This window comes from Sphingobacterium griseoflavum (assembly GCF_014653155.1).
Taxonomy (GTDB): domain Bacteria; phylum Bacteroidota; class Bacteroidia; order Sphingobacteriales; family Sphingobacteriaceae; genus Sphingobacterium; species Sphingobacterium griseoflavum.
This window is the reverse complement of the sequence record NZ_BNAF01000002.1, coordinates 402,869-460,539: the sequence shown is the minus strand read 5'-3', so window position 1 is coordinate 460,539 and position 57,671 is coordinate 402,869. Positions and strand designations below refer to the sequence as shown.

Here is a 57,671-nt window from a genome sequence, read left to right as displayed (position 1 = left end):
TATTTGGCCAAGTCAACCGTGATAATACCGCTTTGAGCTACCTTATTTACAATAGTTTCCTGAATCTCCATCATATCTGAAAATAAAAAAGCCGATCAACAACTGATCGGCTATAAAGTTACTGATTATATCTTAATAGAATCTAATGCGATTGTCATCAATATCCGCTTTGTTTTGAAGCGCTTGATAGATGGAAGACCAAGCGCGTTGTGATCTTGCTGTCTGTAGCTGCTTCTTTTGGTTGGCAACATCGCTGGCCACTAGCTCGGCCGGATTCACAAAGCCATTGACCTGAACGGCGTAGACACCTTGCATGCCCTTTACTGATTTGGAAAGCTTGTTAGGTTGCAAACCAAATGCCGTACCGACCACTGCCGGTTCCAATGAAACGCCAGGAAGAACAGGATTCGCCAACACGATATTTTCCACCGCAACGGCAGACTTACCCAATTTTTGTGCGGCCTGATCAATGGTTGAAGCACCACTCAAGGCATTGTTCAACTTTTCTGTCAGCATTTTCGCTTTCACTTCATTTCTTACCTGCGCCTCAATTTGAGGTTTTACCGCTTCCAGCGATAAGGTTCCTTTTGGCTGGATATCCGCAATACGCGCTACGATAAAATGTTGTTCCGTATCGTATATCTTATCAGATACCTCGCCCTTCTTAGCTTCAAAAGCCCAGCGTATGAGATCTCTAGGTACTTCCACACCATTAAAGTTGTTGTCCATGGCGACTGCACGATCTACCTTCTGCAGTTTTGCACCTTGCTTTGTCGCTATTTCCGCAAAATTTTTGCCATTCGCGTCACCAAAAAAATTGTTCGCTTTGGTGTAAGCAGCGTCGGTCGTTGCTTTGCCGCTGCTAATCGCTTTGTCGATGATGGCCGCTTTTACAATCTTAGAATTGCCGATTTGTTTCTCAATCTTGATGATATGCGTGCCGTAACGGCTGTTTACCACCACCACGTCGCCTGCTTTGCCAGAGAATACAGCTTCGTCAATTTCCGGTCCCATTTGACCGCGAGGGAAAGTGCCTAACTCGCCTCCGTTTACTTTGCTCTGCTGATCCACACTGAATTGCACAGCTAATGCAGCAAAACTTTCGCCCTTTTGGATCAATGCTTTGATCGAATCCGCTTTTGCCGTAGCCTTGTCCACACCACCTTCAGCTGTTGCATTCAACAGAATGTGCGATGCCGTGACAGAATCTGGACTGAATTTAGCATCCACCACCTTTGCAATTTCATAAACACCATTGGATAGGAAAGGGCCAACGGTAGTTCCAACAGGAACATTAAAGAGTACAGAATCCATCACAGGACTTACTTGTCCCTTGCGGATGTAGGTAAAAGGGTGTTTTGTATCCGAATTTACCGCAGCAAATAGAGAGTCTGTCTTGGAGGCTATCAATTCAGCTTTCAACTGATCGATGTTCGATTTAGTTGCGGCTGTATCATTTGCCGTAGGCGTTGCGTCGAACAATACAAATTCGATAGAACGCGTCTCTTCCGGGTTCTTAAAACTGTTTTTATGGGCGTCGTAATACGTTTTATAGTCCGAATCCGACAATTTGATCTCACCGTCCTTTACCGATGAATAATCTAACATCAAATATTTGAAATTAGCCAGCTTGTTGCGCTGATTGTATTCGTCTTGGGCTTCCAAGGAAGTGACATAAACGCTATTGCTCAATAGATTGGAATATTTTTGGTTCAGCCGTTCGTTGCGGATATTCTCCAAAAGCATGTCCCATTGCTGGGCCATTTCCGGCGTTCCCTGAGATTTTACTTGACTGATGAACGTGTTCAGTTGGTTTTTATCGAAAACACCAGTCTCTGGGTTAGTGAATGCCTGCACGATCTGCGGCGAGGGATTTGCGCCCGTAACCAAACTGTTCAATTCGTCTTTGCCCACCGTCAAGCCTAGCCGGTCAATTTCCTGCTTCAGCAATTCCTGTGACAAAAATTGATTCCATACCTGTTGAACGGCATACGACCGAATCTGAGGGGATGCAGCCCCGCCCATCTGCTGCTGGTACATGGCCGTCGTTTGTTCGACTTGTGCATTGAATGCTTGATAGTCGATCGACTCTCCGTTTATACTACCGACTTGATTTTGACTCTTTACCCAAAAAGGAGTACCCACATTGATGGCGTCCCCTAATAAAAACGCAACAATTGCCAAACCAATGATGGTGACTACCAACCCCGCTCGGTTCCGCAAATAGCTCATTAATCCCATAGTCTATATACTGTGTTTATTTTGTAAATGCTTGTTTCAGTTATTTAATTGACCTTCATTAAAAACAAGGCGCAAGATACAACTTTTATGAAAAAAAATATAAAAAATTACGATGCTGAGAAACTTAATTTGATAATAATTGTTATGCGCATCGCTAACGTCCCATCATTGGAAATTGCTGGCTGTTGCTGGGGATGTAGTATCCCGTCATATTTTGGCCGTCGATTTTCTTGAAATCCGTATCGGATACGAAGCTGGTGGCTTGAAAGCTGCCTCGGCCATCTTTGAGGTCAAAGACGATAGGAACCGTATTATAGTAGATGTTTTTCTTTTCGTCGAAAAATAATTCCTCGGTTTTAATAATAGAACCGTTGGCCATGGTGATGACCACATTGCCCCGGAATTCCGTCAAACCCTCTTTCGGTCTTTGTGTAGCATAGTCGGATTTTACACGTTGGCTTTCGGCGCCGTTTTCATCGAAAAATCGGATAACAGTCCCCTTCTTAAATTCGTATAACCCAACACTGTCCGGGTATTCCCGCAGTTCAGGAGCCGTTAGTTCTGCTTTGACCACGGCCGAGTCGCTGTAGGTCACGGTGACGTCCTTGGAGATGTTGACATTCTCTTCCTGTTGAATATTGGCGAGCTTTTCTACGTCGCGAAGGTCGTTTTCACAGGCCACAAACAGAGCAGTCCCAAAACCGAGACTCAGTATCAGGGGAATTTTTCTGGCTATGTACCTGCTTGTCACAGACATGTTAATCTAAACTACGGCGGATAAACCAAGAATCATTAATGGTAAATCCAAAATTGATGTTGATGTAGCGTTCTCGCACCAAGTTGTTATTTAGCGTGCCCTGCTGTCCCAATTCTGCAGAAATGTTGATTTGGGAAAACGTGCGTCCGAAGTTGGTTTCTGGTAGCGGGAAACCAAAGCCGACGGTCACGGCCATATCGTTAATGTTCTGGTTCCGGTAAACGAGAGGTGTCTTGTTGTAACGGAACCCCAAACGATAATCTACCTGGTTCCAGTAACGAACGGAAGTAGGATCCGGCTTGATCTGACCGCCCAATGCAACGCCATAGCTTTTTCCCAATTGGGTTTGATTTTGCGGCATCTCGAATTTAGACCAGTCGGTATATTTAAAGTCGGCACCAATCATCCAGTTATAGCCTTTTGATAGCGTAAATCCGACATTATGTTTTAAAGGAAGGCTGAGTGAGGCGTTTCCCAAAGCCCGGGAGCTGATCGTATCCAATGGGGGTGCAATGTAATCATCGTCTAGGCTGTTCTCCGAGATCGTGACCATGACATCGCGCTTTGCTGTAATTTGATTGTTCAAACTACCGGTGTATCCGACAGTGAGGTTGTATTTCCTGCCCAGTGCTTTGCTATACTGCACACCATAATCGAATGTCGCACCGCGAATATTGCGTGTCTCCCTTCTTTCTGTCTGGTAGGCATCCACTTGGTTTAAGAAGCGAACATTGGTCACGTCGTATAGGTTGCCGAATAGAAAGCCGATGTTGGCGCCAACGCTCAAACCTTTGACTGGCGATACACCATACCCAACAAAAGCTTTATTGATGCCTCCCTGTCCGGATAGCGACGTTTGAAAATTCAACGTATCGAGCGACTGTGTCGATGCAGAGGAGTAGCCCACATCAGAGAAGGGGATGAGGCCGAAGGCTAGTCCACCATACTTTGCAAGCGGTACCGCAATAGCCAAATGCCCAAAAGCAAAATCGGCCGTTTGGTCGGTACTTTGGTTTTTCGACAGCTGCGTGAAGTTTCCATACATGCCTGCTTCCAAGATGGTTCTATTCAATCCAGAGTAAGAAGCTGGGTTAGCGATGTTCAACGTAGGAAGCCCATTCAAGAAGCGAACACCTGCTGAAATACCACCCATGGCACGTGTTTGGGGTAGCAGGTCTTCCCGCATTTGTCCAAGACCAAATTGAGAATAAGGGGAATGGGAGGTGGATTGCTGCGCATAGCTATGTTGTGCGGTAAAAAAGGTGACGCCCAAAACCAACTTCAACGCTATTTTAGTAAAACTTCCTATTAAATTTCTGTGCATATGGTATGTGTGTGTTGCATGCTAGCAAATCCATCTTTCATTATTCATGTTTAGGCGTTTCCATGCGGGGGCCTTTCTTTTTTGGACCTGTTGCTAAAGTGATTGCTTTGTCAAAATTTCATACAAAACTATCTAATTTTTAATTATTCCGTTAGTTCAATTTGTTAAAAAAGGTTAATCGGTTCGTTGTAAGTGTGTTATGTCTTTCTTTAGAAGAATTGAACGTACAGAATGGTTAGAATGACCACGATGTACAAGCTTTCATATAACCATTTTGATTTGGAGTGGGTAAAGTAATAGGCCAAATAGATGGCGATTGGTGGCGCACAAAGCAGAAAATGGTTAATCGTGATGTGCTCATTCAGGTAGAATGATCCCAAGGTGAGAAGCACCATAAAGAACAGGAGTTGAAACGCCTTCCGCAGGTGTACGACACTTTTGAAAAACTGGTCCTTCAAAACGATAAGAAAGCATAGCAAGGCTACGATGATGGGGACGATTACGATGTAATCGTACATATTCATGGACAGTTCTTTTGGAAAAGGATAGGCTAAGGGCTCGAAGATAGCATAAAACTCCTGGATGCGATCCAACCAATAGTAAATGACCCCAAGCAAAAAATAGACAGTAGTGAAACCCAATAGGGGCGTGGTCCATTCGCGCCAGTTAAAGGGGCGGAAAATAACCAAGCTTATCCAGAGGAGGATCATCATCAGCATGAACGGGAAATAAATCAAGCTTCCGGCTGCCACAATCATTCCGAGGTCGAACATCAGTCCTTTAACATCCTGCTGCTTGTAAATATTAAATAGCTTACCCAACATCCATATGGCAATAAAATTACAGATGAGCGGAGGCGACAGCACCAAGAAAGGGGCAAACAAGCTTACTAAAGTCATGTACATCAATGCCGTTAAAAAGTTCGGCTTGCCCATGAAATTAAAGTGGCTGACGATCCTGTTCAGAAAAAATGCCTGCAGAAGCGTGAGGAGCAGTGTGACAAAAACATTTTCGCCGGGCCGAAGATTATGGCCTAGCTTGATACCGATTAGGTTATCAATGGCCGGTTCGAAAAGAATAGGCGTGATGTTGTCCGGGAGATGGAGAAAAACGCCCATACATAGCAAAAGGCCGACGATCGATACCAACACGATATTGATAGGCGTAAATTTCCGATGTTGATTAATGATCATGGGCGTGCTGTAGCGTTACTCGAGGATCCTATTTTTCCAGTTTTTTTATCCGTCTATCTAAGAGGAATAGGGAAAGTCCTAAGACGGCGAAAATGGTTAGTAAGACCAACACCACCACGTATATTTTTCCGGAGCTACGGAGCCCCGTTGCCATATCGATCTCTTCTTGCGCGAAAAGTACATTGCTTGATAAAAATAAGAAAAGGGCAGCGATACTATTTTTCATTGTTATACTGTTTAAGCTGGCCACGGAGCCAGCGATATGTCGATGGATGTAAACTAGCTTATTTGATTTTTTTTGTTTTCCAACAAACGGAGTCGGTAACGCAAGGTGAATACCCAAACACCAATCAATATCCAACCAATCACGGAAGTATAAAACACGGGACGCATGTGATTGTTCATGTCTAGGTCGCCGAACGTACCGTTGCCGCCACTTCCTGGATGTAGGGAGTCGGTCATCTTGGGCAGAATGTACAACAAGACGATCATCACCGGAAAAGCAAAAATATTATACACAGCAGCGATTTTGGCTCTTTTTTGTTCTTCTTCCAACGCATTGCGCAAGACGAGGTAGGCCAAATACATGAGCGTGGCAATAGCAGAGCCGTTGAGTTTAGGGTCATTTGGCCAGGGTTCGCCCCAGGTAATATTGGCCCAGAGCATGCCGGTAAATAGGCCCATGGCGCAAAACATCACTCCGGTATTCACCGCTTCAACAGCCAGCAAATCGTGTTCGATTTTTCCGGAATTGAGGTATTTTACACTGAAAATAACGGAAATGAGGTATAGGGTCAACATGGCAAACCACATGGGGACATGAAAATACACGTTTCTTATGGTTTCGTGTAGAATGGGCAAAACAGGGACGGGTCCCAACAGCCCGCCTACTATTGCGGAAGCCACCATTACGAGACCCAATATTTTCCACCAAGATTTTCTCATGTCTTAAATTGAATATTAATCACGCCAAAGGTAAGGAAATAACAACAAAGAAATTGTAATGGTAATTACATTAATTGCCAATAGGACGACGATTTCGCCGGTACTAATAGCGCGATCCAAGCCTACTAGGGCATTATGTGCAAGTTTGATAAGCACGATCAAAAGGGGAATAATGACCGGAAAGCCGAGGACGGCCATCAAGGTGCTGTTGTTGCCTGCTTTGGCGCTGATGCCAGACACCATAGTAAATACCGTGGCGAAGCTCATGCTGCCTAACAATACGGTAATGCTGTATAGCAAGGGGTCTCCGACTGGCTGCTTAAACGTCAGCGAATAAACGGCGTAAGCTATCGTCGACAACAGCAGCATAACCAAGCTGTTGTAAATGATTTTGGACAGAATTATCGCAGCAGGACTTACCAACGTATAATAATAGAGCTGGCGGTAAGCACTTTCTTGCGTGAAGCTCCGACTTATGGCATTGATGCTAGCGAAAAGTAATATGATCCAAAAAAGGGCGTTCCAAACGAGCGTATCTACAGATTTGAATGCTTGATAGCAAACAAATACTGTAGATACGACGTATAATAAGATACCGTTGATGGCGTATTTGGAGCGCCATTCTAGAACAATATCTTTATAAACTAAAGTTTTTATCTGTTGGAATGTGTTCATCGACGCGGACAAAGATACGAATACTTCGCATCGGAAAGCGCCTTATGATTCCAAAATTAGCATTTAAGCTTTGTTGATTTCCGATTTAGCTTCCGCAATTACATCATCAGCTTTGTTGCTGGCGGTATTTGCTGCTTCAGAAGCTTTGCTTGCCCATTGCTGCGCTTTGTCGGATGCCGAATCTAAGGCGTGCTTCCCAGCTTCTTTAGCTTTGTCTTTCAAGTTTTCCAAATCTGCTTTCGCTGATTTAGCTAGTTTTGCGGCACGTTTTGCTTCTTTTTTAGAAAGCTCTTTGATCGACTTTGTTAAGCTTTTTACGCCTTCGTTAGCGCGGTCTAACTGGCGCTTGCCATCTTCAGTGCCCAATAAATAGTAAGCAGCGGTTCCGGCGGCTAATCCCAACAGCGCAAAGGCAACTAATCCATTCTTATTTTTTTCCATGATTCATCTTTTTATAATTTCTATAACCTTCTTTGTATAGAAAAACAGCAGAATCTGAAAAAGGTTTTAGTAAAAATGCATTTAACAGAATTTAACGCGTGACCCTTTGTGCGGATTGCAAAGAGTACAGGTGGTGGTATAAACCGCTGCCTTTTGCCATAAGCGTATGGTGGTCACCGGTTTCCGAGACGGCACCATTTTCAATCACAATAATTTGATCAGCATCTTTAATGGTGCTCAATCGGTGTGCGATGATGATGGACGTACGATCACGCATGAGCTCTTCCAGCGCCAGTTGTACTAGCCGTTCGGATTCGGAATCGAGTGCCGACGTTGCTTCATCCAAAATAAGGATTGCCGGGTCTTTTAACAGCGCGCGTGCGATGGCAATACGTTGCCGCTGACCACCGGACAACTTCACGCCCCGTTCGCCCACCAGCGTATCATAACCCTGCGGGAAGGCCATAATAAAGTCATGCGCGTTTGCTCGTTTTGCTGCCTCGATGATGGCCTCAGCTTCAGCCTCCAGCTTTCCGTAACCGATGTTTTCCCGAATGGTGCCTCCGAACAGCAGGACGTCTTGCGGTACAATGGCGACTTGGTTGCGAATATCGGTCAGGGAAAAAAGGCTGCTGTCTCGCCCGTCATATAAGATATGGCCGATGGATGGTTTGTAAAACTGGAGGATTAACGAGGCGATCGTCGATTTTCCAGTGCCGCTAGGGCCTACCAGCGCTACCTTCTCCCCAATGTTTACATGGAATGATACGTCCCGAAGGATAGGTATGTCCCATCGGGAAGGATAGGCGAACCCTACACGCTCAAACTGCAGAGCCCCGCGTATGGTATGATTGATCTCTTTGTTATGTTCGGAAATAGCAATACTTTCTTTTTCTTCGTCCAATAATTCGAGCACCCTTTCACTAGCGCCCAACGAACGTTGGATATTCGCATAAAGCTCAGGGAAACTGCCCATAGAGCCGGCAACAAACATGGAATAAAGAATATACGTTGTCAAATCGCCCACAGAAATTTCCTGTGCAGACACCAACGATGCACCATACCAAATGACCGCTATGACGGCACCGAAAACACAAAAGATGATAAAGGAGGCAAAAAAACCACGGTATGTAGCGCCCTTCACAGCTAACGCCACCACGGTATCCAGCTTGCTTCCATACCGTTTTGTCTCATGGTACTCGTTCACGAAGGCTTTCACATTGCTGATCCCTAAAAGCGTTTCCTGCACGATACTGTTGGAGTCTGCAAGTTGATCTTGTGCCTGTCTCGATAGGTTGCGTATAAACCGTCCGAAGATCATCGCTGTCACGACGATGATAGGCAGTATACAAAGGTTCATTAGTGCAAGTTTTGGCGATACGAATACCAAAAGGCAAACGCCGAATGCTAGACTTATGCTCTGTCGCAGCACCTCTGCCAAGGTGGTGGTGAGGGTATCCTGTATCTGCGCCAAATCGGATGAAAGGCGACTGTTAAGCTCGCCCACACGACGGTTGGAAAAAAACTCAATCGGTAAGGTGATCAGTTTATGGTAGGTGTCTTTTCGGATGTTGGATAGCGCTTTCTCTGCAATTTCGACAAATAATCGAATACGCCCGAAAGAAACAATAGATTGAAAAAGTAGAATAACTATCGATATGGCACCGATATGTAGCACGTCGGCCGGCAACCAGCGGTATGTTTGTCTGCCTTGTGCCGCATCGATCATGGCGCCCAGTAAAGCGGGGAACGTCAACATCGTTAAACTCGATAATGTCAAGAAAACCATTCCCAAGATAAACTTCCCTCGATAAGGACGTAGGTAAGAAAAAATCTTGAAAGCTTTCTTAAGTAACTCCTTGTTTAGTTTGGGTTTGGGTAAGTCTTCTGATTGCGTGTTACCGCTATTCAATCGCGCTCTAGCCATCCTTGTACGTCAATTTTGTAAGCAAAAGTAAGGTATTCTTCAGGCAGGCATATCAGTGCTGCGTCAAATTTTTCGCCTTTTGCCGTTTGAATAGCTGTAAGACGACGACGAGCAGCACGGCGATAACGACTAGCAAAAGGTAAACGAAGAAATTGCTCTTCTCGTCACTTTCATCCAATGTGGTAAGCTGTCCGCGAAGCTTATCGTTTTCATCCTGCAATTTGGTGATGGTTTTCATGTACGCGGACACCTGTTTGTCGTATTCGTTGGCCAGCGCGGCATGCCGGTCGCTCTCGTAGTCTTTAAGATCGAGTAAACGTTTTGTTTCTACAAAGATATTGTTGTCCGTAATGACCACCTGTTTCAGGATGTCGATTGACTTTTGCATATCCTTTTTGGTTTTGAAAATGCCGAAAATACCTGTCTTCTGTTGGATGCTCAGGTCAAATTCGCCAAAGCGACGGCTTCGCTCGTCCAATAACTTGTTAACGCGCTGCCTTTGCTGTTCATAGTTTATGGAATCGCTAGCCGCAGACGATTGTGCAAATAGATCGGTGCGGCAAGCGAACAGACCGATCAGGATGATCAAGCAATAGATTGTTTTTTTCATGTTCCAATGATACATTCCGGGTGCATGTTCATGCTGCCAGTTGAAAAGAATTAGCGCCTTGGGGTGTCAAGAAATTCAATCATAATGATTTCGTCCTGATGCAAACCCAGCAGCCTACTGGCGTGTCCTTTGTTGATTGCAATTTCCAAAAAATTGCTGATGCCAAATAGGCACAGCTTTTCGCCCTCGGGCACTTCATTGTAGTGCCAGCTTAACCGGCTGATCGTTTCGTTTCGCTTGAAATGCAGTTTAAATCCACGTCCAAGCTGCACATCATTAAAAAGTTCCTTGCTGATATTGCTGATGACATTACCGAAGGAATCTATATAGGAAACGTGACCTTTTATTGTATTATTATCGACCAAGGGTTGGATCATCACCTTTTTTAGTGGGCGTTCGATGGGCTGTCCAATTTCCGACAAAGCCCCTCCCTTGGCAATATGGCAGGCTGCTTTTGTTAAAATGTCGGCTAGCGGGAAATGCAGATACCGCAGATCTTGCATAATGTCAATTTCGAAAAGCTCCTGCGCGGTCTTATCGCCAAGGATAATGCTGAAGATGCCATTGTCGGCTCCCACGAAAAAGTGGTCTTCAAATTTCATCATGGTATAGTGCGCACCTTCCTGAAATACGGTGTCGATGCCAATGAGATGTACGGTGCCATCCGGAAAATAATGAAATGCGTTACGCAAGACCACGGCCGCCCGCTGAATATCGAACGAGGGAATTTCATGTGTGATATCTACCAAACGGACTTCAGGTAACTGCGATATGATGCTGCCTTTCAAGGCTGCTTGATAGAAATCGCGATGTCCCAAATCTGTTGTTAGCGTAATTACTCCCATAGTGTACCCCTTAAAGATACTAAAAAGTTAAAGAAAAATGCTGCATTCCTTTCTGCCGAAAAAGGGACTACAAAAGTAATAAAAGAAAGTGCAATAATGTTTTTTAATCGGGTAAATTGTCCATTTTTTGGTGCTGGGCGCAAATAGATGAGAATAGTTTGTACTTTTGAAGTATTAAAGGCTTTCTGTCCAAGGTATTACAAAAAGTAAGGTGAAACTGTTGTAGGTTTCCCATGTAAAACAGTTATATTTATTACAGAAATTTAAAACGAGATAAATTTGAACGAAGTATTGATACCATTGGAGGACGTCAATCTGATGACGTTATGGGGCGCCCAAAATGAGCATTTCGAATTGTTGAAAAAGGGCTTTCCGAAACTACGGTTGGTGGCTCGGGGCAATGAGCTGAAAGTATTGGGTGAAGAAACCGAACAAGTGCGCTTCAAGGAGCTGTTCCAGCGTGTTCTGGATCATATAGAGCGGTTTCAATCACTACATGCAGATGAGCTGGAGGATTTGCTGGGGGTTCAAACCGGACGCGCCGAGAAAAAGGAACAGACCGAGCCGACAGGCTTCCGTGGAGAGCCCATTGTGTATGGCCCCAATGGCCTTATCGTTCGAGCGCGGACGGCCAATCAACGCCGTATGGTGGATAGCATATTGAAAAATGATATCCTTTTTGCGATCGGCCCTGCCGGAACCGGCAAAACCTATACCGCAGTGGCTTTGGCTGTGCGTGCGCTTCGAAACAAAGAAATAAAACGTATTATCTTGACCCGCCCTGCTGTGGAAGCGGGTGAAAACCTGGGGTTTCTTCCCGGCGATTTGAAGGAGAAGGTGGATCCCTATTTACGTCCCCTCTATGATGCACTGGATGATATGATCCCTGCCGATAAATTAAAAGACTACCTGGAGCGGCGTGTCATTGAGGTGGCTCCTCTTGCTTTTATGCGGGGACGCACATTGGACAATTGTTTTGTTATTTTGGATGAAGCCCAGAATGCTACAGATATGCAGTTAAAAATGTTTTTGACGCGGATGGGGCCTACGGCTAAGTTTATCGTAACCGGAGATTTGACACAGATCGATCTGCCCAAGAAGACGCAGTCGGGACTTGCTACAGCCGTGAAACTGTTGGATGGCATCGGCGGTATCGAAATTATTCATTTAAGCGGTGCAGATGTGGTGAGGCATAAGTTGGTAAGACGTATCTTGGAAGCGTACGGTGATATTTAAGAATTAAGAAGTGCGGGGCACAAAGGAATATGAATGCAATAAACGAAACAAATTTTAATTTTGAAGGGCAGACGGCCTTTTATCGCGGTAAAGTACGCGATGTATACACGATTAATGATGAATATCTAGTGATGGTCGCATCCGATCGTATTTCGGCTTTCGATGTGGTTTTGCCGAGGGCAATTCCTTTTAAAGGACAGGTTTTGAACCAAATTGCGGCAAAATTTTTGGCTGCTACGGCTGATATCTTACCTAATTGGGTGCTCTCCGTGCCGGATCCAAGCGTCACAATAGGAAAGAAATGTGAGCCTTTTAAGGTAGAAATGGTTATCCGTGGTTACTTAGCGGGGCACGCCTGGCGGACCTATCGCGAAGGGGGAAGAGAGCTTTGTGGCATGGTACTTCCAGAAGGCCTGAAGGAAAACGACAAACTGCCGGAACCCATCATAACACCGACGACGAAAGCGGCGGTAGGACATGATGAGGATATATCCCGTGCCGCCATCATCGAGCAAGGAATCGTTTCTGCCGAAGATTACGCGAAATTGGAAGACTACACGCGAGCGCTTTACCAACGGGGCGTGGATATCGCTCGCGAGCGCGGCCTTATTTTAGTTGATACAAAATACGAATTTGGGAAGAGCAATGGCGAAATATGTCTGATGGACGAAATACATACGCCTGATTCTTCGCGTTATTTCTATGCTGAAGGGTACGAAGAGCGGCAGCAAACAGATAAGCCGCAGCGCCAGCTTTCCAAAGAGTTCGTGCGGCAATGGTTGATCGAAAATGGTTTTCAGGGAAAAGATGGCCAACATGTACCTGCCATGACCGACGAAATTGTGCACTCGATATCGGAACGATACATCGAACTCTATGAGCATATCGTAGGCGAAAAATTTATCTATCCCGAAGCTGGCGAAGTGCTGGGAAGGGTTGAAAATAATGTGCGCAAAGCACTCCATACTATGGGTTAAACAAGGCGATCTTTTTTCGCTTTAGGATGTTGTGAGGTCGTTGGTTGTTTTTCTGGCGCCCTTTCAATTCTTTTGTCCAATACGGGCGTGGCGGTTTGAAGATCACGTAAAATGTAATTATCGATGAAGTTTACAGTAGACAAACACGAACGGTATGTTGTTATCGAGCCATTGACAGACTTTCTGAATGGCGAGGCGGCAGCCAATCTGAAAGGAGAATTTATGTTGCGTCATACAGGCGGGCAGCGTAATATCGTTTTGAATCTATGCCACGTGCAAAACGCCGATGAGGATGGTATCCGCATGGGCTTACTTGCTCGTAGACTGTGCAAAGCCTCCGGGGGGCTTTTTATACTGACGGGGCTGAACAAACAGCTTGCCGACCTACTAAAAGTCACAAATTTAGAAAGTTATTTTAAGATTGCTCGATCGGTATCGGCGGCGGAAGACATGATTTTCGGGAATGAGATTAGGCTTGATTTGCGGGGCGAGTAGCAATGCGGAGGTTTGAAGTTTTGATATTGGGCAACAGCTCGGCAACGCCGATGTACGGTCGACATCCGACATCCCAGGTCCTGAATTTCAATGAACAGCTATTTTTGATCGATTGTGGTGAAGGTACGCAGATGCAGCTTTTCCGTTACGGTATTCGTAGCACAAAGATCAATCATATTTTTATCAGCCATCTGCACGGCGACCATTACCTGGGGCTCGTTGGGCTGTTGTCATCGCAACACTTGGTAGGTCGTCAAGCGGATCTTCATCTATACGGTCCTGCCGCACTGCAGCAAATTATCAACCTGCAGTTCAAGCACTCGGACACCCGACTGCGCTATAACCTGGTTTTTCATCCGACTAATCCCCATGCTAGCGAGGTGATTTTGGAAACAGCTACATTGAAAGTGAGTTCCTTCCCCTTGCTGCATCGTATTGACTGTACGGGGTTTCGTTTTGATGAGGGGAAAATGCCTGCCAGCCTGCAAGCAGAAAAAGTCGAAGCGCTTCAGGTGCCCGTAGCGTTCCTGAAATTGCTAAAAAAAGGTATTGATTGTGTGGACAAAGATGGTACAATATATAAGGCCAGTGAGCTCACTTACCCGGCGGCGGCGGCACGTAGTTACGGCTACTGTTCGGACACCGTGATGAACAGTGCCTATTTTGACGCCATAAGGGGTGTCGATTTGCTGTATCATGAGGCCACCTTTTTGCACGATATGGTTGATCGCGCCAAAGAGACTTTCCATACGACATGTCTGGAAGCGGGGCAGGTGGCGAAAGACGTTGGCGCCAAGAAGCTGCTGTTGGGTCACTATTCAGCGCGTTATAAAGACCTACAGCCCCTACTGGAAGAGAGTCGCTCGGCGTTTCCCCAGACGGAACTCTCCGAAGAAGGACGATGGTTTGTTGTATAGCGCTGAAATGATGCGTGTTTAATCCAAGTTCGTTAATGCAGCATAGTTATCAGGTAGTTTGGGATTTCAAGGTTTCTGCTGCACAATTATTTTGTAGACAAAAACAAATTCTCTAAGTTTACACGCTCAACAAAAAAATTATGAAAGAGTCTTTCAGCCTGGACGCTCTATTGAGGGATAATATCAAAAAATTAGTACCTTATTCATCGGCAAGAGATGAGTTTAAGGGCGAAGCATCGGTGTTGTTGGATGCCAACGAAAACGCTTTTGGCTCGCCTTATTCGAAGAACTACAACCGGTACCCTGATCCGCTACAGCATCTGCTGAAAGAAAAGCTATACGAAATAAAAGGTGTTCCCCCAGAGCAGACATTCTTAGGAAACGGAAGTGATGAAGCTATTGATATTTTGTTCCGGGCATTCTGTGAGCCCATGCGAGACAACGTGATCTTGGTGCCGCCAACCTATGGAATGTATGAAGTATCGGCCAATATCAATAACGTGGCCTATAGAAAAGTTAATTTAACCACCGATTACCAGTTGGATCTGGATGGTATCGCAGCTGCTATCGACGGCCGAACCAAGCTTATTTTTATTTGCTCGCCAAACAACCCTACAGGGAATAGCATACGAAGACAGGATATTGAAACGATTTTGGTGAATTTTGACGGTATCGTTGTGCTGGATGAAGCTTACATCAATTTTTCAAAGCAAGCTTCTTTCACGAAAGATCTGCAGGAATTTCCGAATCTTGTGGTCTTGCAGACGCTTTCAAAAGCTTGGGGATTGGCAGCGCTACGCCTAGGGATGGCCTTTGCGAGCGCCGATATTATCAGCGTCTTTAACAAGATCAAACCGCCCTATAATATCAACCAAGCAACGCAGGAAATTGTACTAGAAGCGTTAAGAGACGTCGAACAGATTAATACCTGGATTAGAAGTACCGTTGCCGAACGCGCGGTGCTTACGGAAGCGCTTGCCGGCATACCGCAGGTACAGCATATCACACCGTCCGATGCCAACTTTATTTTGGTGAAATTGGAGCAACCAAGGGAACTCTATACACATTTGGTAGAAAAAGGCATCATTGTACGCGACCGTTCGAAGGTGGAACTATGTGAAGGGTGCTTGCGCTTCACGATTGGGACGCCTGAAGAGAATGCGATGGTATTAGCCGCTGTAGAAGCTTTTTACCAAACCGGACAATAAATAATAAGATAAGACACCTATCGGCCACTGATCGCTAAAAGACAGTGGTTCTTTAATATACTGGAACATACAATATGCCTGAAATAATAAAAAGAGTGTTGTTTATCGATCGAGATGGCACCCTGATTTTAGAACCCGAAGACGAGCAGATCGATTCCTTTGAAAAGTTGAAATTCTATCCAGGAGTTTTGCAATATCTTCCAAGAATAGCCAAGGAGCTGGATTTCGAGTTGATCATGGTTTCTAACCAGGATGGTCTTGGAACAGCATCCCATCCGGAAGAAAATTTTTGGCCGGTACATGAATTTATTTTAAAAACGTTCGCGGGCGAGGGGGTATGTTTTGCCAATCAGCATATAGATCGCACTTTTCCGCATGAAAATGCGGCAACACGCAAGCCTGGTGTGGGCATGTTGGGAGCGTACTTCGATGATCAGCGGTACAATCTTACGGAATCCTTTGTGATTGGTGATCGACTGAACGACGTAAAGCTTGCTGAAAACCTCGGCGCCAAGGCAATATGGTTGCGTAACAACGATAAACTGGGGCATGCCGAGAAATTGGTTTACCAAGCGGATGTCGTTGCCTTGGAGAGCGGCGATTGGAAATCGATCTATGAATTCTTAAAATTGGGCACACGTCGTGGCCAACACCACCGGAAGACTAATGAAACGGATATCTATATCGAACTGAACTTAGATGGTTCCGGAAAAGGGGATATCGACACAGGTTTACCTTTTTTCGACCATATGTTGGACCAAATTGCGCGGCATGGAGCAATCGATTTAACGGTCAAAGCGAAAGGCGATCTCCATATAGACGAACATCATACAATTGAAGATACCGGAATAGCTTTAGGAGAAATATTCCTGCGGGTGCTGGGCGATAAGCGTGGTATTGAGCGTTATGCGTTTACATTACCGATGGATGATTGTTTAGCGCAGGTGGCTCTTGATTTTGGTGGACGCAACTGGATCGTATGGGATGCTGTGTTCCAACGGGAAAAAATTGGAGATATGCCGACGGAAATGTTTTTCCATTTTTTTAAGTCGTTTTCGGACGCGTCGAAGTCTAATTTGAATATCAAGGCCGAAGGGGATAACGAGCATCACAAAATCGAGGCGATTTTCAAAGCTTTCGCAAAAGCTATAAAAAAAGCCGTGCGACGGGATGCGGACAACATGCAGCTGCCCAGTACGAAAGGTGTTTTGTAAAATCCGATAGACGCCGTGAACTTATGAGGGGTTAAAGCGATTAAGAAGAAACAGGCTTCAAAAGCAGTATGATTTGTGAAGCCTCTTGCACGGCAGAAAAATCGGCTTATGTAATATCCAATGCAAACAACATGATAGGAATAGTAAATTACGGTGCAGGGAATATATTTTCGCTAACGGCGGCGCTGGATCGAATCGGGGTAGCCTATGGCATGGTTGACGAAGAGCGTGATTTTGCTCACTTCGATCGGATTATCATTCCCGGTGTGGGGCATGCCGGTACGGCGATGCGAAAGTTAACCGAGTCGGGCTTGGTGGAGCAGATTAGCAAGCTAGAGAAACCGGTACTCGGAATATGTGTAGGCATGCAATTGCTAAGTGCTTTTTCGGAGGAAGGCGATGCCGATATGTTAGGCATTATGCCGTTGCGAACGTTACATTTTGACGGACGTATCAGCGAGAAGGTTCCACATATGGGCTGGAATAGCATTTTTTCGACGGGTACAAACACCCTCTTTCAAGATGTGCCTGATGGCAGTTATTTTTATTTTGTGCATTCCTATTTTTTGGAGGTAGATGTAAACTGCTCGGCCGCACTTTGCCATTACGGATTGGATTTTTCTGCGGCAGTACAAAAGGATAATTTTTTCGGTGTACAATTTCATCCCGAGAAATCTGGGAAGGCAGGCGAGCAAGTTCTGCTAAATTTCGCCAAACTATAGGTATATGGTTTGTTTTTAATATCTTTAACGGCTGTATGCTAATTGGTTGGCTACAGATAGTTGTGTTTAATTTTTTTGAATTTTAACTTATTATTTAAGTATGTATATCATTCCTGCAATCGATGTTTTGGACAAAAAGGTTGTCCGTTTAAGAGAAGGTAATTATGACGATGTCACCACCTATGAAATTTCGTTGGAAGAACAGATCGAGAAATACCACGCAAACGGTACCGAGATTGTCCACATCATCGACCTGAACGGCGCAAAGGGCGATTTCAGTAATCAGGAGTATTTGTTTGATATTATCCGAAAAACGGATATGAAAGTCCAGTATGGCGGCGGCGTTCGTAGCATCGAAAAGGTAAAGGAACTTGTTGATGCAGGCATTTTTCGCGTCATTGTCGGCACGCAGGCAATCACCAATCCGACCTTTTTGGAGGAGCTTAGTAAGTTGAATGAAGGGCGGGTTAAATATGCGGATCATATTGTTATTGCGATAGATGTCTTGGATGAAGTGATCAAGTATTCGGGCTGGCTGGAAAGTTCGCCAATAAAGCTGATCGCCTACATAGACAAATGTTTGGCACTTGGTTTCTTTCGCTTTTTGTGTACCGATATCAGCAAAGACGGAAAGTTGGGCGGCGCAGGTGTCGAGCTATACCAAAAATTATTGGATCATTCACCGATCATTAAGTTGATCGGTTCTGGAGGGATCAGTTCCATGGATGATATCCAAGCACTGAGCTCGCTGGGACGTATGGAATCTTGTGTAGTGGGCAAGGCTATATACGAAAAAAAGATCACGATTGAAGAGATCAAGGATTGGAATCTAAAATCGCTCATTAACTTTTAATATGTTAGCCAAACGTATCATTCCCTGTTTGGATGTGAAAGACGGAAGGACCGTGAAAGGGGTGAATTTTGTAGACCTGCGTGACGCAGGTGATCCGGTGGAGTTGGCTTGGCAATATTCGGAACAGGGAGCCGACGAGTTGGTTTTTCTAGATATTACGGCGACGCATGAAAAGCGTAAAACGACGCTGGATTTGGTCAAGGCGGTAGCGCGGCAGGTAAATATTCCCTTTACGATTGGCGGGGGGATCAACGAGTTGCGCGATGCTGAATTGCTGTTGAATGCTGGGGCTGACAAAATCTCGATCAATTCGGCGGCGGTTAGGAACCCACAGTTGATCAACGATTTGGCGAAATCTTTCGGACGACAATTCGTTGTCGTAGCTGTGGACACCCGTTTCACGGATGAGCGTAATTTTGTGTACCTGCGGGGTGGACGCGATAAAACGGAGCTCGAAACGGATCAATGGATCTTGGAGGCCGCAGATCGCGGAGCCGGAGAAATCCTGCTGACCTCGATGGACCATGATGGTACGAAGAACGGTTTTGACAATGTGTTTTTGAAACAGATCAATGACCGCATTCATATACCGCTTATCGCATCTGGCGGCGCAGGAACACAGCAACATTTTGTAGAAACGTTTAAACAGGCAAACGTGGACGCGGCTTTGGCCGCGTCAGTATTCCATTACGGCGAAATCCTGATTCCGGATTTGAAGCGCACCTTGCGCGAAGAGGGGGTGGTCGTTAGATAGGGCTTTGGTAAAGTAAAGATGGCTTTACTTTTATCGTTAATTTTTTAGATTTCAATATGCTAGATTTTGCAAAAGGGGACGGTTTGATTCCCGTCGTTATACAGGATGACCAAACACTTGAGGTGTTGATGCTCGGCTATATGAACGAAGAAGCGTGGGAGAAAACCCAACGGGAAAGACGTGTCACATTCTATTCGCGCAGTAAAAATCGCTTGTGGACAAAGGGAGAGGAAAGCGGTCATGTTTTGCAGGTGGTGTCTCACCATGTGGATTGCGATCAAGACACTTTGCTGATAAAAGTGATACCGGCAGGGCCCACTTGCCACACGGGCGCGCGCAGCTGTTTCCAGACAGATTATAATCAAAACTTTCTATTGGCTCTCGAACGCATCGTGCAACATCGATATGCTTATCCAAGCGAAGAATCGTACGTGAACAGGCTACGTGAAAAGGGGATCAATAAGATCGCGCAGAAGGTAGGGGAAGAAGCCGTAGAAACGGTCATTGCGGCGTTGGCGGAAACGGAGCACGACTTTATCAATGAGTCGTCAGATTTGCTCTTTCATCTCCTTGTTTTGGTGCGAGAGAAGGGCCTTGATTTAAAAACCCTGGCTAAAAATCTGGAAAGCAGACATCAATAGACTTAGCTTTTTAATGACATAAAAACTAGTGAAGTGCTGTATATTTGTGCAGCACTTTTTTACTATGACTACAATCGATATCTCCTTATCCGCCACGTTAACAGGGCATCAAAACCCCATTTTTGCGATGGCAAGTGACCCAACGGTAGACAGTCTATTTACGGCTGGAAACGATAAGGGCATTGTTGAATGGGATTTAAAAAATGGGGCTTTTAAACGTATTTTAACAGCTGTGCCGTCTTCTGTTTACTCCTTGCAGCTCATTCCCGATACCTCCCTGTTGCTTGCTGGCCTTCGGAATGGTGAGGTTTGGTGTATTGATGTGCAGCAGCAACGGTTGGTGAAAAAGATGCGCGTGGAGCGGGGAGCCATTTTTGCAGTATGTAGTTTATCGACCAAGGGGGAAATCATTGCAATTGGAGAAGAAGGTGTTGCCTACGTTTGGTCGTTGGATAGTTTTGATTTGCTTTACCGTTTCCGGGTGTCATCGACCACGGTGCGCGCGATACAGCCATACCGCGTGGGCAATCAGTTGGTTTTCGGTGACAAAGATGGTTTCCTTTATTTATATGATCTAATTGATTTTAAGCAGCTCGAAAAACGTAAAGTGCACCGTATGCCGGTCACTGCATTGGCGGTCGATGACCTCTACCTCTATTCGGGCGGACGCGACGCGCAGCTCTATCAGCTCCATCAAAAGGACTTGACATTGGTTAACGATTTGACCCCTCATATGTTTACGGTGTATGGCATATTGCCGCATCCTGTGTACCCTGTTTTTGCAACCATAAGTCGGGACAAGTCCATCAAAATTTGGGATCGGTCGACGCGCGCTTTGCTAAAGCATGTCAGCTTAGATCGGGGCTACGATGGACACCGCTTATCAATCAATAGCGCTACATGGTGTGGTAACAGGCTTATTACGGCTGGAGACGACAAGCTGGTGAAAGTATGGGACGTAAAAATGGGGACCCCTTAGCGCATCGCCAGCAAGTCTAGATTGGGTCAAGCCAAAAGCTTAGCGATTTCTTCTAAATACCGTTGGTCGATTGTGTCAAAATGCGCCAGAAGTTCGCTATCTATGTCTAGCACAGCGATACAAGTTCCTTCCGCAAATACCGGGACGACGATCTCGGATTTTGACAGAGAACTACATGCAATATGACCCGGGTAGCTGTCTACATCTGGGACGATCAGCGTCTCAGCTTTTTGCCAAGCAGCGCCGCAAACGCCCTTTCCGTAGGCAATGCGCGTGCAGGCCACAGGCCCTTGGAATGGCCCCAAGACCAGTTGGTCGTCCTTAACCAGATAAAACCCTACCCACCAAAAGTGAAATTGCTCCTTTAGAGCCGCGGCAACATTCGCCATATTGGCAATGAGATCCTGTTCGCCCAGCAGCAAAGCCGCAATTTGTTTGGTCAATAATTGATATTGCTGTTCTTTTGTTCCGGTTGCAATTGTTAAATCCTCTGCCATATGTTGTCGTTCGAGCAACAAAGATAATGTACTTTAAATAAATCTACGTCATGCAGAGGTTAACATATAGGGCACGTCGTTACTGGAAAAAAATACGAAAATTGACGCCAAAGTTGGTATAGGATGTCGCGAAATTTTGGGAGGTGTATGGCCTGACAACGTTGGAATTATAAAAAAGCTGAATATTGTATTGCTGATTGATAACGCAGTCCAATGTGGGATTCAGGCTAATACTTTTATTTCCGGCAGATATTTCTGCGTCCTGTATATCCGATCGGTAAACGATTGTCTTTCGATCATTTAGTGCAACGTCCAGTTTGAAGTTAATATCGCTGCTCCATTTTTTATCACGAAGCAGGCCAAAAGGAAGTTGTACCCCGATCTTTCTGTACCCCACGCCCAACACGAACGAATTTTCTATTAACATGGACATCTGTCCGTTGGTGACCGAGAAGTTCAAGTTCTTTACACGTCTCCATTCGGAGGTTCCAGCGAGGTTGTTGGCAAAGCGGAGGTCGACACCAATGAGCGGGATGAACTGGTCGAGGATAGACACTTGTTCATACTGAAATTCAGGCAGAAAATTGTTGTTTGCATCCCGTTCAAAGGGCATCCCGTCACTTTCTTTATAGCGTAAGACAGCGTTGTAGCCACTAATTGAATAGAGCGAACTGTAAGCATGGGTGAGCGCAATAGAGGTGAAGACGTCGGTAAGTCCCAACAGGTTTGCCAGTTGGGTGTAAGCTACGCGCCAATTGGGTAGAGGCATGCTAGGTTTTTTATTCAGGGCGCTGCTGTTGACATCATGCCCCAAGTAGGTCGTTAAAAATGCGTTCACAACCACATCTTGTTGTGCCTTGCCGTAGCCATCGGCAAACATTTCGTCATCCACGTGATCCACGGAGTTTGGGTTTCCGGCGGCTAGTCTCTCCGAAATAGTTACCCGATTTTCTTCAAAACGCTGAAATAGCTCCCTATGGTTACGGAATGCCGACCGAATAGCAATCTGGGTGATGCTGTAATTTCCTGTCCGATAAGGCGTGACGCTTTCCAACAGTCCGTCGCTGGTGAACTGGGTCGCAGCGGTATAGTTGTAATTATCAATTTTATTGAAAATAAGATCTACCCGCAAGCCTCTGAAGGGCTCTAGGTTCGTCACGAGCGAGAGATTCTCCGCATATGTTTTGGCGTACATACGGGTTTGCAGCGAGTCTTTTGATATCCATCCGTTGGCAAGTGCGCGATCAAGTATATTGGATTGACTGCCTAGAATAAAGTTCCATCCCGGCGCATTACGATCAAAATCATAGCCCAGCATGTTCGTTTGGGGTAGATATCCGGGAAGGAACTGCCCTTCATTTTTTGTGTATGCGCCATTGATGGTCCGTAATGCGGATAACAGCTGGGCAAGGATCGCTTTTGGCCCGTGAGCATCTCGGCGGGTGTTGTCCCGAAAAAAGCTGAATTTATTGTACAGGCTACCGAAGTTCAGGTTGGGGTTAATCTGGATGGTTCGGTTGTTCTGCACACTATTGCCTATACTGATTGCGTCATTTTGTATGGCTAGAAGTGGTTCGCTTTGCCAGTTGAATTGCGTTCCATAACGCGTAATGACATTCACCCATTCCAAATACGGGATTTTGTGGATCGGCAGGGTGTACGTCAGGTTCATCATGTGGTTGTAATCGGTGGTTCGGCCCATTTTCCAAAAGTTTCGCCACATGGTATCCTGCTTGATACCATCGATCCGGCCGGCAGGTTCGTCAATGATACTGTAGTTCGTAGCGTTGAAATCCAGCCGTAACGACTTTGTTAAATCCCAACTGATCCCATAAATACGATTCATGTTGAAGTTTTTGTTATAATAGGTGGGCAAGACATTGTCCGATGTGTTGTCACGCATCGTATTTTCATTGTAAATACGGTTCACATCTAATCGGAAATTAATTAAAGTAGGTAGAAGGTTAAAGTTAAGATCCCGTATGAACGCGAGATTTTTAGATTTGATTACTTTTTTTAGCGGTTCATGGAATTTTAGGTCTGGATTACTGAACTGATAGTCCAAGGCAGCTCTGTAGGTACGTTGGGTCGACATCGCGATATTATAATCGTAATGTTGATAGGAGGTGTAGGCATAGGACGCGCTGATATTTTCGATATCCCATAGCCGCAGGGGCCGTGTATTATCAGTGCGTAGTTTCCGCACGTTCATAAAGCTGAATGCTTTTCTCGTTGTAAGATCGCGTACCAGGCGCAAGAGGGAATCTCTGCGATTGACGGATAGCGCTCCTAGAGCCGTATTGAGTTTGATGTCGGGATTATAAGGGTCGTATTCCGGGGTAGCGATCTGTCGGGAGTAATTGAAGTAAAAGGGGATGGTAATGCCATGTCGGGGGTGGAAAAATCGGCCCAACTCTGCGTTGGTGGTAATGTCCATGAAGAGGTCGTCCGTCCTTTTTCGTTGATTCATGGCCTGCGAGATGGCACCAAATCCGATGGTACTTTTTGTTCCGGTAATCGCTATGCTCGCAAAATCCGCGAGTTTGATGTCCATACGTGCTGTCGCGGCCCATCCACCACGGTCGTCAAAATCTGTCAGTCGAAGCTCGTTAAACCAAAACTCGCCGCTCAAATCGCGGCCATCATCCAGGTCTGTTGCTGTTGCCGAGCCTTGCAAAGGATTTTTGATCCCCAGCATGTAGTACCTGACTTTGCCGATGTCGGGGGTACCGACAACTGTGATCTTGACCTCGCCGTCTATATATTCAAAAGGTACGTCCAAGGGCCATGGAGCGCCGTTGCGCATCGCCGCATCCCGTGCTATTTTGGCCTGTGTTAATTGATCGATCTTAATCAGCATCCGATTTGCCTGCGGCCAGATCAAATCCACAGATGTTGTGCCATAGGGGGTGATCTGCAACGGCATGTCGTATTCGTAAAAGTTAAATCGGTCGTCTGTTCCGACACGTACGAAGGCACGGAAGTCACCGTTTCGCAGGTTTTCGCCTTCTGCGTGCACAAACATCTCAAGGTTGCCGTATGGCCTGAAATCGTGGCTGGCCGTACGGTATGCACCTCGTCCGTAGCCATCGCGCAGGTTCTGTACATCGATGCTTAAGGCTTGTTCATTCAGCTGTACGTTGTAGTTGTTGTTGCCCCAATCCACTTGTCTGTTGATGCCGGGCGGAACGACATAAGGAATAGGGCTCCTTGTTCCGTTCTCCTCGATGTTCACATTGGCCACATTGAACGTCGAATTGTCCGAAGGTACAAGGCCCATGCTGGGGTCGCTGATCACTTTGTTTGCAGCATTTTCATTGTTGTAGCGTCGCCACTCTCCTCGAATGAACTGCAATCTTCCGAAGCGCATGATCGCCGTGTCGGCATAGTTGGTCATAAACATACGTACGTAGCGGATGGTTTTGAAATCGTTCACATCTCCCTGCTTGCTTTCATAGGCCGTGATCGGGATACGAATTTTATACCATTTCACGCTTTCCGTATTGCCATTTGCAAGTTTGACATCTGATATGACCTCATCTACGATGAAATTTCGTCCGACGGCCATATCTTCCGGTCTCGTCGAAAGACGATATTGGTAATATTCGTCGATCTCATTCATCGTATTGTCTCTGTTGAGGTCTTCACCATCGGGCAACAGGGTATTTGCAGAAGTTTCTACACCAAAGTCAAGTTGCGACTGTTCATTGGTGCGCGAGTTGCCTTCCAAACCATTGTAGTACTGATAGCGCTCTAAGATGCCTACAGCCTGCTGATCGAACATGTTTGACCTAAAATAGCGGTAATCGTCGGATGAAGGGTCATTGGCCAACCTGTTGTAGGCTTCTGCTGAAAGAACGCCTTGCAGCTGCGACAAAAATTGTCCAAAGAACGTACTTTCTTCGGCATTGCTTAAACCGTCTAATCCTACATCTTGTTTTAACCTATTGCTGTTGTTGTTGTCAAAGGCCTGTATCACCGGTTGGTTTTTGACGACATATCCCCAGTTTGTTTGGTCGATTTGGGAAAGATCTGCCGTAAGCGGGATGGCATTTTCCAACGACTTTCGGCCATCCTTCAGTACATCTTCCGAGATGTTTCCGAGATTGAAAAAGATATCCCCCCCAGCTTTTCCGGGATTGGTAAGCGTTGGATCCATCATCCACATTTCCAAAAACTCAATATTCTCCGCTTCAAAGTCCGTTTGGTCAAGGCTACGAAATATACCGCCCCATTTAGTTTGAGGTTCGGTAAACCGCCCCTCGCTGTTAAGCCCTGCCGTAGCGTAGTTGTAGGGCCCGCGAATCATCGGGTAGAACGCCATATTCAGTGTGTTGATAAAGATTGCGCCGCCCGTCCTACTTTCTTTAAATGGGAAGATCTCGCGCTCGAGTACTTCGCGTACGCGATGATCCGAGCGCATGGCGTTGCTTATATTGGCGGGGGTAAGTGCACTGTTGTTGTAGAATACCGGGTCGATATTGTAAAACGCCAGTAGTGCACGGTTGAATCCGTATTGCAGCTCATTTACTAGGTTGGATTCGGAAAACATCCGCGGCGTGCCCGCTATCTGCCAAGCATTTCGGCCGAGAATATCAATATAGGAAACGCTGTTCTCAAAGTCATCGATATAGGTTGTTCCTGTTCGGCCATTGGCGGTGTTTAACCCACGGGGATGGCCCGGGATAAGTTGTGCAAACTCCCCATAAAAGGAAACTTGGGATTCTTCTCTCGTACTTAGAAAAGGAAGTTTATCAACCATACGTGTCAACCATCTCGACGAGCTGTTGTAGCTGATATCGGCACCGACCATCGTGTTGGACATCGGTTCCTGCCCGATGTTCACTTTCTCTGTGAGCGGCTTTTCGGTTAGGTTCATTATGGTGGCACCGAGGTGTAGCTTTTCATTCAGCCTGTAGTCAAAACGTCCGCCCATCAAGGTTTTTTGTTGCAGCCCAAACATGGCGTCATCCTCCATGCTCACCGTGATTGGCGTGCCGCCCATGACCATGGCCTCATTTAGAATACGCAAGGTGCCCAGCTCGTAGTTGATGTAGAAATCCTGTCCTTCCTCTAGGCGCATGCCACCCGCCATCACACGCACCGATCCGGGTCGTATATTGAATCCTTCCAGTTGGAACTCCGTTCCGGAAGTGGAACTGTAGCGGCCACGAAGGATATACCTGTTCTTGTTCGGGAATTTCTGCTGTGCATCTACTTTCGTTAAGCGGTACAGTTCGGGATAGGTATATTTTTCCGATAACGTTTCTTCTCCTGCAGCAAACTGGCGCGCGAGGTCGACACCGAAGGGTTCAACAAGCGGAAAAATTAGCTTCCCGCGTTTGGCATCAATGGTAATGCCTTCCATATAGTCGAAAAGACCGTCTGGATTGGCTGCCTGAGCTTGATCCAAGCGATCCAAACCCGTAATTTGTAACCATGTTTTGCCTTGTGTCCGTATACCTTCAAACATAGAAGGGCGGTCCGTGCCGGTTTCATCTTCTTTTCGGTATATCTGCAAGTAGAAGTTGTTGTTGGAAATATTATACGAATTAAGGGAATAGATATTTTTCATCATCAAATTCCACGTGGGCAAGTTCGTCTTCAACGTGGATGCTTTCAGAAGTTTCGTATACAACATAGTGGGGTTGGATGGCGTAACGGGAATATCCGTGCTGAATTCACCCACTTGATACTCGACACCGTTCAAAAGGTAGCGGTAGGCCACGGCAAGTACCTGATCTTGGTTTAGCGGATAAAGTAAGGATATATATCCCAGTTTGCCGTTCAGAAAATAGTCCTTTCCTTCAATCAATTTGCGCGCATAGGTTAGTTTTTCGTAGTTGTCGGTTCCGCCCGTTGGGGCAAAAAAGCTCTGTACAAAAGTGCCGCTTGATTGTCTTCCGTTTTCGCCCAACAGACGAAGCAGGTCGTTGGATACCTGAGCGCTGTTTTGTCCGGGAAGCCCCGTTGATGGATTGCGTACATTGCCACGCGTGATACTGCTGTTATAGGGCGTGTATTCACCTAAGTCCAATAATGCGAGTACATCGCGAGCCTCTTCGTAGCTATTGGATCGGTTGTTTACCCAAACTTCGATTTGCGTAATGTTAATATTTGTGGTAATAATGGGCGCTAGCGAAAGGGCCTGGTTGTAGTTGTCGCGAAAGTACTGGCTTAAGAAATAATGTTGATTGGCTTCGTAATCGTCAAGATTTAGTTCGATATTGCTGTCGCGGGATCCATTGCTTATGGTGAATTCCTTTTGTCTTGATCGCTGCTGCGAAACCACTCCGGTAAAGAAAAGTTTTCCAAACTGCAATTGTGCCTTAACGCCAAATAAAGATTCCGACCCTTGGATAAGACTGCTATTTAAGGCCATATTGACATTGCCCACTTCCAGCCGACGAAGGATGGCATCGTCTTCGGCAACATAGTCTAAACGGATCTGATTTTCAAAATCAAATTGTGCCCGCGAATTGAAATTCGCATTAACCTTCACGCGTTCTCCTATCTTGCCATTTAAGTTTAAATTGATGTTTTGGTCGAAGTCAAATCCCCACTGTTTGCGTTGTATTTCGTTAAACATCGGGTTTTCATTGGTGTTTCGTTGTCCCCGAAAAATGATTTCCGCACTCCCCCGGGGTGTGATCTCAATGGTATTCCCGCCGAATATTCTTTGAAAGGTCGGACTGCTGACTTCCAAAATAGGAATCAATCTTCGCTTACGCTCTTCCATCAACGATTTTTCAGCAAGTTCTTCCCAATAATTTTTTTGCAGGCGATTAAATTCGAACTTTTTATACTCATCTAACGATAAGTGCATGGAAGGTCTATACAGTTTGTTGCCAAGCCTCTCCTTTATGATGTATGCTTTGCTTGTAGGGTCGTACTCGATTTCTCGCTGGATGTTTGTGGGATAGCCTAGATCAATAGGGTCGTAAGTTTTACGGAGTTTTAAGAATGGGTGATCCTTGAACCGATAAGGGATTGTTAGGCTATCAGCATTTTTTCCATATGCCGGTGTTACCTGTTGTGCCTGTACGGCATAACAAATACAAAAGATACAGCCTAGCAGGCATAGCAATGCCAAATGAATCGGTTTCTTCAACAAGTAACAGCAAATAAGTTAAATAATCAGTGATTAGGTTTTCATAAGCAGTTAATCAATGATTAGGTACAAATATCTACCAATTTTCGTTAAAAACCAATTGTTTTAATTTTTTTTAATAGTTAATATGTTAAAATTTATAGAATAATATTTATTAGTGAGAAAGTCTAAAGTCGCTTTAAGGCTGCTTTGATAAGGGCTTCTACGCTGAGGGACGCATCACTGCTCACTAAGCTGTTTAGCACTTTTTCTGCCTGCGGCTTGCCGAAACCCAACATGACCAAGGCAGTCAGCGCTTCTTCCGGAATGGATTGTTTCGCGATAGGGAGCGGCATTAAGGCATCGGGACCTTGCTTTTTGAGTTTGTCTTGCAATTCCAAGATGAGGCGCTGCGCAGATTTCGGTCCTATACCCTTTATTTTTTGGATTATTTGAACCTGCCCGTTAATGATAGCCGCCTGTATTTCTTCCGGGGAGATCGAAGACAGCATCATGCGTCCCGTGTTGGGGCCGATGCCGGAAACAGATATGAGATGGTTGAAAAGTTGCCGCTCGCCTTCCGTTGCAAAGCCATATAAGGTTTGCGCATCTTCTCGAACTTGAAAGGACACAAATAATTTGCAGTTTTCCTGATCCTTTATAAGGGAGTAGGTGGTTAGTGAGATATGGATATGGTAGCCAATCCCGGCCACATCCAGTATGACATGGGTTGGAGCTTTAAAAACGAGTTTTCCATTAAAATAATCGTACATCAGAAAAAGAAAAATTAAAAGTAAAAAATAAAACAGGGCGCCCTGTGCATGAAAGTCACTAACCCAAAAAACATCAAAGCACTTTAACATGTGTTGTTGCTAGAAAGGGATAACCAAGCAATCCGTATGTTGTTGATACGAGATTGCTTGGTCATATTTTCTCCTTCGCAGCCAATGGCGAATGCCTTGCCTTACAAAGTACGTATTGAATGCCTTTTTAGGCAGCTAGTTAACACTCTTCTGATGTTCCTGTACGTCTACTACGGCAATGGTTACCATGTTAACGATTTCACGAACGGAGCTATCGAGTTGCAAAACGTGCACCGGCTTATTCATCCCTAAAAGGATGGGGCCAACTGCTTCGGCATTACCTACTTCTTGCAAAAGCTTGTAGGCAATATTACCGGACTCCAGATTCGGGAAAACCAACGTGTTTGCCGCTTCGCCATTCAACGCACTAAACGGGAAATTTGCGTTTAACATATCGCTGTTTAGGGCAAAATTGGCTTGTATATCGCCATCGACGATGATGTCGGGTGCCTTCTCGCGCAATATGCGGGCTGTTTCCCGCATCTTATTCGCAACCCGCCCATCGTTGGAGCCGAAGTTCGAGTAAGATAGCAATGCAATTCGGGGTTTGATATTGAAACGTTTGATTGCATTTTCTAGTAGCACGGTAATCTCGGCAAGTTCTTCCGCAGAAGGGTCTTCGTTGACGGTGGTGTCGCCAAAGAATATTGGTCCCTTAGCCGTCAGCATCATGTACATGCCAGCCACTCGACTGCCCGGTTTTGCACCGATAACCTGCAATGCCGGCCGGATAGTAGAACCGTAGTTGCGCGTGGAACCAGAAATAAGCGTATCAGCTTCACCAAATTGCACCATGGAAGCTGCAAAATAATTGCGATCCGTCATCAACTTACGGGCATCACTTTCAGAGATACCACGACGTTGCCGACGTTTATAGAGATGCTGGGCGAATTTTTTGAAACGTTCTGAATCAATTTCTTCTTTCGGATCGACTATTTCTACGCCGCGAAGCTCCAAATCGTATTCTTTGATGAGGCCTTCAATTTTCTTTTGGTTGCCCAAAAGAATGGGAATAGCGATCTTTTCTTCCTTGACGATCTGTGCCGCGCGAAGCGTCTTGTAATTGTCAGCTTCGGCAAAGACAACTCTTTTCGGATTTAATTTAGCCTTGGTTGTCAGGTTGCGCATGATGCCATCTTCTTTGCCCAACCTTTTACGCAATTCCTCGCGGTATTTATCCCAATCGAGGATTTCTTTCCGAGCGACGCCAGAAGCAATGGCGGCCTTCGCTACGGCCACGGAGACTTCGGTAATCAAACGTGGGTCTGTGGGCTTTGGAATAATGTAATCTGGTCCGAATTTTAGGTTATTGGTTTCATAAGCCTGGTTTACTTCTTCCGGTACGGGTTGTTTTGCCAATGCTGCCAACGCCTTGACCGCCGCAATTTTCATGTCCTCGTTAATGCCTGTCGCGCGGACATCTAAAGCCCCACGAAAAATATAGGGGAAGCCCAATACGTTATTCACCTGGTTTGGATAGTCAGAACGACCTGTTCCCATAATGACATCGTCTCGTGTTTCCACGGCTAGATCATAAGCAATCTCTGGGTTAGGATTAGCCATCGCTAACACGATAGGACGCGGGTTCATCGTTAATAGCATCGCTGGGGTAAGCACATCCGCTGCCGAAAGACCGATAAATACATCAGAACCCGCAACAGCATCGGCGAGCGTATAGATATCACGATCCGTAGCGAATGCGGCTTTTGTTTGATCCAAATTGTCCCGGTCTTTACGTATCACGCCTTTGCTATCCAACATGATGATATTCTCCTTCTTCGCGCCGACAGATATGTACATGCCGGTGCAGGATATGGCAGCTGCTCCCGCACCATTGACAACAATTTTGATGTCGCTGATATCTTTACCGATTAGTTCGCAGGCATTGATCAGCGCGGCACCCGATATAATGGCCGTACCGTGTTGGTCGTCATGCATCACCGGGATGTTCATTTCTTCTTTTAGGCGACGTTCTATTTCAAAGCATTCCGGGGCTTTGATGTCTTCTAGGTTGACACCACCGAAAGTAGGCTCTAGCGCTTTCACAATGTTAACGAATTCGTCAACATTTTTAGTGTCTAACTCAATGTCAAAGACATCAATGTCAGCAAAGATTTTGAATAGCAAACCTTTTCCTTCCATCACTGGTTTTCCGGCCTGCGCGCCTATATCGCCCAAGCCCAATACCGCCGTGCCGTTACTGATAACAGCAACCAAGTTTCCTTTGGAGGTATACTTGTACGCATCTTCGGGATTCTCTGCGATAGCCAAACAGGGTTCTGCTACTCCGGGTGAATATGCTAGTGATAAATCTCTTTGCGAATTGTGTGGTTTTGTTGGTACGACAGCAATTTTTCCGGGTCTCCCCATCGCATGGTAATCCAGCGCGTCTTTTTTTCTGTTGCTACTCATTTTTCTAAGTAAAAATTAAACGTAAAATTAAAAGCTGAAAATTCGGATAGTCTGTTCTTATCACAGGAGATATACCTCCTTGCTGCGAAAAGGCTAGCCTTATTTCTGCTTCAACATTTACTAACAATAAAAATTAAATGTCAGGTTACAAAGCTAAAACATCAGCACGGAATTAACTAATTTTTAGGCTTATTTCAAATTGTCCAATAACTTAAACATATCTTGCCGCATGGCCGTCGTGCTACCTGTGTAGTTGTTTACCAAAAGCGAAAATGTGAATTGCTGCCCAGCGGTGTTCGTATGATAACCCGTGTATCCCAATGTGCCGCCAATGGTACCACTCTTCATGCGCACGGCGTTGATGTTGGGGAGGCTTTTTTGAAACTCGTCGAACCAAGGGCGACCTTTGGCGTACTGCATGATCTTGGCCATCGCCATGCTGGTTACCCTGTTTTGTGGTGATAGGCCAGAGCCATCTTTGATGTTTAGCTCACCGATGGGGATTTTTAGCTTCTGCTCCCAATATTTAGCGAGCAGTTTAGCGGCCTGTTCTGTTTCAGATCTGTTGCCGCTCAGCAAACCAAAACTTTTCAGCAATGCTTCACCATAAAGGTTAATACTTTTTTGATTAAACCAGTAAATAATATCCTTCAAGGGTGGAGAAGTATGCTCGTCTAGCGTTTTACTATCCGACGATAGGCGTTCGCCTTGGTTTAAGAGACGCTTACTGCTCGTCGCAACGCTATCAACCATTACGCCTTGGTCGTTTAGGGAAAGTCGGAGTTCCTCCGCAAGATAAAGTGCTGGGTCGGGCATCGATATTTCGATTACTTTCTTCAAGTCTCTGCCATAGGTTCCGCGTAGATAGATCATGTCACTGTATGGGGCGGAATAACCATAAACATTGTCGCCCGAGCCGTTGCCTCCCGTGGTGACTTCATTGATAAACTGTAGTTGGGGCATCCCGTGATCATTATTTCGAAGGCTTGCTGGCTGGCCGACCCCTGCCGGTGAAAACTGTAGACTTAGTTTGTTCTCTCGCCAATTCAGACCGGATATGCCGGCACCATAGTAATTTCCGATATCCGTCCAATTCCATCCTCCAGGTACATCATTTCCATTAAAGTGGAGGTCGTCTCCGATAACACGTCCATGGATTTGCTTAATGCCAGCGTTTTTGATGGTGTAGATCCATTTGTTGAGCAACGTTTCGCTGTTTGCCTGCGCATAACGGTCACTCCCTAGCGTTGGGTCGCCACTGCCGCGTACAATAATGTCGCCGTGGAGCACGCCCAAGCTATCAATTTCGCCAGTGTAACGCAATTGTGTTTTATAGGTGTACGCCGGTCCTAGGATGTCTAGCGCTGTGATAGTGGTGATTACTTTTAGTGTGGATGCCGTGGGCAGCCCTGTCGCGGCATTGTTGGCAACCAAGACGGCGCCGGTTTTTCCGTCCAAAACGGTAAAGGAAGCTATACCGTTTGTTAGCTTTTCGCTCGTTGCGAAAGTTTGATAAGCGGAATTTAATCGCTCTTTGGTAATCTGGGCCGAGAGATCGTTGCTGACCAGCCCAAAGGATAGCAACATGAGCGGGAGTAGTTTTGTTATCATACGCATATTCTTTATAGACAAACTTATGGAATTTTGGTTTGATGTGATGGTTTTTTCGATTTTTGCAAGCGTCTAGAGTCGTCTTTTTAAGTTTATATTGCGTATGAAGTGCTGCGAAGGCTACCAAGTCTACCACATATTCTTTAACTTGCGCGACCAGTATAAAAAAAACAACATGGCACATAAAGAACGTTTAGCGGCCATTCGAGCCGAAATGAATGCGCGTGGCATTGCCGCTTATATCATCCCCTCTTCGGATCCCCATATCAGCGAGTATTTACCGGAGCGCTTTAAGGGTATTGCTTGGGCTTCGGGTTTTACGGGCTCGGCGGGGACACTGGCCATCACACAGGATTTCGCTGGGCTTTGGACGGACTCTCGCTACTTTGTGCAGGCAAACGAGCAACTTGCAGGAACGGGTTTTGAGCTGATGAAGCTAAAGGTGCAAGGAGCGGCGGAATATGCTTTTTGGTTGGCCGATGTATTGCCTGCCGGCAGTACGGTTGCTTTCGATGGCAATCTAGCTTCGATTGCGGTGGCGCAGGGGGTCCAAGATGCGCTAGAGCCCGTGGGCGTGCAGGTGGATGGGCATGTCGATTTGTTAGCGTCTGTATGGAAAGATAGACCAACCCTACCGTTTGCACCTGCTTATTTATTGGATGAGAAGGCCACAGGCGAATCTACGGCGGCCAAGATTGCCCGTGTGAAGGCAAAATTAATAGAAAAGAGGGCGACAGCGCATTTGATTTCTTCTTTGGATGATTTAGCATGGATACTTAATATCAGAGGACGCGATGTGAAGTGTAATCCTGTGGTCTTAGGTTTTCTGCTTATTGAAGCAGCATCGACGACCTTATTTATTGATCGTGCTAAATTGAATGATAACGATCAAGAAAGGTTGCGTGCGATTGGTGTTGCAATAAGAGATTACTCGGAGGCATTTGCTGCTGTTGCTTCTTTACGAGCAGATCGCATCCTACTAGACCCGAAGCGGACATGTTTTGCGATGTATGATGCGGTGCCTTCTACAACAGCGATTGTGGAAGCAATCAATCCTTCTACGGGATTAAAAGCCGTGAAAAATGAGGTGGAAATTGCGCATACGCGCCGTGCGATGATCAAAGATGGCGTTGCGATGACGCGTTTCTTTAAGTGGGTGGAAGAACATGTTCCACAGGGAAACTTAACGGAGATCTATCTCGCGGAAAAATTACAAGAATTTCGTGCGGCAGGGAAAGATTTTGTAGATATCTCATTTGATACAATTGCGGGCTATCTGGAACACGGCGCTTTACCCCATTACAAGGCTACTGAACAGAGCAATGCAACGCTAGCACCGCGGGGCTTACTTTTGGTGGATTCCGGCGGCCAATATAAAGATGGAACAACAGATATTACACGGGTGATATCCCTTGGCCACGCCACGAACGAAGAGAAAATTGATTATACGATCGTATTGAAAGGGATGATAGAGGGATCAATGGCGGTTTTTCCAAAAGGAACACGCGGCTATCAGATTGATGCCATTACGCGACGTCCTATCTGGGGAAAGCTCCGCAATTACGGCCATGGAACGGGACATGGAGTGGGCTTTTTCCTGAATGTACACGAAGGGCCACATACATTTAATCCATCTAATATTGATATTGCAGTCGAAGAAGGAATGATTACGTCGATTGAACCCGGGCTATATCGCGAAGGGGCTTACGGTATCCGTATTGAAAATCTCGTGTTGAGCAAGGTGTTGGAATCGAATCAATTTGGTGAGTTTATGGACTTCGAAACGCTTACGATCTGTTACATCGCAACCGATTTAGTGGATAAATCGCTTTTGGATCAACAACATATCGATTGGTTAAATCAATACAATGCTTGGGTGTTTGAAAAGCTAGCTCCAGGATTACAGGAGGAAGAAGCGGCTTGGTTGAAAGAAAAAACAAAAGCAATTTAAAAATAGCCGCTTAAATGAAAAAGGACCAATCCGCCATTGGATAGGCCCTTTTTTATGCGATAGGAAGACTCGATTAGTCTACTCTGTTTACCGCTGTGATAGAACCACCTTCTACACGTAAGCCTTGTGTAGCCGTAGCCGTAGCCGCATCAATTTTGTACACAAAACTTACGGCATCCGTTGTCGCGATACCAATATAAGCCGTGCCATTTTTAGGCGTGTAGTTGTTGTAGGTGACCGCTTTGATGGTGTTGATGGCTGGCATACCTGTTACGTCTTTAAACGTTTTGTTATATACGTCTACGATGCCAATGTGTTTACCGTCGGTGTAGCCACCCTTTTCTTCTTTGGTGGTCATTTGTACCACAAATTTACCTTGACCGACATAGATCCAGTTGGTGATGTTTTTACCGTTTGCAGCAGCTTCGATATCGAAGTAATACGATTTGTCGAATGCTGTTGTTCCTGAAGCGATACGCGTGATAGCAGAAGGTTTAGTAGAAGTGATTGCCCCGTTTCCTGTAGCAACAGATGAAGAAAATGCGTATACATCTCCTTTTTCGTCTACAGCAAGACCATCACGGAAGTAGCGGCCGATGTAGCTTGTACGGTCATCCGTAATTACTTTTTCTAAGACCATGTCGGGGTAAGAATATACGGCAATCCAAGCGTTGTCTGGGTAAGCTGTCTCAAAAGCTGTACTACAACAAGCCTTGATAGACATAATTGGTGCGTATACTTTGTTGCCCACTTGCTTGATCCAGGTGAAGAACGCTAGCTCACCATTTTTTAAAACATCTGCTGTATTAACCACACCTTCTTTTGTGATGGTTAAGCTATTGGTATTGAGCTGGTAGTAGCTTGCAGTTGGGTTAGTGACATTTCTGGAGATCTTCATCATCAAGATATCGTCATTTACCGGGGCAAAGGCCTGAACCGTTTCGCTGGTAAAGTTCTTTAATCGCGTTAGTCGGCCATCGGTTATTTCATAAGTCGTTACGGCACCAGGGCTTCCTTGTCCGTATAGCATGCTGAAAAATTTATTGTTATGTGTAACGTAATAGCGGTAGGTACCATCTTGTTCGAGACCATTCCCTAAAATAGAAACTGTTCCTGATTCCAAATCCTTGGCCGTTACCAAATAATCTGCAACGGCCTCTGAAGCCACGGGTGTTACAGCCAAAACGAAGTTACCATCGTTTCCGCTATCTGGTGCTACGTCATCGCTTTTGCAGGAGAAAGCACTTAATGATACCATTGCGGCAAGTGCTAGATTAGTCCATTTGTTATTTTTCATACTTATTCTATTTTGAGTTTTAAGTTTTATTTTTTGTTGAAATAATAGCGCAGGTTGACCATAAAAGACCGTCCAGGCTTTTGTAAACTAAAGTTGTCGTAAAGTTGCGTGCCGGCTATGTTGTTGACTTCGAGACCAACGTTGTATTTCCCATTTTTAAGGCTGTATACAAACGATAAATCATGACTTAATTGCTTAGGTATTTCCTTTTTTTCGGCTCCAACGGCTGTGCTACCGAGACTAGGCCAATACAGCCAAAAACTATGTACGTAGAGCATGTTGTAATGTATATTTAACACGTTTCCTTTGGTTCCAAGATCCCGAAAAGAAAGACCTAGATCGGTATTCCCGAAAAGATAAGGGATGTTCGGCATCTGATCATTGTACAATGGACTTACTCCGGTATACCCCTCCTCGTATTTCTGTTTGTTGACCAGGTGCTGATACGTGATCGCCCCACCAAAAGTCAATAGTTTCTTGTACGAATAACGAAATTCAGCATCGGTTCCGGTAGTTGCCACACCTTCTCTGTTGTCCGCAATTAATAATGTTTGGTTTGCGTTAAAACGGTTATAGATATAATCGAAAGCGTAGCGGTAAATCAGATTAGCGCCCATAGAAAATCGATGTTCATCATTGACTTTCCAATTGTAGATTGCTCCAAGATTTATGTTATGGCTATGTTCTGGTTTTAAATTAAAATTTCCTTGTTGATTTTCAACATCACCAAACAGTTCGTAAGGAGTCGGCAAACGATTGGTCATTTCGTAAGACGTTTTTAATTGCAGGGTTGGAATAGGAAAGTAAGTAGATGCTAATCCATATCCGAATTCTGTTGAACTGGTTGAGGAGATATCTGCGTTTTTATTCTGTTGATAAAGGAGCTTGCCAAAAACGGTTGTGCTCCATAAACCATCGACATCATAGCTGTAGCCTATACCCAAAATGTCTTTGAATGATTTTTTTCCTAGTTCTAGGGCACTTGATTGTGGGTCAAGTTTGTTTTTCCCAATTCTGTTGAAAGTTGTGGCAACATTGCTTAGTGCAACAGCATGTCGCGCTAAGATCTTGTAATTTGCAGTCAGTGTTGCTATTCCTTCATTGTTTTTATATTCATAGAGTTGTCTGCTTCGTTCGCCTCCATTAGCGCCCGTTTCTTTCCAGTCGCCATACCAACCATAACGCCTGTTCAACGTATCGATGCTACGTTCCGTTCCAAGATTAAAATTGGCATTGAAAGTTAAATCTAAGCCTTTTATCAAATCACTTTTCTGGTATTTCAGGGTTGGCATGATGGTATTTCCTTCATTATGTATGCCACCAAAAACGGATACCATACGAGCTCCTGTTTGAATCTCTTTATAACTTTGGCCTACTGTGATACCGAGAAGAAGTTTATCAGCATAGGGCTTGTTTACCACACCTAATTGCGCAATTATAGCTTCGTTATGATAAGTGTCATGAAACCTTCTTACTCTACCGGCAGCTTGGTAGTTGTCTCCTGTTTTAATATCGGCAACTTCCACCGTTACCTTATAATCGTTATCCGAGTAATTTTGATAAGCGCTTATGGACGCCATAAAGCCCTTTTTTGAGGTGTAGCCCGCGTTTACAGCTGTACGATGCGTGTTAAACGATCCGTAGCCATATGATGCATCGACGTATAGGCCAGGTTTTGTAGAAGTCACGATATTGATCGCTCCGCCTAAGGCATCCGCTCCAAGCCAAATTGGCACGACACCTTTATAAACTTCCACACGCTCGGCCATATTAATCGGTATGTTATTGATTTGGAAGGAAGATCCGAAGTTATCCATGGGTATGCCGTCCATGAAATAACGGATATGATTACCGGAAAATCCATTCAAAGACAGGTTGAAGTTGGATCCTAAACCACCAGATTCCCGTACCCGAATGCCAGCAACGCGGTCAAGGGCGCTAGAAATATTCATTGTTGTGTTGTACAGCTTTGTGGCATCTATAGCGGTTACATTATAGGCTTGTCTATTTACCTCCTGAATTTTGGTAAAACCTACAACCTCAATCTTTTCGATTTGCTTTTCATCTTTTTTGAGGTGAAAGAGGAGCGGTGTGGCCAGCCTATTGTGGAGGAAGATATCCTGCTCAAGCATTTGGTTGCCTACCGCGCTGATCTCGATATGTATGGTAGAGCCAGAAATCGCGGAAAAGGTGAAATTGCCTTGTTGATCGCTGTGCACAATCTGCTTGTCCACACGAACCGTAGCAGCAGCTACAGCTTGCCCCTCTGCAAGCACGCGCGCTGCATAGGTTTGGATTTTTGGTTGTTGGGCAGATGCTGTGAAAAAAAACAACAGCATGCTGATGGTTAGAAAAAAAATACTATTTTGTTTCATCTTTTAATGGTCATGCGTTAGAAGAATACTGCGTGTTCAGCGTAGTTGAAATTGCTGCTCCAATTGCCGTTGGAGCAGTTCGTTGGCGCCATGCGAATTGCCGTTCGTTGTGGCGCCAATGGTATTTACGTGGTATCCATCCGTGATTTAAGTCTTTATTCAAAAAGAGAATGGGAAAGTTGCCGCTCAGCCATTCTGTTTTTATTTAGATTTAGTATAAACAACGCAAAGGTATGTTTCTACGGTGGAAGTCGCAAGATTTTTCGAAAAATTTATTGTCCGTTACTTAAGAGCGCATATTCAAGCATGCAAAGGAGATTCCTCAGGGTTTTAAGGATCGTCTACGCGCATAGCGGACGCATAAGAGGTTGCTATTATAGGTATGGTGATCAAACCGGTTTACAACTGTTGAAATATCCCGTCCTGTAAGAAAAGCTTCTCAGAGGACGGGATAAGGAATCCTGGATGCTACTTTTTTTGGATCCAGATTCGATTGACCCAAAGTTCTTTGCTGTTTGTCGAATGAAATTTTACATTATATTTTCCGGGACGATCTACGCTGATTTCGCCAAGGCGCTGATTGACGAACTCATCGATATAGTTTTTCTCATTGGGTTCTCCCACCACCTTACCAGTCGGTTTGACCGTGCCGTCCAGCTGTTGTCCTTCAAGGGAAACATGGAGGTGTATGTCTTCATCATGAGGGTTGTGTGCCGATAGGTCTACAGTATACTTACCAGCTTCGGACAGATAGATGTCCCAATTGATTTCCGTTTCTTTGGTTTTAATATGTGCAGGACGTCGACCATCGTAGTGGGCATGTGTTAATTTTTTGTTTTCCCTGGCATTGGTTCCGACTAGGGCAAAGCCACCAAAGGTGGATTCTGCCACCACATCGCTATCGAGATCAATCGCCTGATAGGTAATGCGCAGGACAGAAACAAAATGATCAGGCTGATTTTCGGGCAGTTGGATGTGCAGCAAAGGGCCGTGCTGTTTAAAAGAGAGGTTTTGCGTCTGATGATTAACCAATAGCTCTATTTTTGCCGGTGGACTGCTGATTCCTGTTAGTCGGAGCACGCGGTCCAAAGGCCAATTGAAAACATGTAGATAGACCATGTTTTCGTTCCGCTTGCGTGTTAATTTCCCCCAATCGTACTGATTTCTCAGGTTTTGCAGCCCGGTGTTTCCATAGATCGCCTCGCCATACTGCTTTAGCCAGGCTCCAACGTCTTGCAGTCGAGATAAGCTCTCGTATGGTATGGATCCGTCGGCACGCGGACCGATGTTTAACGTGAAGGCACCGTTCAAAGCGACATTGCTTACCAGAGATTCGAATAGTTGGCCCGTTGACTTCCATTCGCGCTCTTGCCCATTGTATCCCCAAGAATGGGCAATGGTGCCTGGGGTTTCCCAGGGGTGCTCGGTAAAGCGGGATCCAAATTGGTTATCCTGCAAGGTTTCAAAGTCGACATATTTGCTATCCCTTGGCAGGCCTAAGCGGGAGTTGATAAGGCAATTGGGCTGTAGTTCACGGATCAACGTGGCAGCTTGTTCCAATTGTTCTTTTTTGAAGATGGTTTGCTGGTATGGAATCCACATATCAAACCACATTACAGCTATATCGCCATAATTTGTCAATAGCTCGCGTAATTGTGGAATGGCCTTTTCCTGCCAATATTGATCAAATTGGGCATCGGTAACATGGCCGGTGAGTTCTTGATTGTGATCCCAGGCATAAGGGTGTTCCCAGTCGATCCAGTGCGAATAATAAAAACCCAGTTTGAGCCCGTGTTTCCGACAAGCATCCGCCAACTCCTTGATGATGTCACGTTTGCTACCCGATAATTTGGATAACGAATAGTCGCCTATTTGCGTATCCCAAATAGCGACACCATCGTGGTGCTTGGATGTCATGATGATATATTTCATGCCAGCATTCTTCGCGGCAACTACCCAATCTTCTGGCTTGATTTTATCCCATACGAAACGTTTGGCCAATTCACCGTATTCTTCCTTGGAGATACGGTTTCTGTAGCGGATCCATTCAGCGTAGTTGTTGCCATAGCGCAACCTTTCGCCTTTCCAGACTCCCTCCGCCGCACTGTACAACCCCCAATGTATAAACATACCATAACGTGCCTCTTCAAACCACGCTGTGCGGGCGGTTTGTGCCGATAGCGACAGGTTGGAGAATAGTAGGACAATCAGCGTGATTGTCGTCCATTTGATGTAGCAATTTTTCATTTTCAGTTTTTGTCGGTTATTCCTGCCCCGTCGGATTTGTCAAACCACTGGCTAGCTGCATGATTCACACATGCTCGTCGGGGGTAATGCGAAGGTAAAGATATTTTTTTAATTTCTACGAATCATTTATTTGGCGGACTGAAATATTTATTTTCTGTAAAATTGATAGGACATGACGTGTTTTCGTTGCTAAAACGTTAATTTAGTGCTTTGATAATGGGTCAAGGGCGATATTGATGACAAATTGACCTTTTATGTGAACATTTTTTATCCAAAAACTATAGTTTCGTATTTATGATCGTAGTAAATGGTTTCGCTAAGAAACTCGCTTTTTTAGGAATATCGTTCTTTTCGGCTGCTGCCTGCAGTGTAGACGCTGATGTTCCGCAATCCAACAACTTCACCCAATATGTTGACCCATACATCGGCACCGGCGGACATGGGCACGTTTTTGTTGGCGCAAACGTGCCTTATGGCGCTGTGCAGCTTGGACCATCTAATATTTCTACCGGTTGGGACTGGGTTTCGGGTTACCATATTTCTGATTCCACCATCATGGGATTCTCGCACCAACATTTGAGTGGGACCGGTATTGGCGATTTGGGCGATATCGTCTTTCTTCCATTCACGGGTGAGGTTCGTTTTGATCGGGGTGAACATGGCGATGAACGCACAGGTGCCTATTCGCGTTTTAAACGAGAAACAGAAACCGTTCGCCCCGGATTTTACGCCGTACATTTAGACCGCTTCGATGTGGACGCTGCCTTGACTGCGACAGCTCGTGTGGGTTTTCACCAATATACTTTTCCAGATACGGAAATACCTAAGGTATTAATCAACTTGGATGCGGGGATTGGTTGGGAAGGCGAGAAAGAAGGGCATATCGTGTTAGAGAACGACTCGGTGGTGTCGGGATATCGCTACTCAATGGGATGGGCTAAAAATCAAAAGATTTATTTTTCCGCCACGTTTTCGCAACCGGTTGCCGGTATCCGATTGGCGGACAGTACCGCCTTGCAGCCAGGCAATAGCATCCAGGCTAAAAGAGCCTATGCTGAGTTGATGTTTGAGAAAATAAAGCAAGGTTCGTCCTTGTTAGTGAAAGTAGCGGTATCACCGGTGAGCATAGCGAATGCCAAATTAAATATGGAGGAGGAACTTCCGGGATGGGATTTTGAAGCAACACGGAAAGCGGCAGACGAGGCTTGGAATCACCAGCTTGCGAAAGTGCAGGTTACCACCGAGGATAGCGTTGCCCGAAAAATCTTTTATACGGCTTTGTATCACACGATGATGGCACCCTCGCTATTCAACGACGTGAATGGTGATTACATGGGTGCTGACTTCAAGCCGCATCGCTTGGCAGCAGGAAGTAATTATACCACCTTCTCTTTATGGGACACTTATCGTGCTGCGCATCCCCTGATGAGCATTATCCACCGGGACCGATTGCCGGATATGGTGAACAGTATGTTGCGGATCTATCAAGAACAGGGGAAGCTTCCTGTATGGCACTTGGTGGGCAATGAAACTGATTGCATGGTTGGTAATCCGGGCATTATCGTTGTGGCCGATGCCTACCTAAAAGGTGTGGAAGGTTTTGACAAAGATTTGGCCTACGAGGCAATGAAAGTGTCGGCAATGAAGGATGATCGCGGATTGGACGCGTACAAGAAATATGGTTTTGTGCCATACGACAAGGAAAAAGTAGAGTCGGTAGCCAAGGGATTGGAATTTGCCATTGCTGATTGGAGCCTAGCGCAGGTCGCCAAGTTGCGTGGTGCAGAAGAAGACTACCGTTATTTCAGCGAAAGAAGTCAAGCTTACAAACATTATTTCGATAAGGATATTCAATTTTTGCGAGGCAAAGATTCGCAAGGTAAATTCAGACCGGGAAAATTCGATCCCTTCCATTCGGCACATTTGGCCAATGATTATACAGAGGGCAATGCGTGGCAATACACCTGGCTCGTACCACATGACGTGAATGGGTTTATTAGTTTGTTCGGCAGCGAGGAGCAGTTCATCAATAAATTGGATTCCCTTTTTGTGGCAGAAGGCGATCTAGGGGAGGAGGCATCACCTGATATCAGTGGTTTGATCGGGCAGTACGCCCATGGTAATGAACCGAGCCATCATGTGATCTATATGTATCCCTTTGCTGGACAACCATGGAAAGCAGCCGACCGTGTGCGTCAAACGCTGGCTACCTTGTATACGGAAAAGACAGATGGCCTGTCGGGTAATGAGGATGTCGGACAGATGTCGGCTTGGTATGTTATGTCAGCTTTAGGATTTTATCAGGTGTCGCCTGCTGGTGGCCCATTTATTTTTGGCAGTCCACTTTTCGATAAGGTAACTTTGGCTTTGGATGCTGGAAAATCATTGACGATCGTGGCGCATAACAACAGTAAAGAAGCCAAGTATATACAATCGGTAAAATTGAATGGACAACCTTACGGGAAATCGTACATCAGCTATGCTGATGTGATGCAAGGTGGAAAGCTGGAATTTGAAATGGGTACAACACCTTCCTCAACTTTTGGCGTTGCAAAACAGGATAGACCGACATCGTTGCAATAGCTAACGCTATAATGAAACGATATCGTAGGAAGATGGCGCGCAATTGGGATCGCCATGATCATGTAAAATATAGGACACGTATGAACATTAAATATCTTTTGATTGGCGCTTTAACGGGGCTGTTTGTTACGAGCCAAGCGCAAGTATTGCCGTACAAGAATAGCCAGCTTCCAATTGCAGATCGCGTCACGGATTTGCTGGATCGTATGACGGTGGAAGAAAAAGTGGGCCAACTTTCAAAACTATTGGGTTGGGAAATGTATGAGAAATCGGGCAAAAGTGTCCGCGCCAGCCAAAAATTAAAGGAGGCTGTCAAACAGCAGCACATCGGTCTGCTTTGGGCAACGCTACGTGCAGATCCTTGGACGCAAAAGACCTTGACCAATGGGCTAAGCCCAAGGGAAGCCGCGCAAGCCACCAATGCCATTCAGCGTTTTATGCTTGACAGCACGCGCTTGGGTATTCCGTTGCTGCTGTCGGAAGAAGCACCACATGGACATATGGCTATTGGAGCGACGGTATTTCCAACAGCCATTGCGCAGGCAAGTACTTGGAACCCTGCTTTGATCCAATCGATGGCGAGTGCCATAGCACGTGAAACATCGGCCGTAGGCGGTAAAAACGGCTATGGGCCAGTGCTCGATCTGGCGCGCGACCCACGATGGTCCCGGACGGAGGAAACCTACGGAGAAGATCCCTATCTGATAGGACAAATGGGAAAGGCTATGGTGACCGGCTTTCAGGGCACAGAGATTGGACAGACCGACAAGATTATTTCCACATTGAAGCATTTCGTGGCTTACGCCGTTCCCGAAGGAGGACACAATGGTGGTAGTGTGAGTATTGGCGAGCGCGCGCTGTTGCAGTACTTTCTGCCACCTTTTGAACAGGCAGTGAAAGCTGGGGCAGGTTCAGTCATGACGGCTTACAATTCGATTGATGGCGTACCTTGCTCAGCGAACCCTTGGTTGCTGAACGACATCTTGCGCCAGCAGTGGGGGTTTCAAGGCTTTGTAGTTTCGGATCTGCTCAGTATATCGGGGCTAAATGGAGGACATAGCACGGCCGCCGATGCGGTGGACGCAGCGCAACAGAGCTTAAACGCAGGCCTTGATGTGGACCTCAGCGGCTCGGGGTATAGCCAAAACCTATTGCAAGCGCTGAAAACGGGTCGTGTCGAGCTACAGACGTTGGATCGTGCTGTGGCCCGCGTGCTGCATCAAAAATTTGCGTTGGGTCTCTTCGACCGACCTTATGTAGATGAACGGGCCGTGGATAAAAAGGTGGCAACGAAAGAACATCGCGAGCTTGCGCGGCAAGTGGCACGCGAGGCCGTGGTACTGTTGAAGAATGATAAGCAGCTATTGCCCTTAAGCAAATCGTTGAAACGGATTGCCGTAATAGGGCCGAATGCTGATAATATGTACAATCAATTGGGCGATTATACGGCGCCACAACCCGAGGAAAAGGTGAAAACGGTGCTTGCCGGAATTCGTGCTGCGGTGTCCAAAAGCACGCAGGTAGATTATGTGAAAGGATGTGCGATCAGAGATACAACCGCTTCGGATATTGCAGCGGCCGTTCGTGCAGCGCATGATGCGGATGTGACCGTAGTGGTATTGGGCGGATCTAGCGCACGTGATTTCAAGACATCTTACCAAGCAACGGGCGCAGCAAACGTAGGTAGCGCGGTAGGCTTGCTCAGCGACATGGAAAGCGGCGAAGGGTTTGACCGCGTTAGTTTGGATCTGCTGGGCGACCAGCAGGATTTACTGCAGGCGTTGCAGGCGACGGGTAAACCGTTAGTATTGGTTACCATTATGGGTCGTCCGTTAAACCTCAACTGGGCAGCAGCGCATGTGCCAGCCATTGTCAACGCATGGTATCCTGGTCAGGAAGGTGGTTTGGCGATTGCGGACGTGCTATTTGGCGACTATAACCCCGCGGGAAGACTGCCTATTTCCATGGCGCGCTCGGTCGGACAGCTCCCTGTGCACTACAACCATACAAAGCCAAAACACCACGCTTATGTAGAGTCTGACGCGACACCCCTCTATGCTTTTGGCTATGGCTTAAGTTATACCAACTTTACCTATAGCAACCTTCGGGTGGCGCTTGCAGAGCATGCCGATGATTTTGCCTGCACCCTGCGCGTGGATGTGAAGAACACGGGCAACCGTGATGGCGAAGAAGTGGTGCAGCTGTATGCCATCGATGAGGTGAGCAGTGTGGTGACGCCCGTGAAGCAGCTGAAGAAATTTGCACGGCAAGCGATTAAGCGAGGAGAAACGAAAGAAGTTTCCTTTGTGCTGACTAAAGAAGACCTCAAACTATGGGGGCTAGATAAGCAATGGAAAACGGAAAAAGGGAAATTCACGTTGTTGGTGGGCAGTTCTTCTGACGATATAAAACTAAAGGCCGATCTGCTCTTGACAAAGGATTACTCGTTTTAAACCATCATCTGTTTGTATAAAATAAGCCCCGTGTATGTGACCATATACGGGGCTTTTTTTCCAGCATGTAATGCTCGACAACGTTGACCTGGTTCAAACGCCGTTTATTATACTTTGATATAGATCTGCTTTTTGTCCAGCGCATAGCAAATGACCCACATAAGCGTGAGGAAACTTAATGCGTAAGCAAAAGAGCCCCATTCCGGTGCGCCCGGTATTTTTGCGCAAACATGTTGATAATACCATTGGAGCACATTGGTGTACTGGATTGCTCCGTCGTCGCCTATGCCACTTTCAATGCGGAATAGACCTAAAAAGCGAGGTAGAAGACCACTAAGTACAAAAATGAAAAGTGGATTTTTCCCGAACACGTCAAAGAATCTTGTCATCTTGTTTTTTATGCCCTGCACTTCGATAAACCAAATCATGGTTCCGATAGTCAATATGGCTAGTCCTGTTGTATACAGTACGTACGAGCTCGTCCATATCTTTTTGTTGATAGGAAAACCCAACGACCAGGTCCAAGCTAGCAAAAGACTGAGAAAACCGGTAACAAACAAGCCGCTAAGTAGTTTGAAATGCCGCTCCACCGATGTGGGGACCGATGTCCACAGCCAGTTGACATCACCTTGTCTTGCAATAAAAAGGCCTGCAAGGTATCCGAATAACACCTGTACTACTGCCGGCAGTGTACTAGCTAGTCCTTCCGGATCGAACGCGACACCTTCCCCCTTATACATATGCGCTGCTCCAATCACTTGTTTGTCGATCGCAGTGCCAAACCATCCCGCCAATGAATAGGGGTCGTCGCCTCCAAAAACTGCGGTTACCACCCAATAAGCCAACAAGACAAATGCTGATAAATACATCAAATTTCTGGGTTTGATATAATAGGCTAAAATCGATGCGAAACCATAGGCTAGTGCGATGCGCTGTAAAACGCCCATAATGCGGATGCCTTTGTCTGGATCGGTGAAGCTTACCCATTCGCGAAAGGTAAGGCTATCGCCTGTCCATTGCACAAAGGGCCAATAATTCAGGAAAAAGCCAATCGCAAAGATCAACACAGTGCGGCGAATTACCTTTTTCCAAAAAATCGCTGCGCCCGCTGCTTGCAGCCGCGGAATCACAAACGACATGGCGTTGCCCACGGCAAATAGGAAGAATGGAAAGACCAAGTCGGTGGGTGTGCAACCGTGCCAAGGCGCGTGTTTTAAGGGTGCAAAAGAATATGCCCAACTTCCCGGATTGTTCACTAGAATCATGAGGGCTACCGTAGCCCCTCGGAATACATCTAGAGAATAATAACGTTGTTTTGCCTGTAAACTTTCCATAGACATTGCGATTTTAGGTAAGCCGTAAAGGTACAATTTGTTATGATGTTTAACCATAGCCCGAGTTTTTAATACGATAATTTTTTGATAAAATAATTCTAAAGGATAGCAGGAGCTTAGGTGCACATCTCGTCAATGTTTCGCTTCGATAAAGATGTTTTTAGATCGAATGCGGATACAGGTATGTAAAGAGCATTGTAATTAAATAGCATATCTGTGTAATTTATCTGCTACATCTTTTTAAATTTTTTAAAAAGTATTTGGAAGATATTGTTCCAAGATCTATATTTGCTTTAACTAACTAATCAGGCATATTGTGGATAACCTAAAATCATCGATATTGAAACACCTGTACTTTCATGGTACACAGTCCATTGCGGAGGTCAGCGATGGGATCGGCAAGAGTATTCCGCTTGTCACCCGTGCGATCAACGAACTCATGGACGACAACCTGATTACTGAAGTCGGTTTGCGGCCCTCGACGGGGGGGCGGAGAGCGATGAATTTTGCACTTCATACCGCAAAGCACGGCTGTCTGTTGGGTGTTGCTATTGACCAGTATTCTGTAAGCGTCAATGCGTTTGATCTAGAAAATAAGCCACTTTCTTTGATGATCAAACGAGCTATTGAGTTGAAAGACGAAGAGGACGTGTATCAGACGATCCTCGCTATGATTGACAGTGTAATAGAAAGCATTGGCGGGCGAGAAGTTTTGGCAATTGGGATTACGCTGCCGGGATTTGTCGATGCGCAGACGGGTGTAAATAATTCCTATAACCCACTTTCCTCCTTGTTCGCCTTGCGGGATAACATCCGTAAGCGTTATCACATCCCTACGTATATCGAAAACGATTCTTCGGCAATCGCGATTGCCGAGAAGTATTTCGGAGCGGCTAAATCTGTGGAGGATGCGTTGGTTATTAATCTTAACTGGGGCGTAGGTTTGGGGATGATCATCCAAGGGGTGCTGTTTCGCGGACATAGTGGGTTTGCTGGCGAGTTTAGCCACATCCCACTGGCGGATGAAAGTCGCTTGTGTTCCTGCGGAAAAAAAGGTTGCCTGGAAGTGGAAGCTTCGCTGCACTGTGCCATTGATGATATCCAACAGTCGTTAGCCAATGGGGAAAGATCCTATTTAGAAGACGTTTTTTCACAGGAAAAAGGTATTCAGTTTGAACACTTACTGATTGCTTACGAGAAGGGCGATCAGTTGACCATACGCGCGATAAAGAAAATTGCCCATATGCTAGGGAAAGGCATTGCAACGTTGATCCATATCCTGAACCCGCAGAAGATTATCGTGAGTGGTCGGGGTGCCGCTTTCGGTGAAGCCTTGGTCCCTCAAATTCTTTCTGCCGTACAAGAATATTGCATTCCGCGATTGGCACGTCAAACTAAATTAGAGATTTCAGAAATGAATGATGTACAAATGCTTGCATCCGCCTGTATAGCCGTGCAACAGTTGGAATGGAACAAAAAAATTAAGAACCAATTGTCTGGGACGACAGCGTAGCACCTTCTGGGCGATGATGGACGGTTGGCGTCCATCACAAAGGTTATCAGCGTTAATAGATAGGATTTTAGAATGATTCGAACCTAAATAGTTGTATAACAGATATTAGCTAGGTCAGTTACAAATAAATTAAAACAACCATAACATATATTAATCACAAAATTAATGTGCTTTGCTCGTCGCGATGACGCGTTAAGACCAACTTATTACTACACAATTAAACAAATCGAAAATGAGCAAACTTTACAAAAAAGGTTGCATTTTATCGCTGTTGATGTTGATCAGCATCAGCACGTTATTTGCACAACAATCTGTTACGGGGAGAGTAACAGATGCGAACGGAGCGCTCGCAGGTGTTACTGTCGTCGTTCCGGGCACCAACAGAAGCACGCAAACAGATGCACAGGGAGCTTATAGCATTCAAGCTTCCCAAGGCGAGAAACTACGTTTCACGACAGTGGGCTATGTCGCCCAAGAGATTGCCGTTTCAGGTGCAAGATTGGATGTTCTTTTGCAAGAAGATTCCGGAGCCTTGGACGAGGTCGTGGTGACAGCATTAGGTATTAAGCGTGCTCCGAAGGAGCTTGGATATGCGATGAGCACTGTAGGTGCAGAGGAACTGACAAAAACAGGTTCTCCGAATTTTGCTGGAGCATTATATGGAAAAGCACCGGGAGTACGTATTTCTGCCGCGCCAGGGGGTGCTACGTCTGGTATTAATATTAATATTCGGGGCGTAAACTCCATTACAGGAAATGCACAACCTTTGGTAATTATTGATGGTGTGCCCATGCGGCAAAGTGCTTTTAACAACTCTGATTTTTGGGGTGATTCTCGTGCCCGGGGTAATGGTCTAGAAGATCTGAATCCAGAGGATATCGAGTCGATTTCCGTGTTGAAAGGGGCTTCTGCTGCTGCACTTTATGGGTCCGAAGCGTTGAATGGGGTTGTATTGGTTACAACAAAGTCTGGAAAGGGAGGAAACGCATTTGCCTTGGATTTTAATGCTACCTATACCAATGATAGAATCGCTTATCTTCCAAGATTTCAAGATGTAAGAGGACCCGGCTATGATAGATCCTATGCAGATATTGGACAGGATGATGATATGTTTTTTTATTATCCCGACGGTGTTCGTGGTGTAGCCAATACGAGTTTGAATTTCGGACCCAAGTTTGATGGTCAGCCCATTCGTTCTTGGGACGGGGAAATTAGACCGTATTCTGCACAAAATTCATACGATAAGTTCTTCAATAATCCGCAGAATACAATTTTTAATTTGGCTTTAAGTAGATCAACAGATAAATCCAATACAAGATTCTCATTAACCCGACAGGATAATGAAATGACTGCATTAAATTCTTATAATAAAAAGAATATTGCAAATTTAAATACAACATTTAAGCTTTGGGAGAGCTTTACGACCGATGTGGTAGTCAATTATGTGAATCAACATACGCATAACAGACCGCTTTTGACAGATCGATTAATAAATAACTTTGCCGGAATGATTTCTCCATTTGATAATCCTGAGTGGTATCTCAGTAAATATCAAACAAGTTTGGGTTACAAATACGTTACCGGGGCGAATACAGAATCCTTGACTCCTGACGAAAACTTAATATATAACGGTTATAAGGCAGACGTTTTGAACTACATGTGGGATACCAATGCTAAAAAATATGACGAGTACAGCAATAGGTTGATAGGGTCTTTTACTAATACTTGGCAGATCACTTCCGAATTTATGCTGAGAGGTCGTTTCTCTGCGGATGTTACATCTATGAGAACTGAAGATAAAAATCCTAATGAATTACCACTGATATATGGTAATTCAGGATCATTTGCTTTAGCTCAAATGACGGGTAATGTTTACTATACAGATTTATTAGCGTCATATAAAAAGGAAATAACTGAGGGCTATTCGGTCGGGGCAATAGTTGGTTATACGGCGACAAAAAATCAGGAGCACTATATTCAACGTCAAACTGAAGGAGGGTTGAATATTCGCGATTGGTTTGATATAAACGCCTCAGTTAACCTCGCAGGCGCAAACTCCAGATTCAACTACCGTAATAACATGTTGCGGGACGCACTTTTCGGAACGGTTAATTTTGGGATGAAGGATTTTTGGTTCGTAGAAGGTACATTGCGTAGGGAAGTCGTTTCAACCATGCACCCTGACAACAATGTGATTTATTATCCATCGGTAAATTCCAGCTTGATATTGTCAGAAGCATTTCAGCTTCCTGCTGCGGTAAGCTATGCTAAATTGAGAGGCTCATTCGGTACAGTTGGCCGTTATCCGGATATTTATCGGAGTGCACTAGGTTACATGGTTGGAAATATAGGAAATCAAGGTACTGGAAATTCGGTGTTGTACACGTTAGTGCCAACTAGCGAATTTGGGAACGAGTTGATCAAGCCAGAAACAAAGCAAGAAGCAGAATTTGGTTTAGAGGCACGCTTCTTCAATAATCGTTTTGGCTTCGACATCTCTTATTATAATAGTTTGACTAAGGATCAGATTCTACAGTACACATTACCAAATAGTTCTGGCGCAAGTTCTGTATTAGCGAATGTTGGTTCGTTACGAAATACGGGTTGGGAATTCGCTTTTAATGGTACGCCGCTATCTTCCGAAAGTTTTAGATGGACTTCAACATTAAACTTCGCAATGAACAGGAACAAGATTGAGGAATTGCCAGGAGGATCTTCTCAATTATTACATCGTGATTATGATGGATCTGCTGCTCAGTTGGTGTCTAATGTTGGTCAGCCAATTGGAGATATTATGGTCAGACCTATTGCAACTGATCCCAACGGTAATAAAATAGTCAACGCAAATGGTATTTATCAAGTAGATGGAAACCGTTGGATTAAGGCTGGAAATGCAATGCCTAAAGCCGTAGGAGGTTTTATAAATACTTTTAGTTATAAAAGCTTTACGTTAGATGCTTTGATGGATTTTAGATGGGGGGGACATGTGATGCCTACAGGTATTGCCTGGATGACGAGCCGCGGTTTGACGGAAGAGAGTTTAAATTACATGGACGAAGCGAGTGGTGGTTTAAGCTATTATATCAATGCTGCAGGGAAAGGGGTTGCATTTAATGGAACGGTCGGTCCAAATGGCGAAACAGTTCATCATGATGGTATGCTTATGGAAGGGGTGATTCAGAATCCTGACTTAAGTTTTTCCGAGAACACTAATGTCATTTCCCAAGTGCGCTACTACGCGAATACGTACAACTGGGGAGGGCCCCAATACGGTAATTCACGTTACGAATTGTATGTTCAAAAGAACAATTACATTAAAATGAGAGAAATTTCTCTTGGCTACAGAGTCCCTTCAAACGTTGCTTCGCGATTAGGGGCAAAGAATCTGCAGATATCCGCCTTCGGACGTAACTTGTTCTTTGTTTACAGGTCTATCAAGGATCTCGATCCAGAGCAAATGACAGGAGGGTCTAGCTGGATTAACCAAGTTAGCAATGCTGGTACCAGTCCGGCTACCAGAACTTACGGAATGATGTTGAGAGCTAGTTTTTAAGAAAATCAATTTTAAGACGATGAAAAATTATTTAATAAAAATAGGTTTGGTTTTGGGGGCTACGGGACTTATTTTCAGTTCCTGTAGCAAACAGTCTTTTGACGATCTCTACAGAGATCCGTCTAAGGCAGAGGAAACCACCGTGGATAAACAGTATGCAGGTCTAACTTACGCGATGCGAGAATTGGTCGTGCCAAGTTATTGGAATTATTTCGTGATTTTACGCACGACAAATCTTAGATATTTACAGATGGTAGGATGGGCAAATGAGCCTAATCAATTAGTGCCCGGTGCTGCTGCAACGCAAGATAGGTGGAGAATGTTTTACGAGGGGCTGGCACAGTTTCGTGCTTTCGAGGCAGTTTATAATGCAGCGCCAACAGTAGAGCAACAGGAGAGAAGGGTTTTTTACCTTACCGCTAAAATTTTCTTCTATGATCAAACGCAGCAAGTTGTTGATCTTCACGGTGACATTCCTTGGAGTAAGGCCGGTATGCTCAATGCGAACGGAGGGAATTATTTAGCATCCTATGCAGCCTACGACAACGCCGTCGATATCTATAGAACGATGTTAGATGATTTGAAGGTGATCAGTAGTGAGCTAAACGCACTAAGTTTGACACAAAAAGTTACCAACAATTTCGTAACTCAAGATATAATCAACCGAGGTGACGTCACTTTATGGAAGAAATACTGTAATTCTTTGCGTCTTCGGATGTTGATGCGGGTGAGTAAGTCTAGTGAGTTTTCTAGCAGAGCTCAGCAAGAGATTGCGGAAATAGTGAACAATCCTACTACGAATCCTTTGGTATTAAGCAATGCTGAAAATATCCAAATTGACATTTTTGATAATACAAATCCAGCAATTCATTCAAGAGGTTTTAGGGATGGTTTGGAAAGTCCAGGTTGGTATTCTAATATCGCGAGTAAAGTGATGATAGACAATATGAATACCAACAGCGACCCACGCCGAAGATACATGTTTGAACCTGGAGTTGGTGCACCAGCAGGGACATATATTGGTTTAGATCAATCCCTAACAAGTGGTGTGCAGGGGCAGCAAATGGCAGGAACGACCGGCCAAGCTAGCCAACTCGCTATCTATAATCGCTCAACATATTCCCGTAATCAAAATTTTCCAGGAATTTTAATTACTGCTGCGGAAGTAAATTATCTACTTGCAGAACATTACCTCAACGTAGGAAATGATGCAAGTGCTAGATCAGCATTTGAAAATGGTATTAAAGAGTCCATGTCTATGATTTCCAGCCTAAGGGCCATAAGTAACGATAACACTGTTGTAGCTCCTTCAGCGATTACGACAGAAGAAGTGAATTCTTATCTTGCCTCAATTGGCTGGGGATCGAATAACATTCAAAAAATCGCTCTCCAAAAATGGCTGCATTTTAATATAATTCAACCCATTGAAGCTTGGGCCGAGAATAGACGGTTGGACTATCCTGTTTTTTCGTTTCGAGTTGAGGCGTCGGATATTCAGAAGGAGATGCCATCAAGATGGAACCTTCCTCCGTCGGAAGCCGCTTATAACACGCAGAATTATGAGGCGGTACGTTCAACAGATAATTTGAATACCAAAATATTCTGGGATGTGAATTAAAGCGTTGGACATATAGTTTTTTTGGGGGGGCTTGTACCCCCCTTTTTTTATTTTCAGACGTAATTATCAACATCAATTTTGGACAGTGCGAGGTACCCTTATTCCGTTAAAAATTTGTCTTCACAATTTAAAAATAGGGTGTAACTTATTAACTTTTTTAAAAAGATTTGCTTTTTTGATTTTTTTTATTTCCTGGCCAGTTATGATTTTCCCTAAACTTACGGGTTGGTAATCGATAAATGAGTTTAACGCACGAACTAATCGTGCAACTATATTATGCAAAGCAGCTATCGGGGTCCTAACTAAGTGCCCATACGGGAAAAAGCATTCCGAATATCACCAGCGAGGTCGCCCAACTGTTGGAAAAGTAAGAAAAACATACAACAGGCTTTAGGATATCCTACATGTATCGCCACGACTCCAGCGCCGTTGCCATTGCCGAACATCAGTTCGGTAAAGGTCGGGGCTATGCGGATCCCTTGGTTGTCAATGTCAATTGGGCTGTCGGCCTTGGGATGGTTATATGCAATCAGCTGTATAGGGAACATCGTGTTTATGCCGGTGAATTTAGCCACATTCCATTGGCAAACAGCCAAAAGCTACAGCGACAATTACCGGGCTGTTCAAGCAAAGGATACCCGAAATACCAAAATATTTTGGGACGTTAAGTAAGCTTCATCTTCTTGAACTTTTTGCCTGTATCGCCCCTGCGGTACAGGCTTTTTTTATGCTTTTTAAACCAAAAATGGAGATTACTTTTTTAAGCGATCGCTGTCGCGATATCTGACAACACGACGTTTTAATTTATATGACCAACGCCGATGTATAGACTATCAATTTTGTTTTCCTTATTAATCATCTTTCTGCCATTAGGATGCGGGAAACCGGATAATTTGGATTTAGCTGATGATGAGTTTCTGCTTGTTGCTACAGGTGAGCAAGTAAAGTGCGCCAATTATCTGTATACGTTTCGATCGGGAGATCATAGTCGGATTAAGGCTTTTCTAAGTCCGGAGCCGGCAAACGGTGCTGCGATTGGTTTGATTAATCTGGATACTGCCTACCAAGCTGATGATCAAATTATTGTAAAGCTTAGGAAGTTGACTGCTGATGAGGTGCAATCTTGCACAGCAGATGTCCCATGGTATACGAAGAGCTGGGTCTTGGAACATCGTAAGTTAAAATAGAAATCTTGAACGGTCAACATGCGTCAAAATATCAAACTCCCATAGCACCAGCGTCTTTCTGGAATGTATTTCATAAATCTCTTCCTGCAACTTGGCTAACTTGCTTCTCTTGGCGATAAACCGTATCTTGGCTATTCATTTTTATCACCAGCAATATTTTAATCAAAACGCATGCAATCAATTTGTAAAAACGTTTTAGCAGTGACTTTATCTTTGACGGCAAGTGCTGCTTTTTCACAAGCCCATAATGTTTCATCGGGTTACCAAAAGCCTACAGATCCCAAGGTGCTCGAAAACCTGGAGCAATGGCAGGATATGAAGTTCGGGCTCTTTATGCACTGGGGGACCTACAGCCAGTGGGGTATCGTCGAAAGCTGGAGCCTTTGCCCGGAAGATGAAGGCTGGACGCAACGTAAACCAGAGCATGGCGCGACCTATAATGCGTACGTGAAAAACTACGAAGACCTGCAAAAGACCTTCAATCCGACAGACTTTAATCCCGAGAAATGGGCTGATGCAGCTAAAGCGGCAGGTATGAAGTATGTGGTATTCACGACGAAGCACCATGATGGCTTTGCAATGTTCGATACGAAGGAATCCAACTACAAGATTACCTCCCCGAAATCTCCCTTTTCCAGTAACCCAAGGGCAGATGTTACCAAGGAGATTTTTAAGAGTTTCCGGGAGGAAGGTTTCAAGATAGGAGCTTATTTCTCGAAGCCTGATTGGCATACGGAGTACTACTGGTGGCCTTATTTCCCGCCGAAAGATCGTAACGTAAATTACGATCCTGAGAAATATCCGGAGCGTTGGGAAAAATACAAGCAGTTTACCTTTAACCAGATCAATGAGTTGACCTCCAATTATGGCAAAGTGGATATCCTTTGGTTGGATGGCGGATGGGTGCGCCCATTCAAGACCATCGATCCTACGGTAGAATGGCAACGGACAATCAAGGTGGAACAGGATATTGATATGGACCGTATAGGCGGTATGGCACGCAAAAACCAACCGGGAATTATTGTAGTAGATCGTACCGTGCCTGGAAACTGGGAAAACTATGTGACCCCTGAGCAGGCGATTCCTGAGCATCCGTTGGACATCCCTTGGGAAAGCTGTATCACGATGGGCGACTCTTTTTCGTATGTGCCCAACGATCGTTATAAGCCGACGAAGAAGCTGGTGGAGACGTTGGTACAGATTATTTCGCGCGGGGGTAACTACTTGCTGAATATTGCGCCCGGGCCCAACGGCGATTTTGATCAGGCGGCATACGATCGCCTGAAAGAGCTTTCCGCTTGGATGGATACGAATGGAGCAGCCGTGTTTGCTACACGTGCTGTTGCACCCTACCACGAAGGCGATTATTATTACACCAAAAGTAAGGACGCTAAACAGCTGAATGTATTTCATCTTTCAAAAGGCGATGAATATGTTGCGCCATCGACCTATGTGTTTACTGTGCCAGAAGGATTTTCGGCAAAGCAGGTACGTGTTTTAGGTACTAAAGGGAAAGCGAAATGGAGCCAAAAAGGTAATCAGGTAACCCTGCACAAACCACAGGCAACGCTGAGCTATGCAACGGTCATTCAGTTGGATAGTAAATAGGGGGAGCTTCGATGAGATTTATTGTATTATTGTTAGCTTTTGTATGTAACCAGCTTGTGCTACGTGCGCAAGAATCTAGGATTGTAGTGAAGCAGACAGCATTCCTTTTTGAGACGGGCAAGTTCTTTGCGCAGTGTCACGCGTCGACGATCGAAGAGACCGCGGACGGCGTTTTGCTGGCCAGTTGGTTTGCCGGATCGCACGAGGGCAGTGCCGATGTGCGGATTTGGGGAGCGCGTTATGAAAATGGCAAGTGGACGGATCCGCAAGTGTGGGCCGACGGAAACCTGATCGATGCCGAACAGCAGCCCTGCTGGAATCCGGTGCTCTTTCGCGCACCAAATGAGCATACCCTGTATCTGTATTATAAAGTGGGTCCGAATCCACGCGAATGGTGGGGGATGGTGAAAACATCTGGCGATGGTGGAAGAACGTGGTCTGCAGCGAGGAAATTGCCAACGGGTATTTTAGGGCCTATCAAGAATAAGCCCATTGCATTGGCTGATGGTAGCGTGCTTTCTCCCT

The 57,671-nt window shown here is 45.3% G+C and carries 42 protein-coding genes (2 of these 42 running past the window's edge); 21 read left to right on the top strand and 21 right to left on the bottom strand.

The features are described 5' to 3' along the window. The 12 genes from IE165_RS04035 to IE165_RS03980 form a co-directional block, all read right to left on the bottom strand. Positions 1 to 71, bottom strand: partial view of a DUF2480 family protein gene (locus tag IE165_RS04035; protein ID WP_189625351.1) — the start only. The gene continues 445 nt to the left of window position 1, outside the view; only the first 71 of its 516 coding nucleotides appear in the window; its start codon is at positions 69 to 71; its stop codon lies beyond the left edge, outside the window. Between the two features lie 61 nt (positions 72 to 132). Next, positions 133 to 2,241: a peptidylprolyl isomerase gene (locus IE165_RS04030; RefSeq protein WP_189625314.1), complete on the bottom strand. Its 2,109-nt coding sequence runs from the start codon at positions 2,239 to 2,241 to the stop codon at positions 133 to 135. A 154-nt stretch (positions 2,242 to 2,395) separates the two neighbouring features. Further along, positions 2,396 to 2,992 (bottom strand): LPS export ABC transporter periplasmic protein LptC, encoded by a 597-nt coding sequence (gene lptC, locus IE165_RS04025; protein WP_189625313.1) that lies wholly within the window; start codon positions 2,990 to 2,992, stop codon positions 2,396 to 2,398. Positions 2,993 to 2,999: 7 nt separating this feature from the next. After that, positions 3,000 to 4,322, bottom strand: a complete 1,323-nt coding sequence (bamG, locus tag IE165_RS04020; protein WP_189625312.1) for a BamG family beta-barrel-assembly machinery protein — start codon at positions 4,320 to 4,322, stop codon at positions 3,000 to 3,002. 209 nt (positions 4,323 to 4,531) lie between these two features. Next, the gene (locus IE165_RS04015; RefSeq protein WP_189625311.1) at positions 4,532 to 5,515 is read right to left on the bottom strand and encodes a DUF6427 family protein; all 984 of its coding nucleotides are present in this window, start codon (positions 5,513 to 5,515) and stop codon (positions 4,532 to 4,534) included. Positions 5,516 to 5,543: 28 nt separating this feature from the next. Beyond that, a complete protein-coding gene (locus IE165_RS04010) occupies positions 5,544 to 5,741 on the bottom strand; it encodes a CcmD family protein (RefSeq protein WP_189625310.1) in 198 nt (65 codons plus the stop codon). Between the two features lie 53 nt (positions 5,742 to 5,794). Then, positions 5,795 to 6,460 (bottom strand): cytochrome c biogenesis protein, encoded by a 666-nt coding sequence (gene ccsA / locus IE165_RS04005; RefSeq protein ID WP_189625309.1) that lies wholly within the window; start codon positions 6,458 to 6,460, stop codon positions 5,795 to 5,797. Between the two features lie 15 nt (positions 6,461 to 6,475). Then, a complete protein-coding gene (locus tag IE165_RS04000) occupies positions 6,476 to 7,135 on the bottom strand; it encodes a heme exporter protein CcmB (protein WP_189625308.1) in 660 nt (219 codons plus the stop codon). Between the two features lie 63 nt (positions 7,136 to 7,198). Next, complete coding sequence (locus IE165_RS03995; protein WP_189625307.1) at positions 7,199 to 7,576, bottom strand: hypothetical protein; 378 nt, start codon at positions 7,574 to 7,576, stop codon at positions 7,199 to 7,201. Positions 7,577 to 7,667: 91 nt separating this feature from the next. Continuing rightward, the gene (locus IE165_RS03990) at positions 7,668 to 9,503 is read right to left on the bottom strand and encodes an ABC transporter ATP-binding protein (protein ID WP_189625306.1); all 1,836 of its coding nucleotides are present in this window, start codon (positions 9,501 to 9,503) and stop codon (positions 7,668 to 7,670) included. 52 nt (positions 9,504 to 9,555) lie between these two features. Further along, a complete protein-coding gene (locus IE165_RS03985) occupies positions 9,556 to 10,113 on the bottom strand; it encodes a hypothetical protein (RefSeq protein ID WP_189625305.1) in 558 nt (185 codons plus the stop codon). A gap of 50 nt (positions 10,114 to 10,163) precedes the next feature. Next, entirely contained in the window at positions 10,164 to 10,958 is a 795-nt protein-coding gene (locus tag IE165_RS03980) for an SAM hydrolase/SAM-dependent halogenase family protein (protein ID WP_189625304.1), read from the bottom strand. A gap of 279 nt (positions 10,959 to 11,237) precedes the next feature. Here IE165_RS03980 and IE165_RS03975 point away from each other — a divergent pair, with 279 nt between their 5' ends. The 11 genes from IE165_RS03975 (at position 11,238) to IE165_RS03925 (ending at position 20,954) form a co-directional block, all read left to right on the top strand. Further along, complete coding sequence (locus IE165_RS03975; protein ID WP_189625303.1) at positions 11,238 to 12,194, top strand: PhoH family protein; 957 nt, start codon at positions 11,238 to 11,240, stop codon at positions 12,192 to 12,194. A 29-nt stretch (positions 12,195 to 12,223) separates the two neighbouring features. Beyond that, a complete protein-coding gene (locus IE165_RS03970) occupies positions 12,224 to 13,171 on the top strand; it encodes a phosphoribosylaminoimidazolesuccinocarboxamide synthase (protein ID WP_189625302.1) in 948 nt (315 codons plus the stop codon). A gap of 123 nt (positions 13,172 to 13,294) precedes the next feature. Continuing rightward, positions 13,295 to 13,666 carry an STAS domain-containing protein gene (locus IE165_RS03965; protein WP_189625301.1) on the top strand — a complete coding sequence of 124 codons (372 nt, stop codon included), beginning with the start codon at positions 13,295 to 13,297 and terminating at the stop codon, positions 13,664 to 13,666. Positions 13,667 to 13,668: 2 nt separating this feature from the next. After that, positions 13,669 to 14,583, top strand: coding sequence for a ribonuclease Z (locus IE165_RS03960; RefSeq protein ID WP_189625300.1), 915 nt, complete (start codon positions 13,669 to 13,671; stop codon positions 14,581 to 14,583). A 140-nt stretch (positions 14,584 to 14,723) separates the two neighbouring features. After that, complete coding sequence (gene hisC / locus IE165_RS03955) at positions 14,724 to 15,791, top strand: histidinol-phosphate transaminase (protein ID WP_189625299.1); 1,068 nt, start codon at positions 14,724 to 14,726, stop codon at positions 15,789 to 15,791. Positions 15,792 to 15,865: 74 nt separating this feature from the next. Next, positions 15,866 to 17,005: a bifunctional histidinol-phosphatase/imidazoleglycerol-phosphate dehydratase HisB gene (gene hisB, locus IE165_RS03950; RefSeq protein ID WP_189625298.1), complete on the top strand. Its 1,140-nt coding sequence runs from the start codon at positions 15,866 to 15,868 to the stop codon at positions 17,003 to 17,005. Between the two features lie 131 nt (positions 17,006 to 17,136). Beyond that, on the top strand, positions 17,137 to 17,727 hold the full coding sequence (gene hisH / locus IE165_RS03945) for an imidazole glycerol phosphate synthase subunit HisH (protein ID WP_189625297.1): 591 nt from the start codon (positions 17,137 to 17,139) through the stop codon (positions 17,725 to 17,727). Positions 17,728 to 17,827: 100 nt separating this feature from the next. Next, entirely contained in the window at positions 17,828 to 18,580 is a 753-nt protein-coding gene (locus IE165_RS03940) for a 1-(5-phosphoribosyl)-5-[(5-phosphoribosylamino)methylideneamino]imidazole-4-carboxamide isomerase (RefSeq protein ID WP_189625296.1), read from the top strand. Position 18,581: 1 nt separating this feature from the next. Then, on the top strand, positions 18,582 to 19,334 hold the full coding sequence (hisF, locus tag IE165_RS03935) for an imidazole glycerol phosphate synthase subunit HisF (RefSeq protein ID WP_189625295.1): 753 nt from the start codon (positions 18,582 to 18,584) through the stop codon (positions 19,332 to 19,334). Between the two features lie 56 nt (positions 19,335 to 19,390). Beyond that, positions 19,391 to 19,975 carry a bifunctional phosphoribosyl-AMP cyclohydrolase/phosphoribosyl-ATP diphosphatase HisIE gene (gene hisIE, locus IE165_RS03930; RefSeq protein ID WP_189625294.1) on the top strand — a complete coding sequence of 195 codons (585 nt, stop codon included), beginning with the start codon at positions 19,391 to 19,393 and terminating at the stop codon, positions 19,973 to 19,975. A 64-nt stretch (positions 19,976 to 20,039) separates the two neighbouring features. Next, the gene (locus IE165_RS03925) at positions 20,040 to 20,954 is read left to right on the top strand and encodes a WD40 repeat domain-containing protein (RefSeq protein ID WP_189625293.1); all 915 of its coding nucleotides are present in this window, start codon (positions 20,040 to 20,042) and stop codon (positions 20,952 to 20,954) included. A gap of 26 nt (positions 20,955 to 20,980) precedes the next feature. Here IE165_RS03925 and msrC read toward each other — a convergent pair whose 3' ends face one another. From msrC to dacB, 5 genes are all read right to left on the bottom strand, one after another. Further along, positions 20,981 to 21,451, bottom strand: a complete 471-nt coding sequence (msrC, locus tag IE165_RS03920) for a free L-methionine (R)-S-oxide reductase MsrC (protein WP_189625292.1) — start codon at positions 21,449 to 21,451, stop codon at positions 20,981 to 20,983. A gap of 79 nt (positions 21,452 to 21,530) precedes the next feature. Further along, entirely contained in the window at positions 21,531 to 28,562 is a 7,032-nt protein-coding gene (gene sov, locus IE165_RS03915; RefSeq protein ID WP_189625291.1) for a T9SS outer membrane translocon Sov/SprA, read from the bottom strand. Positions 28,563 to 28,729: 167 nt separating this feature from the next. Then, entirely contained in the window at positions 28,730 to 29,314 is a 585-nt protein-coding gene (gene ruvA / locus IE165_RS03910; protein ID WP_189625350.1) for a Holliday junction branch migration protein RuvA, read from the bottom strand. A gap of 225 nt (positions 29,315 to 29,539) precedes the next feature. After that, positions 29,540 to 31,816: an NADP-dependent malic enzyme gene (locus tag IE165_RS03905; RefSeq protein ID WP_189625290.1), complete on the bottom strand. Its 2,277-nt coding sequence runs from the start codon at positions 31,814 to 31,816 to the stop codon at positions 29,540 to 29,542. 189 nt (positions 31,817 to 32,005) lie between these two features. Next, a complete protein-coding gene (gene dacB, locus IE165_RS03900; protein ID WP_229826333.1) occupies positions 32,006 to 33,427 on the bottom strand; it encodes a D-alanyl-D-alanine carboxypeptidase/D-alanyl-D-alanine endopeptidase in 1,422 nt (473 codons plus the stop codon). A gap of 175 nt (positions 33,428 to 33,602) precedes the next feature. On the opposite strand from dacB, the gene IE165_RS03895 reads away from it, so the two are divergent. Continuing rightward, complete coding sequence (locus IE165_RS03895) at positions 33,603 to 35,378, top strand: aminopeptidase P family protein (protein ID WP_189625289.1); 1,776 nt, start codon at positions 33,603 to 33,605, stop codon at positions 35,376 to 35,378. Between the two features lie 73 nt (positions 35,379 to 35,451). On the opposite strand, the gene IE165_RS03890 is transcribed toward IE165_RS03895, so the two are convergent. The 3 genes from IE165_RS03890 to IE165_RS03880 form a co-directional block, all read right to left on the bottom strand. After that, the gene (locus tag IE165_RS03890) at positions 35,452 to 36,675 is read right to left on the bottom strand and encodes a DUF4374 domain-containing protein (protein ID WP_189625288.1); all 1,224 of its coding nucleotides are present in this window, start codon (positions 36,673 to 36,675) and stop codon (positions 35,452 to 35,454) included. A 26-nt stretch (positions 36,676 to 36,701) separates the two neighbouring features. Then, a complete protein-coding gene (locus IE165_RS03885) occupies positions 36,702 to 39,050 on the bottom strand; it encodes a TonB-dependent receptor domain-containing protein (protein WP_189625287.1) in 2,349 nt (782 codons plus the stop codon). A gap of 468 nt (positions 39,051 to 39,518) precedes the next feature. After that, positions 39,519 to 41,297 carry an alpha-L-fucosidase gene (locus IE165_RS03880; protein WP_189625286.1) on the bottom strand — a complete coding sequence of 593 codons (1,779 nt, stop codon included), beginning with the start codon at positions 41,295 to 41,297 and terminating at the stop codon, positions 39,519 to 39,521. 294 nt (positions 41,298 to 41,591) lie between these two features. Between IE165_RS03880 and IE165_RS03875 the strand changes: the two genes are divergently transcribed. Together IE165_RS03875 and IE165_RS03870 are read left to right on the top strand one after the other, a co-directional pair. After that, entirely contained in the window at positions 41,592 to 43,880 is a 2,289-nt protein-coding gene (locus IE165_RS03875) for a GH92 family glycosyl hydrolase (RefSeq protein WP_189625285.1), read from the top strand. Between the two features lie 80 nt (positions 43,881 to 43,960). After that, positions 43,961 to 46,333 (top strand): glycoside hydrolase family 3 N-terminal domain-containing protein, encoded by a 2,373-nt coding sequence (locus IE165_RS03870; RefSeq protein WP_189625284.1) that lies wholly within the window; start codon positions 43,961 to 43,963, stop codon positions 46,331 to 46,333. A 107-nt stretch (positions 46,334 to 46,440) separates the two neighbouring features. Here IE165_RS03870 and IE165_RS03865 read toward each other — a convergent pair whose 3' ends face one another. Continuing rightward, entirely contained in the window at positions 46,441 to 47,667 is a 1,227-nt protein-coding gene (locus IE165_RS03865; protein ID WP_189625283.1) for an acyltransferase family protein, read from the bottom strand. A gap of 316 nt (positions 47,668 to 47,983) precedes the next feature. Between IE165_RS03865 and IE165_RS03860 the strand changes: the two genes are divergently transcribed. The 7 genes from IE165_RS03860 to IE165_RS03830 form a co-directional block, all read left to right on the top strand. Next, positions 47,984 to 49,180, top strand: a complete 1,197-nt coding sequence (locus IE165_RS03860; protein ID WP_189625282.1) for an ROK family transcriptional regulator — start codon at positions 47,984 to 47,986, stop codon at positions 49,178 to 49,180. Between the two features lie 232 nt (positions 49,181 to 49,412). Next, the gene (locus tag IE165_RS03855) at positions 49,413 to 52,733 is read left to right on the top strand and encodes a SusC/RagA family TonB-linked outer membrane protein (RefSeq protein WP_229826331.1); all 3,321 of its coding nucleotides are present in this window, start codon (positions 49,413 to 49,415) and stop codon (positions 52,731 to 52,733) included. Between the two features lie 19 nt (positions 52,734 to 52,752). Beyond that, positions 52,753 to 54,351 (top strand): SusD/RagB family nutrient-binding outer membrane lipoprotein, encoded by a 1,599-nt coding sequence (locus IE165_RS03850; protein ID WP_189625281.1) that lies wholly within the window; start codon positions 52,753 to 52,755, stop codon positions 54,349 to 54,351. A 404-nt stretch (positions 54,352 to 54,755) separates the two neighbouring features. Further along, positions 54,756 to 55,019, top strand: a complete 264-nt coding sequence (locus tag IE165_RS18605; RefSeq protein ID WP_189625280.1) for an ROK family protein — start codon at positions 54,756 to 54,758, stop codon at positions 55,017 to 55,019. Between the two features lie 153 nt (positions 55,020 to 55,172). Further along, positions 55,173 to 55,538 carry a hypothetical protein gene (locus tag IE165_RS03840; RefSeq protein WP_189625279.1) on the top strand — a complete coding sequence of 122 codons (366 nt, stop codon included), beginning with the start codon at positions 55,173 to 55,175 and terminating at the stop codon, positions 55,536 to 55,538. 201 nt (positions 55,539 to 55,739) lie between these two features. Further along, the gene (locus IE165_RS03835; protein ID WP_229826324.1) at positions 55,740 to 57,146 is read left to right on the top strand and encodes an alpha-L-fucosidase; all 1,407 of its coding nucleotides are present in this window, start codon (positions 55,740 to 55,742) and stop codon (positions 57,144 to 57,146) included. A gap of 11 nt (positions 57,147 to 57,157) precedes the next feature. Beyond that, positions 57,158 to 57,671: the beginning of a sialidase family protein gene (locus IE165_RS03830; RefSeq protein WP_189625277.1), read on the top strand. 521 nt of this gene lie beyond the right edge of the window; 514 of the gene's 1,035 nt are visible here — the first part of the coding sequence; it begins with the start codon at positions 57,158 to 57,160; its stop codon lies off the right edge, out of view.

Excerpts from the sequence above, each read along its gene's own strand:
- IE165_RS04030 (WP_189625314.1), bottom strand. The coding sequence starts at position 2,241 with ATGGGATTAATGAGCTATTTGCGGAACCGAGCGGGGTTGGTAGTCACC.
- bamG (WP_189625312.1), bottom strand. The coding sequence starts at position 4,322 with ATGCACAGAAATTTAATAGGAAGTTTTACTAAAATAGCGTTGAAGTTG.
- IE165_RS04015 (WP_189625311.1), bottom strand. The coding sequence starts at position 5,515 with ATGATCATTAATCAACATCGGAAATTTACGCCTATCAATATCGTGTTG.
- IE165_RS04010 (WP_189625310.1), bottom strand. The coding sequence starts at position 5,741 with ATGAAAAATAGTATCGCTGCCCTTTTCTTATTTTTATCAAGCAATGTA.
- ccsA (WP_189625309.1), bottom strand. The coding sequence starts at position 6,460 with ATGAGAAAATCTTGGTGGAAAATATTGGGTCTCGTAATGGTGGCTTCC.
- IE165_RS04000 (WP_189625308.1), bottom strand. The coding sequence starts at position 7,135 with ATGAACACATTCCAACAGATAAAAACTTTAGTTTATAAAGATATTGTT.
- IE165_RS03995 (WP_189625307.1), bottom strand. The coding sequence starts at position 7,576 with ATGGAAAAAAATAAGAATGGATTAGTTGCCTTTGCGCTGTTGGGATTA.
- IE165_RS03990 (WP_189625306.1), bottom strand. The coding sequence starts at position 9,503 with ATGGCTAGAGCGCGATTGAATAGCGGTAACACGCAATCAGAAGACTTA.
- IE165_RS03985 (WP_189625305.1), bottom strand. The coding sequence starts at position 10,113 with ATGAAAAAAACAATCTATTGCTTGATCATCCTGATCGGTCTGTTCGCT.
- IE165_RS03980 (WP_189625304.1), bottom strand. The coding sequence starts at position 10,958 with ATGGGAGTAATTACGCTAACAACAGATTTGGGACATCGCGATTTCTAT.
- IE165_RS03970 (WP_189625302.1), top strand. The coding sequence starts at position 12,224 with ATGAATGCAATAAACGAAACAAATTTTAATTTTGAAGGGCAGACGGCC.
- IE165_RS03965 (WP_189625301.1), top strand. The coding sequence starts at position 13,295 with ATGAAGTTTACAGTAGACAAACACGAACGGTATGTTGTTATCGAGCCA.
- IE165_RS03960 (WP_189625300.1), top strand. The coding sequence starts at position 13,669 with ATGCGGAGGTTTGAAGTTTTGATATTGGGCAACAGCTCGGCAACGCCG.
- hisC (WP_189625299.1), top strand. The coding sequence starts at position 14,724 with ATGAAAGAGTCTTTCAGCCTGGACGCTCTATTGAGGGATAATATCAAA.
- hisB (WP_189625298.1), top strand. The coding sequence starts at position 15,866 with ATGCCTGAAATAATAAAAAGAGTGTTGTTTATCGATCGAGATGGCACC.
- hisH (WP_189625297.1), top strand. The coding sequence starts at position 17,137 with ATGATAGGAATAGTAAATTACGGTGCAGGGAATATATTTTCGCTAACG.
- IE165_RS03940 (WP_189625296.1), top strand. The coding sequence starts at position 17,828 with ATGTATATCATTCCTGCAATCGATGTTTTGGACAAAAAGGTTGTCCGT.
- hisF (WP_189625295.1), top strand. The coding sequence starts at position 18,582 with ATGTTAGCCAAACGTATCATTCCCTGTTTGGATGTGAAAGACGGAAGG.
- hisIE (WP_189625294.1), top strand. The coding sequence starts at position 19,391 with ATGCTAGATTTTGCAAAAGGGGACGGTTTGATTCCCGTCGTTATACAG.
- IE165_RS03925 (WP_189625293.1), top strand. The coding sequence starts at position 20,040 with ATGACTACAATCGATATCTCCTTATCCGCCACGTTAACAGGGCATCAA.
- msrC (WP_189625292.1), bottom strand. The coding sequence starts at position 21,451 with ATGGCAGAGGATTTAACAATTGCAACCGGAACAAAAGAACAGCAATAT.
- ruvA (WP_189625350.1), bottom strand. The coding sequence starts at position 29,314 with ATGTACGATTATTTTAATGGAAAACTCGTTTTTAAAGCTCCAACCCAT.
- IE165_RS03905 (WP_189625290.1), bottom strand. The coding sequence starts at position 31,816 with ATGAGTAGCAACAGAAAAAAAGACGCGCTGGATTACCATGCGATGGGG.
- dacB (WP_229826333.1), bottom strand. The coding sequence starts at position 33,427 with ATGATAACAAAACTACTCCCGCTCATGTTGCTATCCTTTGGGCTGGTC.
- IE165_RS03895 (WP_189625289.1), top strand. The coding sequence starts at position 33,603 with ATGGCACATAAAGAACGTTTAGCGGCCATTCGAGCCGAAATGAATGCG.
- IE165_RS03890 (WP_189625288.1), bottom strand. The coding sequence starts at position 36,675 with ATGAAAAATAACAAATGGACTAATCTAGCACTTGCCGCAATGGTATCA.
- IE165_RS03885 (WP_189625287.1), bottom strand. The coding sequence starts at position 39,050 with ATGAAACAAAATAGTATTTTTTTTCTAACCATCAGCATGCTGTTGTTT.
- IE165_RS03880 (WP_189625286.1), bottom strand. The coding sequence starts at position 41,297 with ATGAAAAATTGCTACATCAAATGGACGACAATCACGCTGATTGTCCTA.
- IE165_RS03875 (WP_189625285.1), top strand. The coding sequence starts at position 41,592 with ATGATCGTAGTAAATGGTTTCGCTAAGAAACTCGCTTTTTTAGGAATA.
- IE165_RS03870 (WP_189625284.1), top strand. The coding sequence starts at position 43,961 with ATGAACATTAAATATCTTTTGATTGGCGCTTTAACGGGGCTGTTTGTT.
- IE165_RS03865 (WP_189625283.1), bottom strand. The coding sequence starts at position 47,667 with ATGGAAAGTTTACAGGCAAAACAACGTTATTATTCTCTAGATGTATTC.
- IE165_RS03855 (WP_229826331.1), top strand. The coding sequence starts at position 49,413 with ATGAGCAAACTTTACAAAAAAGGTTGCATTTTATCGCTGTTGATGTTG.
- IE165_RS03850 (WP_189625281.1), top strand. The coding sequence starts at position 52,753 with ATGAAAAATTATTTAATAAAAATAGGTTTGGTTTTGGGGGCTACGGGA.
- IE165_RS18605 (WP_189625280.1), top strand. The coding sequence starts at position 54,756 with ATGTATCGCCACGACTCCAGCGCCGTTGCCATTGCCGAACATCAGTTC.
- IE165_RS03840 (WP_189625279.1), top strand. The coding sequence starts at position 55,173 with ATGTATAGACTATCAATTTTGTTTTCCTTATTAATCATCTTTCTGCCA.